Genomic DNA, 55,130 nt, shown 5'->3' on the forward strand with positions numbered 1-55,130 from the left:
GTCAGATAGTCCATCACCGCCGTGGCGGCCTGACAAAGCTGGGTAAAGGTGAAGTGCAGCAACGCGGGCGACGCCGCGGCCGCCAGCAGCGTGCGATAGCCTACCGTCAGCGAAACCGGTTCGCCAGGCAGCGACGGCAGGTCATACAGCTGACGCTGTTGTGCATTCGGATTAACCCACATCCGCCCGCTGCAGAAGGCGTTATCCTGGCTCAGATGCCGTTCGCGATAATCCTCCTCGCCGTTCAGCGCCACCACCGTTAGATGGGCGCGGATCAGCGCGATCGACGGTAAAAAGCGATCGTGATACAGCGGATTGGGCAGCAGCATCTCCGGCGGGTAGTTTGAGGTGGCCAGCAGCACGATACCGTGTTGAAAGAGGTGTTCCAGCAAGGCTTTAATCAGCATGGCGTCGCCGGGGTCGTGCAGATGAAATTCGTCGAAGCATAGCAGGCGGCAACCGGATGTCATCTGCCTCATCACCGTCTGCAGGTCGGGCGCTCCGGGGGCATTCAGCCGCTGGTGCAGTTCGCGGAAGAAGTGATGAAAATGGACCCGCCGCCTGGCGGCGAGCGGCAGGCTGGCGAAAAAGTGGTCGAGGATAAAGCTTTTCCCTCGCCCGGTACGTCCCCAGACGTATACCCCCTGCGGCCTGCCTGTCGTGGACACCAACTGCTGACCGAGGGCGTCAAGGCGGGCGATGAGTGACAGCTGATCGTCGTCCAGCGTCAGACGCGCCCGCGCCGCCTGCTCGGCCATCACGCGGGTAAAACGAAAATCAGCCGTCACCTCTGTGGGACCAGATTCCGAGGGTACACATCCATTATTTAACATTCTTATAACCTCCTGCGAGGAGGCCATTCTAGCCGCTTTCCCGCGGGATGGCGAATCGCGCGACGAGCGGCCATTTCCGCTGCTCCGCCGCCAGCCCTACGCCTCTCCGACACGCCAGTGCACCGATGTGACGTTCTGCTGAACGCCCATCTGCGCCATAATTTGCGCCAGCGTTTTTTGGTGCTGCTTATGGCTAATCAGCTGCGCGCAAATCTCCAGATGGTCCGCGGTGTCCGCCGCCGCCGACTGCAATCCCTGCAGGGTAAACCGCTGCTGCTGCGCAATATTCAGCAACAGCTGACGTACGGCATTTTCATGTTCGCGCAGACAGGTGACGCGTAAGACATAGCGTTTCTCTTCGTCACCGGCCCCCGGCAAGGCATGAATGCGCTGCGCCGCCTCGCGCAGCAGGATATTGGCGCACAGAATAATCAGCGTAGCCGCCGTCGCGTTCCAGAACTGTCCCAGGCCGCAGAGTACGCCGATCCCGGCCGAACACCACAGCGTGGCGGCGGTATTGAGGCCGCGGACGTTCATACCATCGCGCATAATCACCCCTGCCCCAAGAAAGCCGATACCGGAGACGATCTGCGCTGCAATACGCCCCGGGCTGTCCGGCGAGGCCGACATCGCGCTGAGAATAAACACCGCCGCGCCGGTGGCCACCAGGGCATTGGTGCGTAAACCGGCCATACGTTGTCGCCACTGTCTTTCCGCGCCGATCAGCGCCCCCAACAACATTGCCGCGAGTAAATGTGTCATATAAGGAAATACCATCGCGCCTTCCTCCAGAAAACAGAAAGCCAAAAATTACAGATGTAGCGCTCAGCCGCGCCGGGCGATTAGCCGGTGGATGATGGTGGAGGAAATAAGGGTCTGGAAAACATAAACATAACGCTGCCTCTCGCGCTCAATGGCGCATAAATTATTGAGGGAGGCAATCCGGAACTGAGAGATTGCTGCCCGCCGGGACGGCAAGCAGCGAAATGATCGCGTTAGCTTGCCGGAAAATCGCAATAAGGGTGACTGTCCAACGTATGACTCCTGAATAAAAGTGGGCACATTATAGCCCGGGGTAATGATGGGTAAAGCACGAAAACGCCGCCGGTGACGATTCGTTTAGTTTGTCTTTCGCGGTTCCTGCGTGGCGTGACATCGCCAGGCGACTAAAATGCCGTCAGCGGTGATTTACTTCAATTCCGTCGCTGGGATGCGGCGAAAACCAGCATGAATATCAACTTTATGTCTCCCCAGCGCGATCTTACGCTAAAGAATGTCGCTAAGGCTAAGGATTAAAAATTTAAAACTATTAACAATCAATTAACATTAGCGGGCAAACCATTCTTCCTGAGGAACACAACACCATGTCTACCACCCAGGTTCTCGGCGAAACGCCCTATGCTTCGCCAGGACAACCGCACGCCAGCTTAACCGGACGCATTGATGCGCTGCCCGCCTCATTTGGGTTATGGTCGTTTATTACCCTGCTCTCACTTGGCGGCTTCTTTGAGCTCTACGATCTCTTCCAGACCGGGTATATCAGCGCGGGCCTGCTGGCGGAGGGCATTTTCCACACCGGACAGGCGGGCATCTTCGGCATCGCCGACCAGGCGGCCTTCGCCTCCGCCACCTTTATGGGGCTGTTTATCGGCGCCAGTCTGCTGGCGCCGCTGGCGGACAAACTGGGCCGCCGCCTGACCTTTATGGTGGCGCTCGCCTGGTACGGTCTTTTTTCGCTGCTGATGGCGACGCAGAGTAGCGCGGAAGGGGTGATCTTCTTCCGCTTTCTGGTGGGGATCGGCCTCGGCATTGAGCTGGTGACCATTGATACTTACCTCAGCGAATGGGTGCCAACCCATCTGCGCAATAAAGCCTTTGCCTTTGCCTTCTTCATCCAGTTCCTCTCGGTTCCGGCGGTGGCGCTGATGTCCTGGATGCTGGTGCCGACCACCCTGTTCGGCCTCAGCGGCTGGCGCTGGGTGATCATCTTTGGCGCACTGTTCTCGCTGGCGATCTGGTTTATCCGCAAAAAGCTACCGGAGTCAGCCCGCTGGCTGGAAAGCAAAGGGCGGCATGATGACGCGCATACGGTGATGTGTGAGATGGAAGCCCGCTGCGGCCTGACGCCGTCGCCGAAGCATGCGCATGCGGCACAGAGCGTCGTCAAACGCGGCACCTTCCGCGAAATCTGGGCGCCGCAGTATCGGCAGCGCACCCTGATGCTGATGGTGATGAACTTCTTCCAGGCGATCGGTTTCTTCGGCTTTGGCAACTGGCTGCCGGCGCTGCTCTCCGGTCAGGGCGCCAGCATCACCCATAGCCTGCTGTACGCCTTCTTTATCACCCTCGCCTATCCGCTGGGCTGTCTGTTCTGCACCCGCTTCGTGCATCGCTTTGAAAACAAGTGGCAGATTGTCCTCTCCGCGCTGATGACCGTTATCTTCGGCACCCTGTTCGCTCTGCAAAACAGTCCGATCCTGTTGGTGATCTGCGGGTTTATGATCACCTGGTCCAACGCCTGGCTGACCATCAGCTACCACGCCTACCAGGCCGAGGTCTTCCCGACCCATATTCGCGCCCGCGCCGTCGGCTTCTGCTACTCGTTCAGCCGGCTCTCGACCGCGGTGACCAGCATTCTGATCGGCATTATTCTGCAATACGCCGGCACGCCGGGAGTAATTAGCTTTATCGTCGTCAGTATGCTGATGGTGATGCTGTCGGTGGGGATCTTCGGCCCGAGAACGCGGGGCATTCGTCTGGAGAATATCTGATGGCGGTCGCCGCCGAGGGTGCCGGCGGCGACATATTTTATCAGTTGCGATGTTGCAGCTGGCGCTGAACCTCAATAAGCTCCGCGATCAACTCCCGCGCAAGCATAGAGGTCATTATATGATCCTGGGCATGTACCAGAATAAGATTAACCGGTACTTTGCCACAGCCCTCATCCATACCGATAAGCATGGTTTGTACATCATGCGCGCGTTTTGCGGCATCTGCGGCGTCCTGCATCAGCCTGTCAACGTCCTGCCACACTCCTTTTCTGGCGGCTTGCAGCGCCTGCATCGCCAGACTGCGGGACTCACCGGCGTTAATGATGAGTTCCATGACGGTTGCTTCCATATCCATACGGTTTCCCTATTTGTTGAGTGAATGACGGCTGTTGCCATAGTTAATATTTGTGATGTGTACTGCAGGAGGGATAAAAAATTGTCATTAAGGCTTGTAACTTCTGGACAGCATTAAGCGGCGCCGCAATACCACTTTTACCAACGGTCCAGCATCACCGGGGCTATATTGACACTCTCCCATCAGAGGGGCGTTTAGGCATTTTAGTGACAAGCCGCCAGGTCTGCGGCCCGGCCTCAGCCAAATATCCCCTGCGCCTCGGCGAAGCATTTTTCCGCCAGGGTCGAGACTGGTTCCTGCTGGCGCATAATCAGCGCCAGCTGTGAATCAACATGGGTTTCGGCGATCGGCAGAATTTCAAGATTATCGCTTAGCGCTTCGAGGCCGTTGTTAAGCGGCATAATGGCGCAGCAGATCCCCGCCTGCACCGCCTGGATAATCTGAAACGTCGAATCACTTTCAAAGACATACCTTGGCGTTAGCCCTTTGGCCTTAAAGCTGATTTCAATCGATTCCCGGTAATACATCCCCTTGGTCAGAAAGCCGAGGGGCAGCGTCGCCAGCGTCTCCCATCCCGGCGTCCCGGCGCTGAAGTCGAAATGGCGTTTATCGTGCAGCAGTCCCATCCGGGTTTGCGGCAAGCGAGCAATCTTGAACTGACCTTCATCCAGATGCTGCAGATAACAAATCCCCAGATCCAGCTGATTACGGCTGACGCCATCGATAATCTGCTCCGAGGTCATCGACAACAGGCTGAACTGCAGCGCCGGATATTTCTCCGCCAGGGGTTTAATCAACTGCATCGGATTGAGGCTCGCCAGCGGCACCATACCGACCCGCAGCTGGCCGACCATCTGCCCGCGACAGATGGCCGCCTCTGCCGCCAGGCCGTCATGAGCGGCCAGCACCGCCCGCGCCCAGGCCAGGATCCGCTCTCCCTCCGGGGTAAAACCTTCAAAGCGTTGGCCGCGCTGGATCAGCGTCAGGTTCAGCTCCTCTTCCAGGTTACGAATGCGCATGGAGAGCGTCGGCTGGGTAATATGACAGGCCGCCGCCGCCTGGCCAAAATGGCGCGTCTGATCGAGCGCGATCAAATACTTGAGTTGCTTAATATCCATTCTCTTTCCCGTTTGAACCCCGCCGTTCACCCCCGGGGCCGCGCAAAGGTTACCAGAATGTTAGTTTCGCTAGCGATAAATTCAAGCGAGGACACCACGAGGTGCTGCGGGGCGCAGGACGGCGCGACGCCGCTCTGCGCTATACCTTTTTAGCGCCCCCCGGCCAGCGGCGGACGGATCTCTTTCGAGCGCAGCGTCAGGCGAACGGGAACCGACTTATACGAAGGGGTGCCGCTCTCTTCATCGAGATAGTTCAGCGGCACCAGCACGTTGGCTTCCGGATAATAGGCGCCGACGGTGCCCGGCGCGATGCCGTAGGCCACCACCGTGATATCTTCCAGCGTCAGCTCGCTGTCTGGCAGCGCGGTATGGATATCCACCCGATCGCCATGCTCCAGACCCTGGGCGGCCATATCCTGCTCGTTCATAAACAGCACGTCGCGGCGGCCAAAGACGCCACGGTAGCGGTCATCCATCGCGTAGATGGTGGTGTTGTACTGGTCATGACTGCGCAGCGTCACCAGGCGCATCACGTCCTCACCCTCCACCACCACGTTCTCATGCACCCCTTTAAATACCGAGAACATGGCTTTACCGGTGGCGGTAGGCCAGATGCGCTCGGTCGGCGGCAGCGGCATGCGGAAGCCTCCAGGATGGCGAATGCGCTGGTTATAATCCTCGAACCCAGGAATGGTCTGTTCGATCAGATCGCGAATGCGATCGTAGTCTTCCACGAGGTACTGCCAGTCCACTTTGCTGGCGGGCAAGGTGGCCTTCGCCAGACCGGCGACAATCGCCGGCTCCGAGCGCAGCATCGGCGAGGCGGGCTTAAGCTTGCCCGACGAAGCATGCACCATCGACATCGAATCCTCGACGGTGATCGACTGCCGGCCGCTGGCCTGCAGGTCAAGCTCGGTGCGGCCCAGACACGGCAGAATAAAGGTCTCTTTCGCCGTCAGGAGATGTGAGCGGTTGAGCTTGGTGCCGACGTGAACGCTGAGCTCAAGGCCGCGCATCGCCGGGAAGGCGCGTTCGTGGTCCGGCATCGCCACGGCGAAGTTGCCCCCAAGGCAGATCAGCGCTTTGGCTTCGCCGGCGATCATGGCCTCCAGGGCTTTTACCGCATCGTGGCCATGATGCCGCGGCGGCGTAATCCCCATCACCCGCTGCAGGCTGTCGAGGAAAGCCGCGGAGGGTTTTTCGCTGATCCCGACAGTGCGGTTACCCTGGACGTTCGAGTGACCGCGCAAAGGACAGATCCCGGCCCCCGGCTTGCCGATATTGCCGCGCATCAGCAGCAGGTCGGCAATCAGACGCACGTTGGAGGTGCCTTTGTTATGCTGGGTGATGCCCATACCGTAGGTGACGATGGTGGCCCTGGATTTGGCGTAAGCCGCCGCAACCTGGGTCAGGGATTCGCGCGTCAGGCCAGACTCCTGCTCGATATCCTGCCAGCGGGTGGCGTGGAGGTCATCGGCGAAGGCGGTGAATCCCTGGGTATGTTGGGCGATAAACGCGTGGTCGAGCACATTGCCCTGTTCCTCCTCCAGCTGCAGCAGCGCTTTGGCGATCCCTTTCAGCGCCGCCGCGTCGCCCCCGGCCCGTACCTGGTAGTAGGTCGAGGCGATCGGCGTCGAGCGCCGGGTCGCCATCTCCATCACGTTCTGCGGATCGGCAAAACGCTCCAGCGCCCGTTCACGCAGCGGATTGAAAACGATAATCGGCACGCCGCGGCGGGATAGCTCATGCAGGGTGCCCATCATCCGCGGGTGGTTGGTGCCCGGATTATGGCCGATGGAGATCACCAGCTCGGTCTGGTCAAAATCGTCGAGGGAGACGGTGCCTTTACCAATGCCGATCGACTGTGGCAGGCCCACGCTGGTGGATTCATGACACATGTTGGAGCAATCGGGGAAGTTGTTAGTGCCATACTCGCGGGCAAACAGCTGGAACAGCCACGCCGCTTCGTTGGAGGCTCGGCCAGAGGTGTAGAATTCAACCTCATCCGGCTGCAGGCCGCGGAGGATCTCGCCGATACGGGCGAAGGCTTGCTCCCACGCCACCGGACGCAGGGTATCGCTGTCCCGGTCGTAAACCAAAGGATGGGTTAAGCGGCCGTAGCCCTCCAGTTCAAAATCGCTTTTTGCCAGCAGGGAAGATACGGTATTTGCCGCGAGGAATGCGGGCGTCACCCGTTTGGTGGTCGCCTCCCAGGTCACGGCTTTGGCGCCGTTTTCGCAAAACTGGAAGGTCGATTTATGTTCTTTATCCGGCCAGGCGCAGCCCGGGCAGTCAAAACCGTCCGGCTGGTTGGTACGCAGCAGCGTGGCGGGCGCCTCAAAGGCATCCATCTGGGTGCGCACGGCGATGGCCGTGGCCTTCAACGCGCCCCACCCGCCTGCCGGACCGTCATAGGGGTGAACACCGGGAACCGCGCGTCTTTTATTGGTCATCTCTTTACTCCTGCTGCTCTGTTCTGGCTGTCGCTAGCCGAAAAAGGCGTACGACAACCCCGGCGACGAAGCGTGAATCGCATGGCGTCACCTGAAAAGAATGCTGTTTCTCAAGGATAGTACGATGGGAAAGCGTAGGTACTGCGTTTGTTAACTGAATAATAACATACACCACAATTCTGTATAATTGATGTTATCTATCAGGTGTTAAATTTAACTTATTTGCAAATTTTGCGGTTTTCACCGCGGTGCTGTGACGGATAAATTACTACGGAAAGTGATGACCGGGCAGCGAAACCGCCCGGTGGGCCAGGCTCAGGTCAGATTGAAGTAACGATCCGGACGCAGCGTCTCCGGCAGCGGATGCTGACCGGTCATGTCGAGCAGATTGCGCTCGATGGTATTGCACATCGCGTTCAGCGGCAGGTCATTGGCTGCGGTGCCGAACGGATCTTCCAGCTCTTCCGCCAGCGAATCCCACGATAAAAAGGTGTAAGAGATAAAGACCGAGACAAACGGCGTCATGTAGTGCAGATCGCCGACCAGGGCGAACGGCAGCAGCGTACAGAACAGGTAGACGGTACGCTGCAGGATCAGGGTATAGGCGAAAGGCACCGGGGTGGTGGCCAGCCTTTCACAACCGCCCAGCACGTGCGCCAGCTCGTCGAGTTTGTTGTCCATCAGCCCGTAAGTGATGTCGCTGAGCTTGCCCGCCTCCCGCAGCTGGCCAATTTCGTTGCCGGCCAGCAGCAGGATCCGGTTGGTGGGCATTGAGCTGGCGAGGATCTCCGTCACCCTCTCCTCCGGTAGCAACCGCCGCAGGTCAGCCGTCGGATCGGTTTTGCGCAGCTGGTGCTTCAGGCTCCAGCTAAAGGCCACCAGATAGCTGACGATGCGGCGATGGGCATCGTGTTCCGCCGGCAGGATATTGCGCAGCTGACGCACCAGCGTGCGTTCGGCGATAAGCACCGTCCCCCACAGATTGCGCGCCTCGACGAAGCGGCTGTAGCTGGCGCTGTTGCGAAAGCCGAGGAAAATCGCAATCGCAATCCCCAGCAGGCTGAACGGCGCCACGGTTAAGTGGATCCCCAGCTGTTCGTACCATTGATAGCTGATAATGGCGATGATCGACATCAGCACATTTAGCAGCAGGCGAAAGATGATTTTCGACAGCACGGAGCCGTGCCAGTCAAATAGGCGAAGAAACCAGTGTTGTTCTGGCCGAATGATCATTGTCTGACTTCCTGAATTACCGCTCTGGTCATTATCTCTGAATACAGAATAGAGATTATCTATGAGCCGATTGGTTTATTTTATCGTTAACTGCGATGGGCAGATCTGCGCCATTATTTAGCGATGGTAATGGCGTTTTCAGTATGGGCCTTTTTTATATTTCAGGCAATCAATGCGCCAGCAATAATGGCTCAGAAGAAAAAATAACCGCTGAGCCAATTCATTTTTCCGCTTAGGCTACCGGGTGTATCAGACCGCTTTCGTCAACCCCTGCGCTTCGCAGGGATCGAGATGCACCATCACATTAAGCACCGGATGCTGCGCCAGCACCCGCTCCCGCGCGTGACGGGCAATCTGATGTCCTTCGGCTACCGACATCTCGCCAGCCACCTCGAGATGGACATCCACCAGCACCAGATCCCCCGCCTTACGGGTTTTCAGATCGTGGAGGCCCGCCACGCCCGGCGTGGTTCGCAGCGTATCGGCGATCGCCTGCTGCATCTCTTCATCAACCGCACGGTCCATTAAATCATGCAGCGCGCTGGCGGCGAAACGATAGCCCATGCGCGCAATCAGCAGCCCCACCGCCAGCGCGGCGAGCGGGTCGAACCAGGCGAACCCGGCCAGATTACCGATAATCCCCAAGGCCACCACCAGGGAGGATGCGGCGTCAGAGCGGGCATGCCAGGCATTGGCGATAAGCAGCGACGAATTCAGCCGCCTGGCGGCCGCCAGCATATAGCGAAACAGCCCCTCCTTGACGGCCAGCGCCACCAGCGCCATCCACAGCGCCGCGCTGTGCACCGGCGGAATAGTTTGCGGTTGCGCGAGATGGCCCGCCGCGGACCATAGCATGCCACCCCCGACGAGCAGCAGAATCGCGCCGATGATTAGGGAGGCGCCGTTCTCATAGCGCCAGTGGCCATAGTGGTGATCGTGGTCAGACGGTCGACGGCTCTTTTTATTCGCCATCAATACCACGCCATCGGCGACCAGATCGGAAAAAGAGTGCATTCCGTCGGCAATTAATCCCTGAGAGCCGGAAAATATTCCCACGACTACCTGTAAGGCAGAAAGGAAAATATTAACCACCACGCTAACAAGGGTACTCTTTCGCGCCTGCACCGAACGCTCATGATATTTATTATCATTTTCAAAATTATGTTGTGTCATTATTTCTCTCCCTTTGTGAGCGGGAAGAATAAACTGACAAACTGAGTTTATGCTTAACAATATAAAAGCCATTGCCTTGCCGTTTAACGATATCGCGGCGGTCGGTAATGACTATTTACTGTATGTGCCGTTGGAACGCTGCAACCTTGCGCCTATGAACTATCTTTTGAAGGGTGGCCACAGGTCGGGCCACTTTAGCTTAGCCACCACAGGAGTCAGCGATGTCACATAACAAACCATCCCGGCTGCGTTTCGCCATTAATCTGGGCAATGCGGTCCTGGCCCATCTCGGGGAGACAGGAAAGCCCGCGGGCATCACCGTCGAGCTCAGCCATCGGCTGGCGACGCGCTGGGGCGTCAGCGCCGAATTCGTTCCCTATCCTGCCGCGGGTAAAGTGGTGGCTGACGCCGGTGGCGAGCACTGGGATATTGCCTTTCTGGCCATCGATCCGGCGCGGGAAGCCACCCTGCGCTTTACCTCGCCCTATATCACCATCCAGGGTACCGCGCTGGTCAGCGTTGATTCGCCCTGCCAGAGCGTGGCCGACATGGATCGCCCGGCAACCACCATTAACGTCGGACAAAACGCCGCATACGATCTATGGCTAACCCGCCATCTGCAGCACGCCAGCCTGCATCGCCTTCCCTCTTCGCAGGAGGCAATCGACGCCTTCCTCGCCGGTGAAGGGGATATGGTCGCCGGCATCCGCCAGCCGCTGGAGGCGACAGCCCGTCAGCACGCCGGGGTGCGGGTACTGGCGGATAATTTTACCGAGATCCAGCAGGCCATCTGCGTCGCCCGGGCGGACGTGGACCGTTTTCACGCGGTAAACGACGCGCTTAGCGAGTGGCGGGCGGATGGCATTCTGCAGGCGCTGATTGCCGGTCACCTGGGCCAAGCGAACTGAATCACGCCTCCGTCATCCGGCGCATGGCGCAATGCCAGGCGCCGTTGCGTACCGAGGCGCGCAGTACGCGGGCCACGCCATGCACCATCAGGCGCGTCGTGCGCCGCTGCAGCGGCGTGAGCGACAATCCCAGCATCTCCTGCGCCCATTCCGGCAGGAGGTCAATTCCTGCGTTCATCATCACCCGGCCGACCGGCTGGCTCATCCGCCCCGGCAGACGGGTGGAGAGCAGCACCTCGGCGACCTCCCGGGTACGTTCGTCGCAGCGCAGTCGCGGGCGCATCGCCTCGAGATAGTCCGCCACCTCCTGCGGTGTCTGAGGGATATCCCGAGCCCCCAGCCGCCGGGCGATTTCCGCCGACTCACGAAAATAGTCCTCCTGGCGCTCGGGACTGACCACCGTCCGCTTGTAGCGCAGGTGGGAGGCCATAAAGCAACTGCACTCGGCGACGTGCACCCAGGTTAACAGCGCCGGGTCGCTCGCCTGATACGGGGTTCCGTCCTTATCCACCCCGGCGATCCGCTGATGGATCCCCTGTACTTTGGCGATCAGCCGTTCGGCGTCGGGGGTAGTGGCAAAAGTGGTGGCAGAAATAAACTGGCTGGTGCGGCGCAGGCGGCCCAAAATATCCTCGCGAAAACGAGAGTGATCCCAGACGCCGGCCAGCGCCAGAGGATGCAGCATCTGCAGCAACAGCGCGCTAATGCCGCCGCAGAGCATCGAGGTAAAATCGCCGTGCACCTGCCAGATGGCCGACTGGGGACCAAACAGCCCCGGCTCTCCTTTGGGTCGTTCAAAGTCGATCTCTTTTAGCGCCATGCCGGTCAGGCCGAGCACCTGCGCCTCGATCATCCGGCGAATGCCGATCATGATGGTATCCCTTACGTGCAACTAAAGGACAAAAGATACCACTGTTGGACAGCATTGGGAGAGATATTGCGGAAAGAGTGCCCGCAGCACGCGGGCACGACGGCTTACGGATTCAGCTGGTAATCGAGGGTAATGTTGGCCTTCAGCACCTGCGATACCGGGCAGCCTGCTTTCGCTTTCTGGATGATCTCATCGAACGCCGCCGGAGACACGTCCGGCAGGACGATCTGGCTTTGCAGCGCGATATCGGTAATCGCAAAGCCGCCGTCGGTTTTATTGAGGGTGACCACTGCGGTAGTGTCAATAGACGTTGCGGTATATCCCTCTTCGCTGAGCATCAGCGACAGGGCCATCGAAAAGCAGGCGGCATGTGCAGCGCCGATCAGCTCCTCAGGGTTGGTGCCCTTCACCCCCTCAAAACGGGTGTTAAATCCGTAGGGCTGCTGGCTCAGCGCCCCGCTTTCTGTCGACACGGTGCCTTTGCCATGCTTCAGGTCGCCTTCCCAGTGCGCTAGCCCTTTCTTATGAATCGCCATTTGATTCCTCCTGTAGTGATGTCGAACAAAAAGTATAGTGCGTGATGCCGAAGCTGCGTCTTTTCGCAGCCTCTGGCTCCCACGTTCCCCTGGTTTTCGTGTCGTTGGTGACGCAGGGTGACGCTATCGGCCATCCTGCGGATGCCAGGGATCGGATTTGTCATCCTTGCTGTCGTCCCGTTTACGCGGAACTTCGCCCTGCTCCCCGGGCGCCTCACGGGCAGGTTGCTTACCGCGCTCTTCGTCTTGCGAGTGAGAAAAGGTGCTCATATCGACGTGCTCCGCTTACTTAGGCGACTGCTTGAGCAGACGATCGATTCGCACGACCGGCGGCGTCATTTTGCGATCCAGACTGCCGTTGATATTGACCAGATCGTCTGGCTCTACGTGTTGTTCGTTAAACGCGGCGACCGGGATAATAACGGTGATGGTGCCGCTTTTATCACGAAACTGATAACGGTCATCTCCCTGCCGCTTGAGCAGATTGCCGCGCAGCGAAACGGTCGCGCCATCGTGCATGGTTTTCGCCTGCTCAACGGTCATGATCCGGCCATCCTCGACGCCGCGATAGCCGTCATCGAGTTTGTGCGGCGGCGGCGGCGCTGCATCCTGGCTAAACCCTCCCTTATCGTCCGCCTGCGCGACACCTACGGCAAACAGACATGCCATGGCCAATGCTAGTTTTTTCATCATGCCTCCGTTTTTTGCTGACGATGAGAATAAAGCCTGGCTGAGGCTGGCCATTTTTACAAAGTCAATTGTTCTGATATCGTCTAATATAAGAATGTCCTTATCGTTACGCTCCTGGCGAAACGAAACGCGGGGAAAATATTAATGATTAAGAATCAACAGCCTTGTCCTATCGTCGATGAGAATGAACGCTCCTTACGCTTTGAATATCGCTTCCGCCGCTATGGGATAATTGTTTTGAGTCTCATCATTCTTACCGCGTTAAGCGGCCTGTGGTCCTCCGGTTATTTCAGTGAAGCACACCGGGAAACCAGTGGAGGCGAATTAAGCGTCGATTATCAGCGCTATGCCAGGCTGATGAGTGAAACCGAGCTTAATATTCAGATTAAACCGGATACGGCCAGCGACACCATTATCAGCTTCGCCGCCCCGTTATTAACCCGCTACCAGATCGGTGATGTCCGTCCGCAGCCGGATAAAATGTATAGCGCCGACGGGAAATTACATCTCGTCTATCAGCGGTCGCCCCCCCCTTCACCGATATCTGTGTGGTTAGCCGTTACCCCAAAAACGGCCGGTAATATCTCCCTGCAGGCGGTAGTTAACGATCGCTATTCTGTAACCTGGCAGCAGTTTGTCTATCCGTAGGAGTCGCTATGGAAATGGTCCTTAGAGCCGCAGCAATCTATCTGATCCTGTTGATTATTTTTAAGATTGCCGGCAGAAGAACCCTGATGCAATTAACCAACTTTGACCTGATACTGTTGCTGATTATCAGCGAAGCCACCCAGCAGGCGATGCTCAGCACAGACTATTCGGTTACCGGGTCGATGCTGACTATCGTTACCCTGGTTAGTATTGATATTTTGTTCGGCTATATTAAGAAAAAATTTGCTCAGGCAGAAAATTTTCTCGATGGTACGCCGGTTATCGTGGTGGAAAATGGTGCTGTCATCGACGAGAAGATTAAGCTCGTCAATATCTCTGTCGATGATATCCTGCTGGCGGCCAGGCAGCACCATGGCATTTATGAATTGAAAGCGATCAAATTCGCTATTCTCGAGCGTAACGGCCAGATATCCATTATTCCTGAGCAGGAATAGTATCGGCTTCGCTATTTATCACGCTCCGGTTGTTTATCACCTGATTCCGGAGCGCGAGTGGCGTCATCCTCTTCTTTTTCACCGTTAACAACGTTCAACATTAACATTTTTCCTCCTCGCTGGTTGTCAGGGATCCTACAAATTATAGAACGCCTTCGCCGAAGTATGCAGGATCTGCCGAAACTAACCAGGAGATGCCGCCTGATTCACATTGCGCTTATTCCAGGATATTTCCCACCTCGTCATTGCCATTGGTGAGAAATAATTAACCGATCCGTACAGTCAATATTGTGAAAGCCAAAACATAATGAGGTCACTATGTCTGTGATGGTTATTACCGGTGGAACCGCGGGAGCGGGCAAAGCTACCGCGCTGCGTTTCGCCCGCGCTGGATATCACGTGGCGCTGATCGCCCGAGACGAAACGGGTTTACAGGAGACGCAACAGGCCTGTGAACGGTTTGGCATTAAAACGCTGGCTATTAGCGCCGATGTCGTCGATGCCGGGGCGCTGCAGCGCGCCGCCGCCGAGGTGGAAACCACCCTCGGGGCAATCGACGTCTGGATCAACAACGCCATGACCACCGTGCTGGCGCCCTTTCGTCAGATGAGCGAGGAGGAGTTTCGCCGGGTGACGGAGGTGACCTATCTCGGGTACGTGAACGGCACCCGCGCAGCGCTGGAGGTCATGATCCCCCGGGATCGGGGGGTGATTATTCAGGCCGGCTCGGCGCTGGCCTGGCGTTCAATCCCACTGCAGTCGGCTTACTGCGGAGCGAAAGCGGCGATCCGCGGCTTTACCGATGCCGTGCGAACCGAACTGATGCATGAGAAAAGCCACATCCAGTTGACCATGGTGCAACTGCCGGGGATGAACACCGCCCAGTTTGGCTGGGCGCGAAACAAAATGGATCAGGCCATGCAGCCGGTGCCCCCGGTCTATCAGCCGGAAGTCGCCGCCGAGGCTATTTACAGCGTCATCCAGCGCCCGGTCAACGAGCTGTGGGTCGGAAAAAGCACCATCCAGTCGATCCTCGGCCAGGTCTTCTTCCCTCGCCTGCTCGATCGGCTGATGGTGAAAAAAGCGTGGGAGGGACAGTTTACCGGTCAGCCAAAGTCGTCAGACCAACAGGACGACCTGTTCACGCCGGTGCGCGGCAATCATCCGGGCCACGGCCCCTTTAACGATGGCGCACGGCGTAAAGCAGTCACCATCAGCGCCGATCTCCCGGGTAAAGTCGCCGCCGGCGTCGGGGTAGCGGTGGCGACGATGGCGCTGCGGGCGTTGTTCCGTCGTTCCGGAAAACGGCGCTAACTCAGGCTGCGGCTGAACCAACGGTAACCATACCCGGAGAGTGCCAGCCGCGCATCTTTCCCGCCGTGCAGGCCATCCTGATAGAGCTTATCTTCCAGAATTGGGCTCCAGTAGCCCTCGGCCAGCGTCGGGAGCAGGACCTCTACCGCCTGCTGGCTGCAGTTGGCCAGCATCAGTACCTCCCGCGATTCGCTGCGATAGAGCAAGCCCAGCACCGCGTCGGGCTTTAGGGTAAGGAGAGTAAAAGGGAGGGATCCCGGTTCAGTATATTCCGTGCGCGCCAATACCATATTGCGTACCCGATGCAGCAGCGACCTGGGATGGCGCAGCGCCGTTTCGACATTGATCCGTTGGTAGCGGAACCGCCCGCTGGCCACCGGTTTTACCGGCAAATCATCCCGCGCCGCCCGGGAAAAGCCGGCGTTGGCCGCGGCCGACCACTGCATCGGCGTTCTGACCGCGTAACGCTCCGGTAAGGAGAGATCATCACCCATGCCAATCTCGTCGCCATAGCGCATCACCGGCACGCCGGGCAGCGCCAGCAGGATAGCATGGGCTAACGCTATGCGTCGGGTATCGCCGTCCAGCATCGGCGCCAGTCTTCGGCGTACGCCGCGCTGGTAAACGGACATCGATTTATCAGGGGCAAAGGTGCGGATAACCTGGCGCTTGTTGCGCTCGCCAATCCCCTCAAGATCCAGTTCATCATGGTTGCGCAGCCAGTTGACGAAGCAGCACCCGTCCGGCGGGGTCACCATCGCCTGCAGGGCCTTCACCACCGGCGCGGCGCGCTGCTGCGCCAGGCTGAGGTAGAGGTATTTGTTAAGCCAGAAATTAAGCACCATCTGCAGCCGATCGCCCTGGCCGAAATAATGACGGTAATCTTCTACCGCGACGTCCACTTCCCCCAGGAGTATCGCATCGGGATTGAGGCGCTGTACAACCTGCCGGAGATGGGTCAGCAGCGGGTAGCCGCGCGTCTCGTCGCCCTTTCCGGCCTGCTTGACCAGATGTGACGCGGCATCGAGACGAAAGCCAGACACCCCAGCCTGCAGCCAGAAGGTGATAATGTTTTCGATTTCAGCGATCACCGGCGGATGGGCGAGATTCAGGTCGGGCTCGTGGTGATAAAACATGTGGCGATAATATTGCCCAGCCTGTTCGTCCCAGCGCCAGACGCTCTCCTCAACGCCGGGAAACATGGGAGGATCGTCGTTTTCCGGCGGCCGATTGGCCCACAGATAATACGGCCGCCACGGCGACCGGGGATCGCGTCGCGCCGCCTGGAACCACGGGTGCTGCGCGGAGGTGTGCTGGATCACCAGCTCAACGATCACCCGCAGTCCCAGCTCGCGGGCGCGGGCAATCAGCTCAATCACGTCAGCGATAGTGCCGAACCGCGGATCGGGCTGCAGATGATCGCTGATATCATAGCCATCATCCTGCAGAGGAGTGAGATAGAACGGAGTCAGCCAGAGCACCGTCGCTCCGAGGCTGCGAATGTAGTGTAGCTTTTGGCGAATGCCCGCGAGATCGCCAAAACCATCGCCATTGGCATCATAAAAGAGCGAACTGTCAACCTGATAGATGACCGCTCTGTGAAACCACTCTTCCCGTTGCATCACTCTCACCTCGCGTTCTGCCCGTCCCTGTCAGCCGCCTCAGCGCGATCCGGACCCCGCCCCGGCCTTCGCGCGCGGTTTGCCGACAGGCGATACGGGATTGCGTTCCGCTGGTAGCATCCTGTTCGCTACCGCGTCCACCAGCGCCTGCTGCCTGGCGGTTAATACCAGCGGAACCTCTTCCTCGGCGGCGAGGAGCGCGATGGTTTGCCGTTTGACCATAGCGTTCTCCGGCGGCTTAATGCCCGGCCTCAACGCCAGGCATATCGGTATCCATAAGATATTGCCCGGTCAGCGCTGGCAGATAATGGAGCAGCCAATCAGCCATTCCTCTCTCTTCAGCCAGGATACCCTCCAGTGTATGCATCGCGCTGTGGTCGCCTACTCTTTTCGCCGCCGTTAATAAAGCGGTATAGCAGGCGACCTCAAAATGGGCAAAAACGTAGGCAGTGATAATCACTTTAATAACCTCATCACCGGGCAGCATGATGCCAATGGTCTGTCCTAACGCCGCCACCCGGCTCATCGCATCCTTCAGCGCAGAGCGGGAAATATGGTTGCGGGCGATGATATCCTGCAGGGCGGACAATTGCCGTCGGGTTTCATAGAGATGTTGTTCAAGGCGGGTGCGTAACTGCGGTTCATTATCGAGGCGTCTGATGGTGGCCACCAGCAGCGACTCAGCCTGTTTTTCCATGGCATGCGCATCGCGAAGCCAGTTGTGATAATTTTCAATATCCGTCATATACACCTCTGATCATTAACCTTTTATTTTGACGTGGAATCTTCACTCTCTTCCGCCGCCTGGTCAGCTCGCGCTGCGCTATATCCGGATAAATGGCCAACAATATTGGCATAAATACTGATGAGAATGACCCACAGTACGCTGTCTTTCCACCAGATTAACGAGGGTATCGCCAGACCCACCCACATAACGGCGGCGACAAGATGACAGCGCTTAATAAACACTGGCGTCAACTTCATTTTATTACCTTAGGACCGAACAATATTGAGCGACCATTTTATCGACGCTCTGACCGCAGCATCAGGCGCTAAACCTTACGCTGAAAATGTCTTTCTTTTGCCTAAGCATAAAAAAGAAAACAGCGTTGCGTATTGTCCCGTTCCGTTATTTTCTGTCTTTACCGTCCGGCTAATTTATTGCCGCTGCGGCCGTCTTTTATTGCTAGTGATGCGGCGATTTCCTCCTCACCTTTTAGTTTCCCCACATCGCGGATAATGAATGTCGTTATAGATAAATAAACCCTGAATATGCAGAAACCTGCGGACCATCTGGCCCACAGGTTTTGTCTCAACGCCGATTTGTCGGCGTCACAGCTCATCAGTCGCTAGCTGTCACCGGATTTACGGCCGCCGCCATGACTGTTCTTACCACCCTTCTTACCGGCTTCGGATGCACGCTCAGGATCATTTTTAAAGTTCCCGCCGCTGTGCTGTCCGCCTTTACGCCCGGCTTCGGATGCTTTCTCACGATCTTCTGCAAAATTACCTGAACCGCCTCTATGCTCTGCCATAATTTTCACCTTTGGTTTGATCAATATCGGTTGGTAAATGGAAAATGACCCTGTTACAAATCATCGCCCTCGATATCTAACACTAGAGGAATGCCTGCAGGAGTCAAATTAATTTCAGATACCCATCCGCGCACTGACAAAATAAAGCTTTACTAACGAAGCGGTAAGATAAAATATACCTCACACAACTCCTTTATTTGACGTAGGTTATGTTCACCGGCGGGTAAAACAGAATCGTCCAACGGCCGTTTGTAAAAAAATGCAAACGATTTAATGAATAAATATTTCTTTATCTCGCGGAACACAACCCCAGGAATATTACCCCTAAAGAGGTATAATCTTATAGGCCATGATTTGCGAATGAACATCTTCATCGTTTATTCAGGCAGCACCTTCATCGTAACTCGAGAAAAAGATCATGCGCGTTACGAAAATAGCCCTCGGTCCTTGATTAAGGATGGAATAATCCTAATTTAACGTCAGCAATAATAACGCAACGCTATCCCCCGAAATACGCCAAGGATCAGTCGGTTAAGGCATACCGTTACGCCTACGGTTGGCCATTGACTGCGATGTTGCGAGTCATTCAGGGGCTGTCGCCAGGAGAAGCTGACCTATTCTTAGAGCTGGCCCGTTCTGTCTGAAGGAGATGACTATGCAAGATGAAAAACCGCCAATGAAGAAGTTACCCACCTCCATGTTGCCAGAAGAGACGGCTCCACGTCCGGAGTTCCCGGAGCAAGAACAAACCCCGCCGGGTCTGGATGCGGAAATGGAGCCATCCCCGGACCACGGTGAAACCAGCTACACCGGCTCCGGGCGACTGGCCGGTAAGAAAGCGTTAATTACCGGCGGCGACTCCGGTATTGGCCGTGCGGTGGCGATCGCCTTTGCCCGCGAAGGTGCCGACGTCGCGATAAACTATCTGCCCGAAGAGCAAAAGGATGCGGATGAAGTTATTGCCCTGATCAAAGCCGAAGGGCGCACCGCGGTCGCCCTCCCGGGTGATATTCGCTCAGAATCCTTCTGCCAGTCGCTGGTGGCCGACGCGGTGGAACAGCTGGGAGGTCTGAGCATCCTGGTTAATAACGCCGGGCGTCAGCAATACTGTGAAACCCTTGAGGAACTCACTACCGAAGATTTCGACGCTACCTTTAAAACCAACGTCTACGCGCCGTTCTGGATCACCCGCGCCGCACTGCCTCACCTCCAGGCCGGAAGCGCGATTATCAATACCACCTCGGTGCAGGCGTATAAACCCAGCCCGATCCTGCTCGATTATGCGCAGACCAAAGCCTGTCTCGCGATCTTCACTAAATCGCTGGCTAAACAGGTGGCGAAACGAGGCATTCGCGTGAACGCCGTAGCGCCTGGCCCTTACTGGACGGTGCTGCAATCCAGCGGCGGCCAGCCGGACGAGAAGGTGAAACAGTTTGGCAAAGACACGCCGATGGGGCGCCCGGGGCAACCGGTAGAGATCGCCCCGCTGTATGTCACCCTGGCATCCGATGCCTGCTCATATACCTCCGGACAGGTGTGGTGTTCTGACGGCGGGGATGGTGTGGTCTAAGCCTCCCGGCATACCGACGCGCGCCAGCGCGCGCCGGTATTTTCCCGGCCAACCCTTGCGGCTATATACTGGCCCCTCGCCTCCCGGTTGCGGCAATTTTTTCTTTCCTCCACTCCGCTACTCTGGCCGCATGCTATGATGTCCGCCCGCCGCTGTGCGCTAACCCTGGCCCCGACGCCACCCCTGAGGACGACAGATGAGTAATGACATCCCCCTGAAATTTTATGACATCGTGGACGAATACGAGACCGAAGCGGCTGCGCCGGTAAAGGATGAAGAACGCGATGCGCTGGCGCGCTATTTCCAACTGCTGATTGCGCGGTTAACTAATAACGAAGAGATTGACGAAGAGGCGCAGCGAGAAATGGCCCGCGAGGCGGCCATTAACGAAGACCGCATTGACGATATCGCTAATTTCCTTAATCAGTGGGGCAACGAATAAAGCTCAACGTCAGCCTACCGGCGGAATTGCCTTCCGCCGGTGCTGTCGGGGCGCGAAGCGCCAAGACTCAGCCGTGGCCAGTCTCCTCTCCCAGACGCCTCTGCAGCGCATCAAGAAATAGCGGTAATCCGTCAGATTGGTAGTCGCGGGAAAGATAGATGCCGTAAACGCTCAACGCCTTTGGCGTCCACTCCGGAAGCACCACCTCCAGCGTGCCGCTGGCAATCGCGCCCCGGGCCTCCAGTTCGGGAAGCATCGCAATGCCGCACCCGGCAACCGCCGCCTCCAGCAGCAATGAAGATATCCCTGCGCTCAGATTACCGTTCACCGCCACCGACGCTTCCCGCCCCTGCGCATCGCTGAACTGCCAGTGCTGGCTGGCGAAATGGCTGTATAGCAGGCAGTTATGTCGTTGCAGATCGTCGGGCGTCGTCAATGGGCCATGCTGGCGCATCCAGCCCGGCGCGGCGCAGAGCAGCGAACGGCACACTCCGAGGCGACGAGCGATGGCCCCCGCCTCCGGGTTGTCGGTAATGCGAATGGCCACGTCGATACGCTCGCCGATCAGGCTGACCGGATGGTTATTGATATCCAGCTCCAGGCGCAGTAGTGGATAGCGGGCGAGAAAGTCCGGCAGCAGCGGAGAGATCAGCTGCATGGCGGTAAAGTGCGCGCAGGCGACGCGCAGTGTGCCGCTGGGATCGGCCCGCTGACGCTCGCCGGCGATTTCATCGGCGATCCGCGTCAAACCGCGGGTCTTGAGCAACACCTTCTCCCCGGCCGGGGTCAGCGTCAGCCGCCGGGTTGAGCGATGGATCAGCCGGGCGCCGGCCCAGCTCTCCATTTGTTCCAGATAGCGGCTCACCATCGGGCGCGACATCCCCAGCGCCCGCGCCGCGGCGCTAAGACTTCCCAGCTCGCAGATGCGCAGATACACCTGCGCAGCAATCACCCTGTCCATCACTCCCCCTGATCTGCACGTTTTATGAAACTCAGCATCTCTTGTTTCAGGAATTTTATCAAATAGCGAAATCCGTACAATGGAACGCATTCACCTGTTACTGAGAATAAATCATGAAATTATCTGCCCTTGCTGTTGCTACCGCCCTGTTCAGCGGCGCGGTCTTCGCGGCGCCTCTGACGCTGCAAACTTACAACCCGCAGGAAAAAGGACTTTTTGCCGTCAACTCGACCCTCGTTTCCGGTCCGCATGAAGCGGTACTTTTCGACGCGCAGTTCAGCGTCAAAGATGGGGAAAAGCTGGTGGAGATGATCAGGAAAAACGGCAAACCGCTATCGCGGATTGTGATCACCTCTGGCGATCCGGATTTCTATTTTGGTCTTGAGCCGCTGGTAAAAGCCTTCCCGCAGGCGGAGGTGGTCGCCACGCCGGAGGTCGTCAAACATATTGCAACCACCAAAGCGGCCAAACTGGCGTACTGGGGCCCGCAAATGAAAGACGGCGCGCCGACGCAGGTGTATGTCCCGCAGGCGCTGGAGGCCAACAGCTTTACCATCGATGGCGAGAAAGTGACCATCATGCAGCCGCATGACTACGCGGCGTTCGTCTGGATCCGGGCGAACAAAACGATCCTCGGCGGCACCGGCGTGGCGTGGGGTATGCATCTCTGGACCGCCGACACCCAGACGCCGGCCAGTCGTCAGCAATGGCGTAATACGCTGGACCAGATGATCGCCCTGCACCCGCAGCGGGTGATCCCGGGCCATTATCTCGGCACCCCGCCGGAGGGAGACAGCGCGGTGCGCTTTACAAAAACTTATCTCCAGCAGTTCGAGCAGGCGCTGAAGACGCATTCGGATTCGGCCGGGGTGATCAAGGCGATGGAGGCACAGTGGCCGGGCCTGGCGGAGACCAGCTCGCTGGAGTTAAGCGCCAAAGTTAATACCGGTGAGATGAAGTGGTGACCCCTGCGGCGCGCAAGGAGGACTGTTCTTAATCTGGCTCCCCAGGGTTGCTATTACCGAGAAAATGGACCACCCTACCTGTGGCCGCACAAAAAACGCGCGGCCGACTTTGGGTTACATTTCATCCGGTCATTACCGGGTTTGCCCTTGAAACCAGAACAGGATAAAGGAGTCAGAATGAAATCGAACCATCAGGCACGTCATCTTCTCGGTCTGAACTATAAGCTTTCCCGGCAGAAAAAAGTGGTGCTGGAAGGCGATGAAGAAACCACCATCAACCACATCCATGCTACCGGCCGCAAACGCCGCGGTGGTTAATTTTCAGCCTGAGTGATGATAAACAACACCGTCCTGTTGCCAGGATGGTGTTTTTTTATGGCAATTGACTGCTTGTTTACCCGCTTGAAGACCTTCTGCTCTATACTCTGCCCGCTGCTTTCCACCCGCCCTTCGCTTATCGCCGCGCCGGGACTGTGGTCATGATCAAGGAGTTAGTGCGATGCAATTTACCCATAAGAAAAACCGTTCCCTGTACATCCCCTACGCGGGTCCCGTTCTGCTTGAATTCCCCCTGCTCAACAAGGGAAGCGCCTTCAGTATGGAAGAGCGCAGCAATTTCAATCTGCTCGGCCTGCTGCCGGAAGTGGTTGAAACTATCGAAGAGCAAGCGGAACGCGCCTGGATCCAGTATCAGGGATTCAAAACTGAAATCGACAAACATATTTATCTGCGTAACATCCAGGACACCAACGAAACCCTGTTTTATCGCCTGATCGGCAACCACCTTGAAGAGATGATGCCGGTTATCTATACCCCGACGGTAGGCGCGGCCTGCGAACGGTTCTCCGAGATCTATCGTCGCGCCCGCGGCGTCTTTATCTCCTACCAGAATCGCCATAACCTTGACGACATCCTGCAAAACGTCCCGAACCACAACGTGAAAGTGATTGTGGTCACCGATGGCGAGCGCATTCTCGGCCTCGGCGACCAGGGGATCGGCGGAATGGGGATCCCGATCGGTAAACTGTCGCTGTACACCACCTGCGGCGGCATCAGCCCGGCTTACACCCTGCCTATCGTGCTGGACGTCGGAACAAACAACCAGCAGCTGCTCGACGATCCGCTGTATATGGGCTGGCGCCATCCACGCATTACCGACGACGAGTACTATCAGTTCGTTGACGACGTGATCCAGGCGATTAAGGCCCGCTGGCCGGACGTGCTGCTGCAGTTTGAAGATTTTGCGCAAAAGAACGCCATGCCGCTGCTCAACCGCTACCGCAATGAAATCTGCTCGTTTAACGACGATATTCAGGGCACCGCGGCGGTGACCGTCGGGACGCTGATCGCCGCCAGCCGCGGCGCCGGTAGCCAGCTGAGCGAGCAAAAAATCGTCTTTCTCGGCGCGGGTTCGGCCGGCTGCGGTATCGCTGAACAGATTATCGCCCAGATCGTCCGCGAAGGACTCAGTGAAGAAGAGGCCCGCCAGCGCGTGTTTATGGTTGACCGCTTCGGCCTGTTAACCGACGGCATGCCTAATCTGCTACCGTTCCAGAACAAGCTGGTGCAAAAGCGTGAGCAGCTGCAGAGCTGGGATACCACCAGCGAGGCGCTGTCCCTGCTGGACGTAGTGCGCAACGTGAAGCCGAACATCCTGATCGGCGTCTCGGGTCAGCCGGGACTGTTCACGGAAGAGATTATCCGCGAGATGCACAAGCACTGCCCGCGGCCGATCGTGATGCCGCTCTCCAACCCAACCTCACGGGTGGAAGCGACGCCGCAGAATATCCTGAGCTGGACCGACGGCGAGGCGCTGGTCGCCACCGGCAGTCCATTCTCCCCGGTTACCGTGAAAGGCAAGCAGTATCCCATCGCCCAGTGCAATAACTCCTATATCTTCCCGGGTATTGGACTGGGGGTGATCGCCTCCGGCGCGTCGCGGGTCACAGACGAGATGCTGATGGCTGCCAGCGAAACCCTGGCGCAGCACTCGCCGCTGGTCAACAACGGCGAAGGTCCGGTGCTGCCGGAGCTGAAGGATATCCAGACCGTCTCACGGGCAATTGCCTTCGCGGTCGGCAAGGTGGCCCAGGAGCAAGGCGTGGCGGTGAAAACCTCCGCCGAAGCGCTGCTGCAAGCGATCAGCGATAATTTCTGGCTACCGGAATATCGCAATTATCGCCGCACCTCGATTTAATCGCTGTCACCGGGTCGAAATAGCGGCCCGGTTATTAATAACGTCAGAATAATACCTCCAGCCACAGAAACGTTCTTTTCGCCCATATTCATTCATCGTAAAAATATAAAACGGATAGCATTTGCCGCGCGCCCTCCGCTGTGCAAAATAGTTGCCTCTCCTCTCACAACGGAATGTGAAATGCAAAAATTAACCCCAGGCGCGAATAAAGCGAATGCGATTCTGATCCGTATTGTCTTGTTTCTTATCGGCGGTATCGCCATCATCACCGGAATGTGCCTCTTCAGCGGTGATATGTGGATGCTCACCCCGCGGGCGGAACAGTATCAGCCCGCCACCGGCGATCTGGTGGATGTCGTCATCTATGAACCGAGTAAATTTTTCTTCGCCCTGCTCTACGTGTTTATTATTACCCTGGTCTGGCTGCTGGCGGTACGTAAAATCCCCTGGCGGCCGATACAGCATCCTATATTAGCGCTGATAATACTGATTGCCGCCGGGATAGTTATTCTCCTCCATCCGGAGGTCACACCCGGACGAGATGCCAGTATTCAGTACGGTAAACACAACATTTCTTACACTGCCATTTTCTGGAGCAAAACGAATTCAGATCGACATGTCACTCAACCCTCTAAATATGAAATTTTTGTTGAAGCGAAAGATCCCCGCTGGCTTATCGACAGAAACAATCTTGGCCGCGCCTGGCGCTGTGAAGTCAAGCGGCATACCCAGTTTTACACCCTGTCATTCAATGAGGGCTGGTTTCCGGACGGCGATCCGCAGGTCATGGCCCGCCAGTGTACTCAGGTAAGCGATCTGAATGCGCTCAGTGAAACGGCAATCATGATTGCCCGCCCGATCGCCACCGTCCCTGTGGAGGCACCGTAAATGAGCCAGCAAAAAATGGTTCTGCAACCAGGTTCTGGCAAACACATAAGCCCTCTGCGCCAACCCGGCTTCGTAGACAAAGGCGGCGCAGGTGACAGCTGGCGGGTCCCCCCTGCCAGTTTTGTCACTGGCGCGCTTTCCCTTTCCCCACTACACTGCCATCACCCATCCACTTACTGAATAAAAAAGGAGGCCCCCCATGCTGTATTGTGAAATGTTTATTGTTTCACATGCCTTAGGCAATTGCGCCAGCTCAAGCGTTATCGGTATCGTGCTGCGATAACTATGGCTTGAGCGAAGACTCTTCACGCAACCCCTTCTCTCCGGCTTACCGGGTTATCGTCAGCGAGTTTTGACGAGGCATTTGCATGCCTGTAACTCTTGAGTAAGTTGACTATGAGTACTTTACTAACTGCCCATGCGCTCCACGTGGAGACGGCTTTTGGGCCGCTGTTTAACTCCCTCTCCTTCACCCTGAAGAAAGGCGACCGGATCGGTCTCATCGGCCATAACGGTTGCGGCAAAAGCACCCTGCTGCAGGTGCTGGACGGCACCCTCGCGCCCACCTCGGGCAGCGTCTCGCTTGCCGGTCAGTGTCTGATGGCCCGCGTTGAACAGCATCTGCCGGAGGCGCTGCATACGCAGTCGCTGCTGCAGGCGGTGCTGGCCCCATTACCCGCCGACGCGCGGGAAGCACAGCGCTGGCTGGCCGAGCGCCTGCTGGCGCAGATGGGCTTTACCCCGGCGGTGATGGAGCAGCAGACCGCCACCCTGAGCGGCGGCCAGCACACGCGTCTGCTACTGGCCCGGGCGCTGATCCGCCAGCCTGATCTGCTCTTGTTGGATGAGCCGGGCAACCATCTCGATCTGCCCACCCTGCTGTGGCTGGAAAGCTTCCTGCAAACCTGGCAGGGGAGCTTCGTACTGGTGTCACACGACAACACCTTACTGGATGCTGTAACTAATGCGAGTTGGATCCTCCGCGACCAGACGCTACATTGCTTCGCCTTGCCCTGCAGCGCTGCCCGTCAGGCACTGCAGGAGCAGGATGAAAGCGCCGCGTTACGTCATAAGGCGGAGCAAAAAGAGATCGACCGGGTCAGCGCCAGCGCCCGGCGGCTGGCCACCTGGGGTCGGGTCTATGACAATGAAGATCTCGCCCGCAAAGCCAAACAGATGGAGAAGCAGGTCGCCCGCCTGAAAGACGAGCAGACCGAGCTCAGCGTCGGCCCGCCGTGGCGCCTGGTGTTACAGGGGGACGCCCTGCCGGCCGACCGCCTTTTGGAGATGGACACCCTTCCCGTCTTGCCCGCGCCGGGTCAGCCATCCCTCTTCACCACCGGCGTGGCGCGCCTGCGCAGCGGCGATCGCGTGGCCATCATGGGACGTAATGGCGGCGGCAAATCGTCCCTGCTGCGCCTGCTGTGGCAGCAGATGAACAACGCATCGCCTCTCCCGGGGCTGCGCCTGCATCCCCGGTTGCCCCCCGGCTACTATGACCAGACGCTGGCGCAGTTGCCGGACGAGGCCAGCCTGCTCGAGGCCCTGACGCCGTTTGCCCCGTCGGCGGACACCCGTAAACGGGCGCTGATCGCCGCCGGGTTTGGCTGGGCGAGACATAGCCAGAAGGTCAGCACCCTCAGCGGCGGCGAGCGATCGCGGCTGCTGTTCGTTGGCCTGTCGCTGGCGCGCTACAGTCTGCTGCTGCTGGATGAACCCACCAACCATCTTGATATGGAGGGTAAAGCGGCGCTGGCGCAGACGCTGCGCGATTACCCCGGCGGCGTGCTGCTGGTCAGTCATGACCGCCAGCTGATTAGCGAAAGCTGTAACCGCTTCTGGCTGATTGACAGCGCCGGGCTAACGGAGTGGCACAGCCTGGAGGAGGTCTATGCCCGTCTGCAGGCCGTGGCGCCCGCCCCGGACAGTCGGCTCGCTTTGCAGAGTACACCCGCCGGGGCTGACGATGATGAGGAGGCGCTGCTGGCGCGGCTGATTGACCTGGAGCAGTGGCTGGCTGACGACATGGCCCGCAAGCCAAAACATCAAAAGCCGTCACTGCAGGCACAGTGGCAAGAGGAGATTGCCCGCCTGCTTAACCAACTGACGTAATCTCCATGTCCCCCCACCGGCTAAGGCGCAACACCCTTAGCCGATGTTTCCGGACCGGGTAAATTGCTGCTCGGTCATTACCTTTCCCCACTGCTCCCCCTGCCATTCGCGGATTAACGTGAAGCCAAAGGATTCATACAGTTTGCGGGCCGCGTCCAGCCCTTTAAAGGTCCACAGCTGCACCGCGCTAAACTGGCGACTATCGCAGAAAGCCATCGCCTCGCTGAGGAGCCGCCTGCCAATGCCGGTTCCCCGGCAGCTGTCATCGAGAATGAACCAGCGCAAATGCGCCTCCTGCTGGCCGAGGTCCTCGCCATCGATAGCCAGCGAGCCGACGATTTTCCCTTCGCGGATCGCCAGCCAGATCTGGTTGGCCGGGGAGGAGAGCCGGGTGGCAAATTCCGCTACGCCGCTGGCGACCTTGCCTTCAAAAAAAGCGCCAAAGTCATGATGACGGGCGTAATACTCCCCGTGCATCTGGGCTATCCGGCCGATCATCCCCGGCTGGTAGCCGGTCATCAGCGAAATTTGCGGAGCCGTATCCGCAAGCGCGCTATCCCGACACTGCGCCAGCGCCCGGGCATAGGCCGCCAGTCCAGTGGCGACAGTTTGCTGCTGCGTCTCATCCAGATGGTCTAACGCCTCCACCACCTGACGGGTACCCCAGGCGTTAATTTTCGCCACCGTATCGTGCCCCTTTGCCGTCAGGGCGAGTGATTTCGCGCGCGCATCCTCCGCGCAAGGACGCTCCTCCAGCTCACCAGCCGCCAGCAGACGAGAGACCATCCGGCTGACGCTTGATTTTTCCAGTCCCAGCAACGTGACCAGCTGCGCGGCCGTCATCTCCTCCCTCATCGATACCTCAAGCAGGGTGTGCACCGCCGAAGGTGAATAATGGGTGGCGGCCAGCGTGGTGCTCATAAAGCCCAGCTCGCGCACCATTAACCGCGAGGCGGTACGAATCTGTTGGATTAAGGGGGTATCAGGCATGGCGGCGGGTCCAGAAAATGAAATGGTTGTACAATACAACCATCGCCTTCATCCTGCGTCAAGATGCAATATGGTGGGATAAGCGTTGTCGTGTGACGTGTGACGTGTGATTTTGCCGCCATAGGGATCGTGAAAGCGAATGCCGCGGGCGCCGGACAGCGCCCGCGATGAATATTATTGCGGGTTCTTCGCCTTCCAGGCCTCCCAGGCCGATTTGATCTCCTGCTTCGCGGCCGCGGCGTCATTAAAGCCGGCCAGCTCGACCTTTTTACGCCCCTCCGGCAGTTCTTTATAGACCCGGAAGAAGGCCTCCAGCCGCTGCTGTTCTATTTTCGGCAGATCGGAGATGGTCTTGATGTCGTCGTAGGTCGGGTCAATTTTACTGGCCGGTACGGCGATGATTTTGTCGTCTTTCTCACCGCCGTCTATCATCTTCAGCACACCAATTGCCCGCAGCTTAATCAGCGTGCCCGGGGCCATCGGCGCGCGGGTATAAAACACCACGTCCAGCGGGTCGCCATCCCCGGCCAGCGACTGGGTCAGCGAGCCGTAGTTCGCCGGGTAGGCCACCGGCATCGACTGAAAGCGGTCGGCGACGATAAACCCCGTTTTAGCATCGGTTTCGTACTTAATGATCCCGCCCGTCGGGATCTCAGTGACGGCGTAAAATTCTTCCGGGTTGTTTTCCGGCTGGGGAAATTCCAGCACATTGTGGGCCTGGGCGGCGGCGGACAAAAGCAGACCGGCGGTGAGGATGGTTTTTACCAGATGCATTGTTGTATCACTCTGTTGTTATAAGAAATTGATGCGCAAAACAATAGATTCGAGTGATGACAAAAACATGACCATTCAGCGTCAATATTATTACCTACCAAATATAGCGATGTTGTCTGAATTTTGTGCTATCTCTGTAGCAAAAAGCCACATTCTGTACTAAGCGCCTTGTATTTTACCGCTCAGCGTCTATTCCTTATTGGGTACTATTGCATTAATTAAGTTAATCAATTCCCCCACAAGGAGACAGGCATGAAGGCAGCTGTTGTTACCCACGACCATCAGGTTAACGTCACGGAAAAAACGCTGCGCCCGCTGGAATACGGCGAAGCGCTGTTGAAAATGGAATGCTGCGGCGTGTGTCATACTGACCTGCACGTGAAAAACGGCGATTTTGGCGATAAAACCGGCGTCATTCTCGGCCATGAAGGGATCGGGGTGGTACAAAAAGTCGGCCCGGGCGTCACCTCCCTGAAGCCGGGCGACCGCGCCAGCGTGGCGTGGTTCTTCGAAGGCTGCGGCCACTGCGATTACTGTAACAGCGGCAACGAGACGCTCTGCCGCTCGGTGAAAAACGCCGGCTATACCGTCGATGGCGGCATGGCGGAAGAGTGCATCGTCACCGCCAACTACGCGGTAAAAGTTCCGGACGGCCTCGACTCCGCCGCCGCCAGCAGCATCACCTGCGCGGGCGTCACCACCTACAAAGCGGTCAAGGTCTCCCACATCAAACCGGGCCAGTGGATCGCCATCTACGGCCTCGGCGGGCTGGGTAACCTCGCGCTGCAGTATGCGAAGAATGTGTTTAACGCCAAAGTGATCGCTATCGACGTCAACGACGGACAGCTGGAGCTGGCGGCCTCGATGGGCGCCGACCTGACCATCAACTCCCGCAATGAAGATGCGGCGAAAGTGATTCAGGAAAAAACCGGCGGCGCCCACGCTGCGGTAGTAACCGCGGTGGCCAAAGCGGCCTTTAACTCGGCGGTGGATGCTGTTCGCGCCGGTGGCCGCGTGGTCGCGGTGGGCCTGCCGCCGGAGGCGATGAGCCTCGATATTCCGCGTCTGGTGCTGGACGGCATCGAGGTGGTCGGTTCGCTGGTCGGCACCCGTCAGGATCTGGTGGAAGCCTTCCAGTTTGCCGCCGAAGGCAAAGTGGTGCCGAAAGTCACCCTGCGTCCGCTGGAAGATATCAACGCTATCTTCAAAGAGATGGAGCAAGGTCAGATCCGCGGCCGTATGGTTATCGATCTGCGTAGCTAATCACCCGCGCCTCTCCCGTCCGGGAGAGGCGATCCCCCTGGCACGTCCTCTCGCTTCCCAACCCGGGAAGTAAATGCAATTTCCGCAAATGCTTAGCGCAACTCCTTGGTTCCTTTGTTTTTAGCCGCGCCCGATGATGGCAACACAATAGATAACAAAGGAATTCACCATGCATCGTCATTTTCGCCTGCCCGCGCTGGCCGCGCTGTTTCTCGCCGGCGCCTTTTCCGTCTGGGCCGCCGACACGCCGGTTAAAGGCGGCACCTTAATTTATCTGGAGCAGCAACCGCACACCAATCTCTATCCGCCCGCCGGCGGCTTTTACCCGAATGGCGGGATTCTCAATCAGATAACCGACAAGCTCACCTGGCAGAACCCGAAAACGCTGGAGATTGAGCCGTGGATCGCCGAGAGCTGGACCAGCAATGCCGATAAAACCGAGTACACCTTCCACCTGCGCAAAGGGGTCACTTTCTCAGATGGCACACCGCTGGACGCCGCCGCCGTCGCCAAAAACTTCGATACCTATGGTCTGGGAGATAAAGCCCATCGTCTGCCCGTCTCGGAGGTCATCAATAACTACCAGCGCAGCGAAGTGATCGACCCGCTGACGGTAAAATTCTACTTCAACAAGCCGTCGCCGGGCTTCCTGCAGGGAACCGCCACCATCGGCTCCGGTCTGGTATCTCTCAGCACCCTGCAGCGTAATTTTGAAGAGCTGGGCGATGCCCGACATATTATCGGCTCCGGCCCCTTCGTCGTGCAGGATGAAAAACCAGGCCGCGAGCTGACGCTGGTGGCGCGCAAGGATTACCAGTGGGGGCCGAAAAACATTGCCCAGCAGGGGCCCGCTAACCTCGACGGCATCACCTATATTGTGACGCCGGAAGACAGCGTGCGTATCGGCGCGCTGCTGGCAGGTCAGGCGGGCTTTATTCGCCAGGTGCAGGCCTACGATGAAAAGCAGGCTACCGATCAGGGATTTAAGATCTACGCTGCCCCTACCCGCGGGGTCAACGACAGCCTGAGCTTCCGCCCGGATAACCCACTGGTCGCCGACCTGCGGGTGCGTCAGGCCCTGCTCCATGCCACCAACGCCAGGCAGGTGGTGGAGACGCTGTTCTCCGCTAACTACCCGCAAGCCACCTCCGTGCTGGCCAGCTCTGCCGCCGGCTATGTCAATCTCAGCGATAAACTCACCTTCGACCAGGCCAAAGCCCGGCAGTTGCTGGATGACGCCGGCTGGAAGCCCGCCGCCGACGGTATTCGCAGCAAAGACGGTCAGCGGCTGGCGCTGACCGTCTATGAGTCGCTGCCGCAGCCGCAAAATAAGGAAGTGCTGCAGCTGATCGCCCAGCAGTGGCGCCAGGTGGGTGTGGCGTTGACGGTCAAAGCCGGGGATGCCGGTAGCCGTACGCTGGATAACCTCGACCCGCAGAAAACTCCGCTCACCGTCTCAGAAGTGGGCCGCGCCGACCCGGATGTGGTGAAAAGTATGTTCTTCCCCAACAACCGCGATGCGCTGCTGCAGAAAGGCGGCTCCAGCGATAAAGTGCAGCGCTTCCGCGATGATAAGCTCAATGACCTGCTGACCGGCATCTCCGCGGCGGTAGAGCCGCAGCAGCGCTTGCAGTTAACCGGCGACGCCCAGCGCTATCTGATCGATAACGCCTATGTGATCCCTATTTTCGAAGAGCCGCAGGTGTTCGCCGGCGCGCCGTGGGTCAAAGGCGTCAGCTTCGAGGCCGTCGGTCGTCCGTCGTTCTACGGCGCGTGGCTGGACAAGCACTAAGAGGCCGGTTATGAGCGCTTATCTTCTGCGACGATTCGGCCAGGGGCTGCTGGTCCTGTGGGCGGCCTTTACCCTCACCTTTTTCCTGCTGCAGGTCCTGCCGGGGGATGCGGTGCTGATCAAGTTTCAGAACCCGGACCTCGGCCTGAGCCCGGCGCAAATTGCGGAGATGCGGCTGGCCTACGGCGCCGATAGCCCGCTGTGGCGCCAGTACCTGCACACGCTGCTGGCGATGCTGCACGGCGACTTCGGCTATTCCCTGCAGGCGGGTCTGGCGGTCAGCAGTCTGATTGCCAGCAACCTGCCGGATACCTTAAGCCTCGCGCTGCCGGCCTTCCTGCTGGCCGTGGCGCTGGCGTTCGCCCTCGCTTTCGCCTCGCGGCTGCCGGGGCTGCGCTGGCTGAGCAATTTTCTGCAGTCGCTACCGGTGCTGTTTATCTCTCTACCTACCTTTTGGTTGGGTATCGCCCTGATCCAGCTTTTCTCGTTTCAGTTGCGCTGGATCCCGGTAATCAACCCCGGCCCACTGGAAGGACTGATTTTACCGGTTATCGCCGTCGCACTGCCCATTTCCGCCCCACTGGCGCAGATCCTGATGCGCAGCATGGATCAGGTGGCGGTTCAGCCCTTCGTCGCGGTCGCCCGCGCCAAGGGCATGAGCGAAACGGGCGTCCTCTGGCGCCATGTGATGGGGAATGCCCTGCTGCCGGCGCTGAATATTGCCGGGCTGCTGCTCGGCGAACTGATTGCCGGGGCGCTGATCACCGAGACCGTCTTCGGCCGCAGCGGCCTCGGCCAGCTGACCCAGCAGGCGGTCAATAACCAGGATATCGCCGTACTACAGGCGGTGGTGATGATCTCCGCCCTCGGTTTCGTCCTGATCAACCTGCTGGTCGACCTGGTCATGCCGCGACTGGATCCCCGACTCCATTTACAGACCGGAGGTGCGAAATGAGCCTGGTCGACTATACCATCGCGGTTCGCCGCCGCCCGGAGTGGCGTAGAGTGCGCCTGCAGCCTGGCCTGTGGCTGGCGTGGGCGGTGATGATCGCCGCCCTGTTAATGGCCATTGCCCCACAGTGGTTTACCTCCGCTAACCCGCTGGAGGGGATCCCCGGCGCTCAGCGCCTGGCGCCGCAGGCGCACTACTGGCTGGGTACCGACCAGCTGGGGCGCGACCTGTGGACGCGGGTGGTTTACGGCGCGGTGCATTCCCTGTCTGCGGCGCTGATCGCCGTCGCCATCGGCCTGGTGGTGGGTACCGCCCTTGGCACCCTCGCCGGGGCGCTGGCCGGACGCGTGGAATCCACCATCATGCGCCTGGTCGATGTCCTGCTGGCCATCCCCTCCCTGCTGCTGCAGCTCACGGTGATTATTCTGCTGGGTTTCGGCACGGTGAATGCGGCGGTGGCGGTTGGCGTCGCGGCTATCGCCAGCTTCGCGCGCCTGGCGCGAGCAGAAGTGGTGCGCGTGCGCCACAGCGATTACGTCGAGGCGGCCCGGGGCAGCGGCGGCACCTTTTTCGCCGTCTTCTGGCGCCATATTCTGCCCAACTCGCTCACTGCGGTGCTTGCTTTCGCGACGCTGCAGTTCGGACAGGCGATGTTGGCCCTGGCCACCCTCAGTTTCCTCGGCTACGGCACCCCGCCGCCGGTCCCGGAGTGGGGACTACTGATCGCCGAAGGTCGCAATTACCTGTCAACCGCCTGGTGGCTGACCACCTTCCCCGGCCTCGCCGTGGTCGCCGTGGTCCTTGCCGCCAATCGTCTTAGCCGCCAGTGGAGTGGAGCACGCCCATGACCGTTTTGTCCGTTGAAGATCTACGCATCAGCTACCGCTCGCGGGGCGAATGGCGCGAGGTGGTGCACAACATCAGCTTTTCCATCCAGCGCGGCGAAATGCTGGCCTTCGTCGGAGAATCCGGCTCGGGGAAAACCACCACCGCGCAGGCCATTATCGGCCTGCTGGCGGATAATGCCCGCCGGGATGCCGGGCGGATTGTCCTCAATGGCGAAGTGATTAGCGACTGGTCGGATAAACGCCTGAACCGCCTGCGCGGAGTGAGCATCAGCTTGGTCCCGCAGGATCCCGGTAATTCGCTCAACCCGGTAAAAACCATTGGTCAGCAGGTGGAAGAGATCCTCCGGCTGCATCAGTCCCTCTCCGCCGCTGAGCGCCGACAGCAGGTTCTTAACCTGCTCGCTAAAGTCGGTCTCAGCCACCCGGAACAGCGTTTTGACCAGTATCCGCATCAGCTGTCTGGCGGGATGAAACAGCGGGTGCTGATAGCCATCGCCATTGCCCTGCAGCCGGATCTGATTATTGCCGACGAGCCCACCAGCGCCCTCGACGTCACGGTGCAGAAGCGCATTCTCGACCTGCTCGATATCCTGCGTCGCGAGTCGGGTACCGCCGTGCTGTTTGTCACCCACGATCTGGCGCTGGCCGCCGAACGCGCCGACCGGATCATGGTGTTTCGCCAGGGAGAGATTCAGGAACAAGGCGCCACCGAGACGATTGTCCAGCGTCCACAGCATCCTTACACCCGCCAGCTGCTCCACGACCTGCAGGATGCGCCGTTGGGGCTAACGGCGGCGCGTCACCGGCCGCTGGCCACGCCGGCCATTCGCGTGGAGGGGATCAGCAAACGCTTCTCGCTGGGCAAACAGGCGCTGCAGGCGCTCGACAGCGTCAGCTTTGAGGTCAGACGCGGCAGCACCCATGCGCTGGTGGGCGAATCCGGCTCCGGGAAAACCACCCTGGCGCGGATCCTGCTGGGCTTTGAGCGCGCCGACGCCGGACAGGTCACCATCGACGGTATCGACGCCGGGCATCTCAGCCGCGAGGCACAGCGTCAGCTGCGGCGCAAGATCCAGTTTGTCTACCAGAACCCCTTCGCTTCGCTCGACCAGCGCCAGACGCTGTTTGCGATTATCGAAGAGCCGTTAAAAAACTTTGAGCGCCTCAGCGCGGCGACGCGTCGCCAGCGTGTGGAGAGCGTTGCCGCCCGGGTGGCCCTGGCCCCCGAGCTGCTGTCGCGTACGCCGCGGGAGCTTTCCGGCGGCCAGCGGCAGCGGGTGGCGATTGCCCGGGCGCTGATCCTCGAGCCGGCGATACTGGTCCTTGACGAAGCGACTTCGGCGCTCGACGTCACCGTGCAGGCGCAGATCCTCGCCCTGCTGCAGCAGCTACAGCAGCAGTTGGATCTGAGCTACCTGTTCATTACCCACGATCTGGCGACGGTCAGGCGGATCGCCGACAGCGTCACGGTTCTGCGCGCCGGCCAGGTGGTGGAGCATGGCGACGTAAACCGCCTGTTCGCCGCCCCGCAGCAGGCCTACACCCGCGAACTGATCGCCGCCATTCCCCAGGTTTCCTCCCGCTTAGCACAGGCCCACACGGAGAACGCATAATGCCAAAACGCCTCGGTTTTTTTACCCGTCTGCTCGATCAGGGCTCCGCGCAAACGCGCTACCGGCTGGCGGCCGAACAGATCCGCCACGCGGAGCGTTTGGGCTTCGACAGCGCATGGATTGCCCAGCACCATTTTCATGAACAGGAAGGCGGCCTGCCATCGCCGCTGGTGTTTCTCGCCCACGTGGCGGCACAGACCGACCGGATCCGTCTCGGCACGGCGATTATCACTCTGCCGATGGAAAATCCGCTGCGCGTCGCCGAAGACGCGGCGGTACTGGATTTACTCACCGACGGACGTCTGGAGGTGGGTTTTGGCTCCGGCGGCACGCCAACCTCGTTTCTGCCCTTCGGCCTGACCAGCGAGCAGCGCGGGGCGGCGTTTGCCGACCATCTGCACCTGATCCATAGCGCCTGGCGCGGCGACACGCTGAGCCACCCGGACAACCGTCTCTATCCGCCGGCGCCGCAGTTGGCGGAGCGTATCTGGATCGCCACCTTCTCTGCGGAGGGCGCCATCCGCGCCGGTCAGGCGGGACACGGGTTGATGCTGTCCCGCACCCAGCCACGGCCACCCGGCGAGCCACGTCTGCCGCTGGACGCCATTCAGAACCCGATCATTGACGCCTACCTGGCGGCGCTGCCGGACGGCGTTGCGCCGCGGATCCTCGCCTCGCGCACCGCCTTCGTCGCCGACAGTCACGCCCACGCCCTGCAGGTCGCCGAGCCCGGTCTGCGCAAGCAGGCGACTCAGCACCGGGCGGCGGGTCATACGATAGAAGGTGACAGTGTCACCGACTATCTGCAACAGCTGGATGCCCACGTTGGCGATCCTGAGCATGTTATTGCCTCCCTGGCGCAGGACAGCGTGCTGGCCCGCGCCACCGATATTTCGTTTCAGGTGCACTCGGTCGAGCCTTCGCACCGGGATACGCTGCGTTCCATTGAGCTGATCGCCCAGCATATTGCCCCCCCACATCAGATAAGGAGTCCCCATGACGCTAAGTCAGGATATTCTGGCCGAACTGGCGGAGATTACCCCCGGTTCCCCGCTTTATCAGGCGCGCGCCGTCCGCGATGCCGCCACCCGTCACGCCCAGGGAAGTTATGAAGTGCTGTTCCGCCAGCAGGACGCTGACTTTCCTCTTGATGAACGCTTCGCGGTGGCCGCGAAGGTGGCGAAACTGCACCAGGCGGACGCGCTGGCGGCGCACTATGCCGGTTTCGGCCTCGCCGATCCGACCACCGATCGTCTGGTCCCGGCGCTGGCCTTTGCCCGCCTGCTCACCTTCACCCCCGTTGAAGCCACTCCCGGCGCGCTGCACACCTTAACCAGCGCGGGCTGGAGCCTGCGGGGCATCGTCACCCTGGCGCAGCTGGTAGCCTTTGTCAGCTTCCAGAGCCGACTGCTGCTGGGCCTGCGGGCGCTCAACCATAAGCCCATCGTCAGCGCAGATACGCCGCTGGTCGCCGGATACTGGCATACCACCCCGTACGCGCAGAGCGGCAAAGCGGCCCCGGTTCGCTTCACCCGCGACGAGCTGCACTGGGAACCCTGGCTGGCCGATAAACCGCTGGCGGAATTCAACGCTGAAGAACAGGCGATTCTGGCCAAATATGGCCATAGCGACTCCCCCTACTTTCGCCTGCTGGCGCGCAACCAGCCGGTGCTGGAGCAGCGGACCCTGACCGATAAGGGCATTTTCTATACCGCGGGAGGATTGCCGCGCGCCGAACGCGAGCTGGCCGCCACGGTCGCCAGTAAAATCAACGGCTGTATTTACTGCGCCTCGGTGCATGCCCGCAAAGCGGCGCAGCTGGCGAAGGACGAGACCGCCGTCGACACGCTGCTGGCGGTGACGCCCGGAGAGGATCTGCGCGACGGGCAATCGCCGCGCTGGCAGGCGGAAATCGACGCCGCCGCCGCGCTATCGGTGACGCCACCCGCGTTAAACGCCAATCATCTGGCGGCGCTTGATGAGCAGGGCTTAGATACTCTGGCCCAGCTGGATCTGCTGCAGTCCGCGGCCTTTTTCGCCTGGGCCAACCGCCTGATGCTGACCCTGGGCGACCCCTGGCGTGAGTAGGCGTCGTTAGTAAGCTTGTCGCCGCTGATGACAGCCATAGATGAGCAAGGCGCTCATCGCCAGAAACGACAGCGCGGCGGCGGGGAGCGCCACGCTGTTCCAGCCAAAGCCCTGAGCGATCATCATTCCGCCGCAGAAGGCGCCGATGGCGCTGCCGAGGTTAAAGGCGATCTGTCCCCCGGCCGCCCCCAGCATCTCGCCGCCTTTGGCGTTCTGCAGCAGCAGGATCTGCAGCGGCGCTGACAGGGCGAATAGTCCCGCGCAGCAGAGAAACGCCAGCGCCAGCGAAGCGACTTTCTGTTCACCGAAGGCAAAGATCAGCAGCAGCGTCACGGCTATGACCCCGTCGGTCATGGCCGCAATGCGCAGCGGGCTGTAGCGCCCGGAAATTTTGCCGCTGAACAGATTGCCGACCACCATTCCTAGCCCCGCCAGCATCATAATCAGCATCATCTTGCTTTCAGCAAAGCCGGATACATTGAGCATAAAGGGCTTGATATAGCTGAACCAGGCAAACACGCCGGCGTTACCGAACATGGTGGCGGCGAAAATCAGCCACGGCGCCGGGGAGGCCAGAAAACGGAACTGCTCGCGCAGCCGCGTGCTGGCCCGGTCATAAAGCGTGGGCACCCAGCAGAAGATTGCCAGAAATACCGCCACGTTAAATACCGCGATAAGCGCAAAGGTATAGCGCCAGCTGAAGTGATGCCCAAGCCAGGTGCCACCCGGGACGCCCACCAGGTTAGCGATCGTCATGCCGCCAATCATCCCCGCCACCGCGGCGGTCACCTTCCCCGGCGGCGCGATTTTCGACAGGATAATCGCGCCGACGCCAAAAAACGCCCCGTGGGGAAACCCGGAAACCAGCCGGCCAAGCGCCAGCATGGCGTAGCTACTGGAGAAGGTAAACAGGGTATTGCCGAGAATACACAGGCCAGCCAGGAACAGCATCACCGATTTCAGGGAAAACCGGCTGGAGAGCAGCGCCATGATCGGCGCGCCGATCACCACGCCGAAGGCATACCAGGCAATCATATTGCCGGCGGCGGGAATGGATATTCCGACATCGTGCGCCATATCCGGCAGCACGCCCATAATGCCAAACTCCGCCATGCCAAGTCCAAAGGTGCCCAGCGCCAGTGAAAAGATTGTTTTTTTCATACATCTTATAGGGGTATTGAGAGCCGGCCGGCATTATTTACCATCCCGCCCCGACACACCAGCTAAAAACGCCCGACGGCAGTTTCCTCCATACAACAGCCTGATTCGTTCATGTTCCCCAGCCGCGTGGCATACCGGCGGCGTGCTTTCGCAGTAACAATCCCCTATCAAAATCAGTGAGCTCAAAGAGATAAACACCTCATTGATCTCAAGTTAACTTGAGGTTGTAAAGTCAAAACATCGTTCACCTTGGGAGAATTATCCATGCAAAGTGTTGATGTCGGTTTTACTCATGTCGCCTTTACCGTCCGCTGTCTGGCCAGCAGCATCGATTTTTATACCCGCTATACCGCGATGACCGTCATTCACCAGCGCGAGCCCGACCTCCCCTCGGCGCGGAAAGTGGCATGGCTCAGCGACCGCACCCGGCCTTTCGCCCTGGTGCTGGTGCAAAGTGACGATCCGGCCGATACGCCGCTGGGACCGTTCGGCCATCTCGGCGTCGCCTGCGCCACCCAGGCCGAGATCGATGAGAAAGTGGCCCTCGCACGGCGGGAAGGTGTTTTACGCCGGGAGCCGGAGCAGCTGGGCGATCCGGTGGGCTATTTCGCTTTCTTTGCCGACCCGGACGGTAACACCCTGGAGCTGTCGTGGGGGCAGCGGGTGGGACTGGAAGTCATCCTGGCGGGAAAACCCGGCGAATAGTTTTCCACCGCCTCGCCGGGGGAGGATTACACTTCAAAGGGATACCTCGGCAACACGGAGCATGGCGATGGGCAACAAGAAAAGCGGTAATCCGGTCGACACGGCGGTAAAAATCGCGCCGCTCGACAACAAAGCGTACGAGAAAGCGCTGCGCAAACTCCACGTTGAGCTGGTGAAACTGCAGCGCTGGGTAATGCACAAAGGACTGAAAGTGTGCATTGTCTTTGAAGGCCGGGACGGCGCCGGGAAAGGCGGCACCATTAAGGCCATCACCGAGCGCGTCAGCCCGCGTATCTTTCGGGTCGTCGCCTTACCCTCGCCCACCGAGCGCGAAAAAAGCCAGCTCTACTTTCAGCGCTATATCAAGCATCTCCCGGCGGCCGGCGAAATCGTGATTTTCGATCGCAGCTGGTATAACCGCGCCGGCGTCGAACGAGTGATGGGCTTTTGTACGCCGGAGGAGGTGCAGAAGTTCCTCGACGGCGCGCCGATGGTGGAGCGCGGCATGGTCGAATCGGGCATTATTCTGCTCAAGTACTGGCTGGAGGTCTCTCCGCAGGAGCAGGAGCGCCGTCTGCGGGATCGCATCGACGACGGGCGTAAAATCTGGAAGCTCTCGCCGATGGACATTAAGTCTTTCAACCGCTGGGATGAATATACCGCTGCCCGCGACGCCATGTTCGCCGCCACCGATACCGCCTGGGCGCCGTGGTTCGTCGCCCGCTCGGAGGATAAAAAGCGCGTGCGTCTGAATATCATCACCCATCTGCTGTCGCAGATCCCCTATGAAGCTTTACCGGTGGAGCCTGTGACGCTGCCGAAGCGCAAAATTGGCAAAATGAAACAGACTAATTTTCCTTTCCGCTTCATTCCAGAGAAGTTTTGATTATTTCTCGTCGCGCTGGTTAATGCCAGCGCCAGGTTTATTACTATAACCATGAATATTTCAGGCTGTTACTTCCCTCTGGAAGCTGTCTCGCAAAATAAATATTAAACTTACTGCTGGTATTTATTTTTTAGTGGGTAAAGTAAATAATCACAGAACCAACCGCAAGGAGCCTATGATGAAAAGTAATACGCTACGTAAAAGACCCACTGACGTACCCGTCCAGAAGGCGTCAGAACAGCCAGGTAAGGATTTACGAGAAGCAGATAAACAGCGACAGCACAAGGAATTCATTGCCGCAATGAATGAATTTATTGCAAAAGGAGGCACTCTTACTGATGATGAATTTTTCAGGGTGCTATGATGCTTGAATAATTCAATGTTTATCGAAATTGTTCTGCTCAGACAAATAAAACCCTGCCATATTATATGATCGTGCAGAATGATTATTATGCAGACCTGGCCACGAGAGTCATTATTCCTTTAATGCGACCACAACAGTTACCACGCTGGCATCAGCATGCCGTACCAAGGATAAATATAGAATTTGACAGCTTTTTACTTTGTACGCCAATGAGCAGTAACTTAAATAATAAACGGATCCCGCCACAGGATTTCGTCTGCAATCTGAGTCATGCGCGCCAGGGCGTTATCGATTCAATCGATACACTTATCACGAACTGCTGACTGCCGGGAACCCGCTCCGACATCTCCGGAGCGGGTTTCGCGCCGTGAAGGCTTACTTCATCCCTTCACGACTCTCTTTCATCGCTTCCAGGCGTTCGACATCGCGATACCAGCGCGGGTGGTGTTTCTTCGCCCAGCGGCGGCTCACCTTGCCTTCAATCATTCCCTTAATCGACCCCTTCACCCAGAACGCCATATACATATGGATAAGGATGGCGTGGATCAGAATGATGGCCGACGTCGCATGAATCAGCAGGCTATAGCGAATCACCTGCATCGGGAAATATTCCGCAAAATATGGGCGCCAGATAATCACCCCGGTCACCAGCAGCACAAATATCATGCTCATGATGGTCCCGAACATCATCTTCTGCCCGGCGTTATACTTACCGACGCGCGCCACCTTATGCTCGTTGCCTTTCAGCACCTCGACGATGCCTTTCAGCCACGGAATATCCTGTTTATCAGGGATGTTGTGGTGGACAAAGCGCACGAACATAAACATCAGCGCGACAAAAATCAGCACCCCAAAGAACGGGTGCAGAATACGCCCCATCTGCGGCGTGCCGAAGGTTTCCGTTAGCCACTGTAGCGTCGGAAAGAAGAACGATATTCCCGACAGCGCCACGAGGAAGAAACAGATAACCACCGTCCAGTGACAGGCGCGATCGATAAACGTTGTGCGCACAATCATCTTCGATTTACTCATCATGCTTCTCCTCGTCGTCGTCAACTTCCTTGTTCGGCCCGATACCGATGTAGTGGTAAATCAGCCCGGCGAAGGTGGCGATAAAGCCCGCCGCCGCCAGCGGTTTCAGCGCCCCCTTCCACAGACTGATACTGGTATCGATCTGCGGTTCCTTCGGCAGCTTGTGATACAGCTCCGGCTGGTCGGCATGATGCAGGACGTACATCACGTGGGTGCCGCCGACGCCCGGCGGGTTGTAAATCCCGGCGTTGGCATAACCGCGTTTTTTAAGCTTAGCCACCCGCTCCTCGGCCACCTCCAGCATCTCTTTCTTCGTACCGAAGTGGATCGCGCCGGTAGGACAGGTTTTCACGCAGGCCGGTTCCTGGCCGACGCTGACCCGATCCACGCACAGGGTGCATTTATAGACCCGGTTATCCTCTTTATTGAGGCGCGGGACGTTAAACGGACACCCCGCAATGCAGTAGCCGCAGCCGATGCAGTTTTCCTGCTGGAAATCGACGATGCCGTTGGCGTACTGAATAATCGCCCCGGCGGATGGGCAGGCCTTCAGGCAGCCCGGCTCTGCGCAGTGCATACAGCCATCCTTGCGGATAAGCCACTCCAGTTTGCCGTTCTGTTCGGTCTCGCTAAAACGCATTACCGTCCAGGATTTGGCGCTGAGATCCGCCGGGTTGTCGTACACCCCGACGCAGTGCCCCACGTCATCGCGGATGTCATTCCACTCGGAACAGGCCACCTGGCAGGCTTTACAGCCCACGCAGGAGGAGACATCGATAAGCTTGGCGACTTCCGCTTTATAGTCCCGCGCGCGCGGCGCGGGGGTGATCGGGTTGGTCGCGGAGCGTTTAATAATGTCTTGGGTTTCCATCGCCATTGAATCGCTCCTTACGCTTTCTCGATGTTGACCAGGAACGCCTTGTATTCCGGCGTTTGCGAGTTGGAATCGCCAACGTTAGGCGTCAGGGTGTTGGCGATGTAGCCTTTGCGGGCCACGCCTTCAAAACCCCAGTGCAGCGGGATCCCGACGGTCTCCACCTGCTGGCCGTTGACGTTCAGCGTGCGCAGTCGGCGAGTCACCACGGCAACCGCGCGAATGAAGCCGCGCTTGCTGCTGACTTTCACCCAATCGCCGTTAGCGATACCTTTGCTTTTCGCCAGCCCTTCGCTGATTTCGACAAACTGTTCCGGCTGCGCGATGGAATTGAGCAACGCATGCTTGGTCCAGGTGTGGAAATGCTCGGTCAGACGATAGGTGGTCCCGACATACGGGAATTTATCCTTCTTACCTAAGCGAATGGCGTCCTCTTCATACAACCGCACCACCGGGCTGGAGACCACCTTCGGGTGCAGCGGGTTAGTGCCAAGCGGGGTTTCCATCGGCTCGTAGTGCTCCGGGAACGGCCCTTCCGCCAGTTTATCGAGCGCAAACAGGCGACCCAGCCCCTCCTGCTGCATGATAAACGGCCCGGTTTTGCTCCCTGGCGGCGCGGTATTGAAGTCCGGAATATCATTCCCGACCCACTTGCTGCCGTTCCACTGGATCAGCATCCGCTTCGCATCCCAGGGCTTGCCGTTGATATCGGCCGAAGCGCGGTTGTACAGCACCCGACGATTGAGCGGCCACGCCCAGGCCCATCCCAGCGTATTGCCCAGGCCCGAAGGATCGGCGTTATCACGATTCGCCATCTGGTTACCCTGCTCGGTCCAGCTGCCGGTATAGATCCAGCAAGACGACGCGGTGCTGCCGTCATCGCGCAGCAGCGCGAAGCTATTGAGCAGTTGGCCTTTTTTCGCCAGCAAAGTGCCATTTTGATCGTAGAGATCCGCCAGCGCGTAGCCGTTGTTCTCTTTTGCCACCTCTTCCGATTCCGGATGGTCCGGCTGCTTGTAGCGCCAGCTCATCTTCAGCAGGGGTTCCGCGCCCTTCCCGCCTTCGGTGCGGTACAGTTCGCGCAGGCGATGGTAAATCCCGGCAAGGATTTCGCCATCATTGCGCGCTTCACCTGGGGCATCCTGACCTTTCCAGTGCCACTGCAGCCAGCGGCCGGAGTTGGCGATCGAACCGTCCTCTTCGGCAAAGCAGGTCGACGGCAGACGGAAGACTTCGGTCTGAATCGCCGACGGGTCGACATCATTAGACTCGCCGTGGTTCTGCCAGAAGGTCGAGGTTTCGGTCACCAGCGGATCGATAACCACCATATATTTCAGCTTGCTGAGGCTGCGAACCACTTTGTTTTTATCCGGGAAGGAGGCAACCGGGTTAAAGCCCTGGCAGATATAGCCGGTGACGTTGCCGTTATCCATCATATTGAAGTATTTGATAACGTCGTAAGCCTGGTCCCACTTCGGTAACCACTCAAAGCCCCAGTCGTTCTCTTTTTGCGCCGCCTCGCCGTAGAAGGATTTCATCAGGCTAACGAAGAATTTCGGGTAGTTGCTCCAGTAGTTCACCTGCTCGGGCAAGGTCGCCTTCGGCGTGTTGGCGCTGAGGTAGCTTTGCAGATCGGTCTGTTTGTCCGATGGCAGCGTCAAATAGCCCGGCAGACTGGTCGACAGCAGGCCCAAATCGGTCAGCCCCTGAATATTAGAGTGGCCGCGCAGGGCGTTGACGCCGCCGCCGGCCATGCCCATGTTGCCGAGCAGCAGCTGGATCATCGCCATGGTGCGGATGTTCTGCGCGCCGACGGTGTGCTGCGTCCAGCCCAGGGCATACAGGAAGGTGGTGGTGCGGTCCGCGGCGCTGGTTGAGGCCAGCACGTCGCACACTTTAAGGAAGTCCGCTTTCGGCGTACCGCAGATGTTTTCGACCACCTCGGGCGTGTAACGGGAAACGTGCTGCTTCAGCAGGTTCCACACGCAGCGCGGATGGCTGAGCGTTTCATCGCGTTTGGCGTAGCCGTTTTCATCGAACTGGTAGTTCCAGGACGATTTATCGTACTGGCGTTTTTCCGCATCGTAGCCGCTGAACAGCCCCTCTTCGAAGGCAAAATCATCCCGCACCAGCAGGCTGGCATTGGTGTAATGCTTAACGTACTCAGCATTGATCTTGTTATTTTCGATCAGGTACAGCAGCACGCCCGACAGGAAGGTAATGTCGGTACCGGAACGAATCGGCGCATAGATATCGGCCACCGACGCGGTGCGCGTAAAGCGCGGGTCGACGACGATCAGCGTGGCGTCGTTATTGTTTTTCGCCTCCATCGCCCAGCGGAAACCCACCGGATGCGCTTCGGCGGCGTTACCGCCCATCACCACCACGACGTTGGCGTTTTTGATATCCACCCAGTGGTTGGTCATCGCACCGCGACCAAATGTTGGAGCAAGACTTGCTACCGTTGGTCCGTGTCAGACGCGCGCCTGGTTGTCTACCGCCAGCATACCCAGCGATCGCACAAATTTTTGCGTTAGCATGCCGGTCTCATTGCTTGCCGCCGAGGCGCACAGCATGCCGGTGGAAAGCCAGCGGTTAACCGTCACGCCCTGTTCATTCTTTTCAATAAAGTTGGCGTCGCGGTCGGCTTTCATCAGTCGGGCGATGCGGTTAAAGGCTTCATCCCAGGAGATGCGCTGCCATTTATCCGAGCCCGGGGCGCGGTATTGCGGATAACGCAGACGGTTTTCGCTGTGGACATAGTCTAGCAGGCCTGCCCCTTTCGGGCACAGCGCGCCGCGGCTCACCGGATGGTCCGGGTCCCCTTCGATATGGTAGATCGCTTCTTTGGCGTTTTTCGCACCGTCGCCGAGGCTATACATTAATAGCCCGCAGCCCACGGAGCAGTAAGTGCAGGTGTTGCGGATCTCTTTCGCACGCAGCAATTTGAAATTGCGTGCCTGAGCCAGCGCCATTTTAGGGGCAAAGCCCAGGGCGGCGGCGGTAGTTCCGGCCATACCGCCTGCGCAGATCTTAAAGAACTTTCTGCGGCTGACGTCCATTGCATTCCTCCATGCAGGATGTTGATTCATCGCGCGGAGGAAACTAACAGCAAAATCCCGGGAAAATTTGCGTCAAATCAAGGAGGAAAACCTTCGCCCCCTTAATCGCCAGCCATGGCCATTTTCGCTAATCCCTAAGGGTTAGCAACGGCGGAAAATTTCGCCCCTCACCGATAAAAAGATGATATATATGCCGGCTGCATTTGCGTAACCATCAGGAAAAGCATGGAGAAAAAGAGAGCCACGACGATCGGCTTCGCCGCCATTATCTTATGGAGCACGATGGTCGGATTGATTCGCGGCGTCAGCGAAGGACTGGGAGCGGTCGGCGGCGCGGCGATGATTTACAGCCTTAGCGGCCTGCTGCTGATCTTTACCGTCGGCTTTCCCAACCTGCGCCAGATCCCGCGTCGCTATCTGCTGGCCGGCAGCGTGCTGTTTGTCAGCTATGAAATCTGCCTCGCGCTGTCGCTGGGCTATGCCGCCAGCCGCCAGCAGGCCATTGAGGTGGGGATGGTCAATTACCTGTGGCCCAGCCTGACGATTTTATTCGCCATTCTCTTTAACGGCCAGAAAAGCAGCTGGCTGGTGATCCCCGGCCTGATTCTCGCCCTGCTGGGCGTTGGCTGGGTGTTGGGCGGTGAGCATGGGCTACAGCCCGATGAGATTATCAGTAACGTCATTTCCAGCCCGCTTAGCTATCTGCTGGCCTTTGTCGGGGCATTTATCTGGGCCGCCTACTGCACGGTGACGGCCAAATATGCCCGCGGTAAAAACGCCATTACGCTGTTCGTCCTGTTAACCGCCCTGACGCTATGGCTGAAATTCCTCGCCAGCGACCAGCCGCCGATGCTGTTTAGCTGGCCGGTGGTCATTAAGCTGATGACGGTCTCCGTGGCGCTGGGGCTGGCCTACGCGGCGTGGAACGTTGGCATCCTGCACGGCAACGTCAGCCTGCTGGCGGCGGCCTCCTACTTCACGCCGGTGCTCTCCTCTGCGCTGGCGGCGATCCTGCTGAGTGCGACCCTGTCGTGGTCCTTCTGGCAGGGGGCCGGGATGGTATGTCTCGGCTCCCTGCTCTGCTGGTACGCCACCCGCCGTTAGCCGAGATCGCCTCCGGCTACCGGCAGCGTCACGCCGGTGATATAGCTGGCCTCATCGCTGGCGAGAAACAGGATCGCATTCGCCTGTTCCGCCAGCGTGCCGTACCGGTGCAGCAGACTGCTCGCCACCGTCTGATCGACGACCTGCTGATACCACGCCTTTTCCTGCTCGCTCGGCTGCTCTTCGTTACGCGGCGTCAGGCGCGGCGGCGCCTCGGTCCCGCCCGGGGCCACGGCGTTAATCCGAATACCGCTGCCGCTGTACTCCATGGCAATCGAGCGGGTCAGCGCGTTAACGCCGCCTTTCGCCGCCGAGTACGGCACCCGATTCACTCCCGCCGTCGCCACCGACGAAATGTTGACGATGCTGCCTTTGCCCTGCTTCAGCATCCATGGCAGCGCCGCGCGGCAGCCCCACAGCGTGGGGAACAGCGAGCGGCGGATCTCTTTCTCAATCTGCTCCGGCTGATATTCGGCAAAGGGGCGCGCCCAGATGGTGCCCCCAACGTTGTTGATCAGCACGTCGATACGGCCAAAATGAGCGCCCCCGGCGGCAAACGCCTGCTCGGTACTTTCCCACGCTTCCAGATCCGCCTCCAGCGCCAGCACCAGACAGCCGGATTGCGCCAGCGTCGCCGCCAGCTCATGGACGTATGACGAGCGATCGATGAGCAGCAGGGCCGCGCCTTCTGCAGCCGCCTGCTCCGCCGTCTGGCGACCAATGCCCTGCGCCGCGCCGGTGATGACGACGACTTTATCGGTAAAACGCATTTTGCCTCCTTATGCCGCCGCGCTCTGGCTGGCGATAAATTTCTCATACCAAAACCCCGCCGGGGTGATCCCGCGGTCGCGCAACGCCGTGGCAACCGCGTTAACCATCGGCGGCGGGCCGCAGAGATAGATGTCCACGTCGCCGTTGTTCAGCATCGCGTCGTCGAGATGGTCGGTGACAAAGCCGCGCTGCGGGCAAGTGCTGTTTTCATCGGCCACCACCGGTAGCCAACGATACCCCGTCAGCTGTTGAGTAAAGGTATCCAGCGCGTCGGTTTTCACCAGATCGCAGTCACGAGTAACACCGTACAGCAGCATCACCGGACGCTGGCTGCCCTGTGTCTGCAGGGTATGGAGCATGGAGAGCAGCGGCGCCAGGCCGGTACCGCCCGCTAGCATCAGCAGCGGACGTTCGCCGTGGCGCAGATAGAAGCTGCCCATCGGGCCGCTGAGGGTAAGACGATCGCCGGGCCGCGCCCGCTGGGTTAACCACTGGCTCATCATCCCGCCAGGCACGTTACGGATCAGAAAACGCCCTTCGAGGGAACCCGGTTGCGAGCTAAATGAGTAGGCGCGGACATGAGGCGTACCCGGCACCTGAATGTTGACGTACTGCCCCGGCAGGAAGGCCAGCGGCTCATCGAGGGCGACCACCAGTTCGATGGCGGTATCGGACAGTAAATTCACCTGCCGCACCTGCGCCCCGAGCGTCGCCAGGGCCGTTTTGCACTGGGCAGCGGCCACCGGCACATCGATCACGCAGTCGCTGGTCGGGACCATCTGACAGGTCAGCACCTGGCGGGCCTGCGCTTCGTCGTCGCTTAACGCCTCGTCGAGATAATCTTCACCCAGGTCGTACTCACCGCTGGCGCAGTGGCATTTGCAGGTACCGCAAACGCCGTCCGAGCAGTCCATCGGCAGATTCACCTTCTGGCGATAGGCGGCATCCAGCACCTTCTCTCCGGCATTGCACTGAATAAAACGGGTTACGCCGTCCTCAAAATTAAGAGCAATATTGAAGGTCATAAGCGCCTCTTAAATGTGGTAAACGTCAATCACCTGACGGATATAATCGTTATTCAGGCGCACGGTTTTGCGGACGATCTGCGGTCTGCCGTCCTGTTCGATTAGCGTGCAGCAGGTAGAGCCAAAATAGGCATCAGTGTGCTGATAGCGATGGCTCCAGGTGACCCAGTTGTAGCGCAACTCCAGACCCTCGTCGCTTTCGCCCAGCAGCTCAACGTTGCTGATGATGTGGGTGGTGCGCGGCTCTGGCGTACTGGCGCCGGAACGTTCGGTTTTAATGCGGTAGACGCGATCCTCCAGCCCTTCGCGGTTGGGGTAGTAGATAAGCGAAATTTCTTTTTGCGGGTCGCGGGTCAGTTGGTCATCGTCGCCCCATGCCGGCATCCAGTAGACCACCTGCGGGCTGTAGCAGCTGAGCCATTCGTCCCACTGACGATCGTCCAGCAGACGGGCTTCGTAGTAAAGAAACTGGCGAACCTGTTCGAGGTTAAGCATCAGGCCACCTCCACGCGCTGGGTAATGGACTGGTCGTAACGCTGTTGTTCCTGTTCAATGGCCGCCAGCATCAGCGTCTGCCAGTGGTGGTGATGGGCGATGTACAGCGCTTCGTCCTCCGATTTCACCCCGCTTAACCGCGGTGAAAAGCCGGCATGTTGCGCATGCTCATCCGCGCCATCGACCCAGCGCAGCGCGCCGCGGCTGAGATCGCTCCATGGCAGATTTTCGCCGAGAAAGCCGCGCTGGCAGGCGCTGAACTCTTCGAGGTCGTCCGGCGTCCCCATTCCACTGACGTTAAAGAAATCCTCGTACTGGCGGATACGCAGCGCTCTGGCCTGGTCGGATTCCCCTTTCGGCGCAAAGCACCAGATGGTGACTTCGGTTTTATCCACCGCAATGGGGCGGATCACGCGGATTTGCGTCGAGAACTGATCCATCAGGTAGACATTGGGGTACAGGCACAGGTTGCGGGTTTCGTTGACCATCTGGTCGGCACGGCGTTCGCCAAATTCCGCCTGCAGCCGTTCGCGGTGGGCATAGACCGGGCGCACTTCCGGGTTGAGCGCCCGGGTCCACAACAACATATGGCCGTTATCAAATCCATAGCCGCCGCCGAGGCTTTTTGACCAACCGTTGGCATCCACCGTGTGCGTCCCTTCCGCTTCATAGTTGCGGCGTGACATGGTTGAGGCGTAGTTCCAGTGGACCACGCTGACGTGATAGCCATCGGCGCCGTTTTCCGCGCCCAGTTTCCAGTTGCCCTCATATACATAGCTCGACGAACCCTTAAGTACCTCGAGCCCCTCCGGCGCCTGGTCGACGATCAGGTCAATAATCTTGCAGGTTTCTCCGAGATAGGCCTCCAGCGGCTGCACGTCGGCCTTGAGGCTACCGAATAAGAAACCGCGGTAAGACTGAAAACGCGGCAATTTTTGCAGGTCGTGGGAGCCGTCTTGTTTAAAGCTCGGCGGATAGCCGCCGGTGCTCTCATCTTTGGCTTTTAATAATTTGCCGTTATTGCTGAAGGTCCAGCCGTGAAACGGACAGGTAAACGAATTTTTATTCCCGGTTTTGCGTCGACATAACATGGCGCCGCGGTGGGCGCAGCTGTTAATTAGCGCGTGCAGCTCATTCTTTTTATCGCGGGTAATAATAACCGGCTGCCGTCCCAGCGTCAGGGTATAATAATCACCCGGCTGGGGAATTTGACTTTCATGAGCGAGAAATACCCAGTTACCTTCGAAAATATGCTTCATTTCAAATTCAAACAGCTGCGGGTCGGTAAATATAGAGCGATGGCAGCGGTAAATATGATTTTCACGGTCGACAACTAAGGCATTATTGATTTTGTCTTTGAGCGTCGAGAGCGTTTTTTGCATGAGTCGGTCCCTCCTGCAGGATTCAGGATGAAAGAAACAGGGTGAATTCTTCGTTTTCGAGTGCAATATCTGGCCCGGGCAGTAGCGTGCCCGGGGCCGATAATGCCGCTTACTCTTTGGCGCGCACGCGGATCCCGCGCTGCTCTTCGTCGGCGCTCAGCGCTTTACACAGGGTGAAATCAAAACAAACCTCGGTGTGCTCTCCCTCAAGATTGCGCTGCGCGATGATCTCGCGGTCGGTCACTTTTACCGGATCGGCAATCAGGCCGTCGCGGGTGGCAAAGGCAAAATCGTCCCACAGGTATTTATCGCCATTGAGGTTAATCTGGCTGGTCAGATGTTTATGACCCGGCGCGGAGACGAAAAAGTGAATGTGCGCCGGACGGTTGCCGTGGCGACCCAGTCTGTCCAGCAGTTTCTGGGTTGGGCCATCCGGCGGGCAGCCGTAGCCGGAGGGCATGATGCTGCGCACGCTGTAGCGGCCATCGGCGCCGGTGCGGATCCGCCGGCGCAGGTTGTACTCACTCTGGCCTGGGTCGAAGAAGGAATAATTTCCGAGGGTGTTGGCGTGCCAGATATCAACAATAGCGTTGGCCACTGGCCGGCCTTCGGTGTCTTTGACTTCACCGTGCAGCCACATCACTTCTCCGGCGTCGGCGCCATCATCCATGCGGGCGTGACCCTCGGCCAGCGGCGCATTAGCCACGTACAGCGGCCCTTCGATGGTGCGCGGGGTGCCGGTTTCCCGATGCGCTGCCGCGTCGATGGCGTCCTGGCGCAGATCGAGGAAATGCTCCAGTCCCAGACCCGCCGCCAGCAGCGCCGCCTCCTGACGCCCGCCCAGCTCGTGCAAATAGTTTACCGCGTGCCAGAACTCTTCTTCCGTAACGTTATAGTCGTCGATGAGCGTGCAGATATTTTCCAGCAGACGATGAATAATCGCCTTAAAACGTTCATCGCCGCCGGCAACATCTAATCCGGCACTGTCGCGTAATAATTTCTGAATAGCTGGCTGTTGTACGAATACATTACTCATACTGGCTCTCTCTTATATTTTGCAGGGTATACGCCGGTAATACCGGCGTGAGGTCAGATATTATTATTAGCGATCGTCATCGCGAATTGATGACGGATGACGACAGAGGGCTTCGACTTTTATCGCCATAAAGGGATATAGCGGCAATCCCATTAATATTTGATGCAATTCTTCGGCATCTTGAACATCGAAAATACTGACGTTGGCATAAAGGCCGGCAACGCGCCAGATATGCCGCCATTTGCCTTCCCGCTGTAATTGTTGCGAATAGGCTTTTTCGCGTTGTTTTATTTCCTCCGCCTCGTTGGCGGGAAAGCCAGGCGGAATATTGAAGGTCATCTCCACTTTAAATAACATTTTTTTCTCCTGTTCCCCGCTACGGCTGGCGGGTATAAAAATGCAGTTTGTCTTCATCCAGCTCGACGCCAAGTCCCGGCGTTTGCGGCAGCGCCACCTGACCGTCGGCAAAGGTGAGCGGCACGCTGACAATATCGTCTTTCAGCAACAGCGGGCCGAACATCTCGGTACCCCACTGCAGCGGCAGCGTCGACCAGGCGTGCAGAGAAGCCACGGTCCCTACGGTGCCTTCCAGCATGGTGCCGCCGTACAGGCCAATCCCTGCCGCCTGCGCGACGCGGGCCAGCGCCAGCACGCTGTTCGGCCCCCCGGCTTTGGCGATTTTCAGCGCGTAAGCGCCGGTAAAGCCCTGCTGCGCCAGCTGATAACCATCGTAGGCGGTCGCGACCGCTTCATCCGCGAGGATCGCGGTTTCAATTTGCTGGCTTAACCGCACCAAGGCGGCATTATCGTGGGCGCTGACCGGCTGTTCGATAAGATCGACGCCCATCGCCGCCAGTTCGCGGCAGCCTTTCGCGCCGGTGGCGGCGTCCCAGGCCTGGTTGACGTCGACACGGATGCTGGCGCGGTCGCCTAACGCTTCAACGATGGCGCGGGTATGACGCAGGTCGGTGGCGAGTTCACGCGCGCCGATCTTCAGTTTGAACGCCCGGTGGCGGCCTTCGGCCAACAGTTTCTCTCCTTCAGCGATATCTTTCGCGGTATCGCCGCTGGCTAAGGTCCACAGCACCGGCAACGCCGTTTGCAGCGCGCCGCCGAGCAGGGCTGATACCGGCAGACCTAAGGCTTTGCCCTGGGCGTCGAGCAGTGCGGTTTCGATGGCGGACTTCGCAAAGGTGTTGCCTTTAATGGCGCCGTTCATGCGGGCGGTCAGCGCATTCAGGTTATCGGCCGGCTGCCCTTTCAACAGCGGCGTCAGATAATGGGTGATCGCTGACAAGATGGCCTCGGGGCTCTCAACGCCATAGCTCAAGCCGCCGATGGTGGTGGCTTCGCCGATGCCGCAGATGCCGTCGGAACGGGTAAGGCGCACAATCACCAGCGACTGGCAGCCCATGGTGGTCATCGACAATTTATGCGGCCGGATGGTCGGGACATCCACAATCCAGCTCTCGATTTGCTCTACGGTGGCAGTCATCTTCTGTTCCTGATGAGATATATAACTTTTTGTACCCACATCCATAACGGGGGTCTGTGCCATTGACAATAGGGTTCAGCCTGGCGGATGGTCAACGGCGATAATCGAAATGTTGTGCGATTATCGACGCGTTTGTTAAAAGACGGTTATTAATGTGATCGTGGTGGTAAAACCGGCACAATTCAGCGCGCCCCATTTTGCGCAAGGTATAGTGATCTGCCGTGAGCTTTACGCTGCAACGGAGAAGGATGCGATGAGCGACAATATCCCCAATACGCTGAGCGCCAGGCAGGCCGAGCACGACCCTAACTTTATGCTATCTCTGGCCCGCGGGCTGGAGGTCCTTAACGCCTTCACCCCCCAGCGCCAGCGGCTGACCATTTCCCAGCTCAGCCAGAAAACGCAAATCTCGCGCGCGGCGGTACGCCGCTGTTTGTATACCCTCGCCGCGCTGGGCATGGTGCACAGTCCGGGTGGCCGTAGCTATGAACTGCTCCCCCGGGTGCTGGCCGTCGGCCACGCCTATCTGGCAGGCACGCCGCTGGCCAAGGTGGCGCAGGCGGCGCTGGATAATCTTGGCAAAGCGCTCGGCGAATCCTGTTCGGCGGCCACGCTCGACGGGGATAACGTGCTCTATATTGCCCGCGCGGCGGTCAATAATTTACTGAGCATCGATCTGGGGCGCGGCAGCCGCCTGCCGGCGTGGGCCACGTCGATGGGGCGGGTGTTGCTGAGCGCGCTGCCGGAGGAACAGCTGGAAGTGACGTTGTCACGGGCTACGCTTATTCGCTACACTCCGCATACCCTGTGCGATTTGTCCGGTTTACGTGCAGAGATCGCTCGGGTGCGCATGCAGGGCTATGCCCTCGCCGACCGGCAGATCGAGGTAGGCTTGTGCTCGCTGGCGGTACCCGTGCTGTCGCGTCACGGTCAGGTGGTGGCCGCCCTGAATGTCGGGGTACCTGCCGCGACGGTCTGCGCCGCGGCGTTAAAAGAGAAGGCCCTCGCTCCGCTACGGCGCGCGGCGATGGATCTGTCGCTGCAGCTATAGCGCCGACTGCGGTTTCGCCACGGTGGCGAGGCTGCGCCAGATCCCGGCGGCCAGCAGCAGAAGCAATACACCCGCCGTCGCCAGCACCAGGCTATGAGCCTGAATAAAAGCCGTCTTCGCCGCCGCCATCAGCGCCTGCGCCACCCCGGCGGGCAGCGCCTGGGACAGACTCACCGCCTCGCCAATCGATGACGCCGCCTGCTGCGCCATGGCACCACTCAGGCCAGACGGCAGCGCAATAGAGGCGCTGTAGCTGCGGGTCAGGATCAGGCCGAACAGCGCTATGCCGAGACCGGCGCCCAGCTCATAGGCCATGGTTTCAATCGCCCCGGCGGCCGCCGCTTTCTCCTTCGGCGCTGCCGCCATAATCGCGGAACTGGAGGCCAGCAGCGCGCTGGCCACGCTAAAGCCCAGCAGCGTCATCAGCCCCCAGGCCAGCCACTGCTGGGTACTGAAATCGGTCAACGCCAGGCCGAGAAAGCTGAAGGCGCTGAGCAGCATCCCGCCGGTCGCCACCTCGCGCAGCCCAAGCCGCGACACCAGCAGGCCGGCAATCGGGCCGCTGAAGCCGCTGGCCACCATTACCGGCAGCATAAATATCCCCGCCTCGAACGGCGTTTTCTGGTGCACAAACTGCAGCTCCTGGGCCATCAGTAGCTCAAAACCGACCAGGGTAATCAGGGCCGTCATCGCCATCATCACCCCGCTTAAGATTAT

Annotated in this window: 57 protein-coding genes and 1 pseudogene (2 of these 58 only partly in view); 26 read left to right on the forward strand and 32 right to left on the reverse strand. The window is 58.7% G+C overall.

The window, feature by feature from the left end:
* Both zapE and DR88_RS13960 read right to left on the reverse strand, forming a co-directional pair.
* A protein-coding gene (gene zapE / locus DR88_RS13965; protein WP_004153572.1) for a cell division protein ZapE crosses the window boundary here: on the reverse strand, window positions 1-833 show its 5' portion. Its footprint begins 229 nt before the window's first position; 833 of the gene's 1,062 nt are visible here — the first part of the coding sequence; the start codon lies at window positions 831-833; its stop codon lies beyond the left edge, outside the window.
* 96 nt (window positions 834-929) lie between these two features.
* Window positions 930-1,610, reverse strand: coding sequence for an MgtC family protein (locus DR88_RS13960; protein ID WP_002906011.1), 681 nt, complete (start codon window positions 1,608-1,610; stop codon window positions 930-932).
* Window positions 1,611-2,197: 587 nt separating this feature from the next.
* Between DR88_RS13960 and DR88_RS13955 the strand changes: the two genes are divergently transcribed.
* The gene (locus DR88_RS13955) at window positions 2,198-3,604 is read left to right on the forward strand and encodes an MFS transporter (protein WP_004143698.1); all 1,407 of its coding nucleotides are present in this window, start codon (window positions 2,198-2,200) and stop codon (window positions 3,602-3,604) included.
* A gap of 40 nt (window positions 3,605-3,644) precedes the next feature.
* Here DR88_RS13955 and DR88_RS13950 read toward each other — a convergent pair whose 3' ends face one another.
* The 5 genes from DR88_RS13950 to DR88_RS13930 all read right to left on the reverse strand — a co-directional run bounded on the left by DR88_RS13950 (window position 3,645) and on the right by DR88_RS13930 (window position 9,936).
* Window positions 3,645-3,959, reverse strand: a complete 315-nt coding sequence (locus DR88_RS13950) for a PTS lactose/cellobiose transporter subunit IIA (protein ID WP_004180041.1) — start codon at window positions 3,957-3,959, stop codon at window positions 3,645-3,647.
* A gap of 236 nt (window positions 3,960-4,195) precedes the next feature.
* Window positions 4,196-5,077 carry a LysR family transcriptional regulator gene (locus tag DR88_RS13945; protein ID WP_002906016.1) on the reverse strand — a complete coding sequence of 294 codons (882 nt, stop codon included), beginning with the start codon at window positions 5,075-5,077 and terminating at the stop codon, window positions 4,196-4,198.
* A gap of 149 nt (window positions 5,078-5,226) precedes the next feature.
* Window positions 5,227-7,530: an FdhF/YdeP family oxidoreductase gene (locus tag DR88_RS13940; RefSeq protein WP_004148477.1), complete on the reverse strand. Its 2,304-nt coding sequence runs from the start codon at window positions 7,528-7,530 to the stop codon at window positions 5,227-5,229.
* Window positions 7,531-7,845: 315 nt separating this feature from the next.
* Entirely contained in the window at window positions 7,846-8,763 is a 918-nt protein-coding gene (locus DR88_RS13935) for a bestrophin family protein (RefSeq protein WP_004148478.1), read from the reverse strand.
* Window positions 8,764-9,012: 249 nt separating this feature from the next.
* Complete coding sequence (locus tag DR88_RS13930) at window positions 9,013-9,936, reverse strand: cation diffusion facilitator family transporter (RefSeq protein ID WP_004214054.1); 924 nt, start codon at window positions 9,934-9,936, stop codon at window positions 9,013-9,015.
* 49 nt (window positions 9,937-9,985) lie between these two features.
* On the opposite strand from DR88_RS13930, the gene DR88_RS0125840 reads away from it, so the two are divergent.
* Both DR88_RS0125840 and DR88_RS13925 read left to right on the forward strand, forming a co-directional pair.
* A complete protein-coding gene (locus DR88_RS0125840) occupies window positions 9,986-10,168 on the forward strand; it encodes a hypothetical protein (protein WP_004143707.1) in 183 nt (60 codons plus the stop codon).
* Complete coding sequence (locus DR88_RS13925) at window positions 10,158-10,844, forward strand: ABC transporter substrate-binding protein (protein WP_032443888.1); 687 nt, start codon at window positions 10,158-10,160, stop codon at window positions 10,842-10,844. Before DR88_RS0125840 ends, DR88_RS13925 begins: the two co-directional genes overlap by 11 nt.
* 1 nt (window position 10,845) lies before the next feature.
* On the opposite strand, the gene DR88_RS13920 is transcribed toward DR88_RS13925, so the two are convergent.
* The 4 genes from DR88_RS13920 to DR88_RS13905 all read right to left on the reverse strand — a co-directional run bounded on the left by DR88_RS13920 (window position 10,846) and on the right by DR88_RS13905 (window position 12,941).
* Window positions 10,846-11,715, reverse strand: coding sequence for an oxygenase MpaB family protein (locus tag DR88_RS13920; RefSeq protein ID WP_004176040.1), 870 nt, complete (start codon window positions 11,713-11,715; stop codon window positions 10,846-10,848).
* Window positions 11,716-11,819: 104 nt separating this feature from the next.
* On the reverse strand, window positions 11,820-12,251 hold the full coding sequence (locus DR88_RS13915) for an OsmC family protein (RefSeq protein WP_002906030.1): 432 nt from the start codon (window positions 12,249-12,251) through the stop codon (window positions 11,820-11,822).
* A 123-nt stretch (window positions 12,252-12,374) separates the two neighbouring features.
* Complete coding sequence (locus DR88_RS30725; protein WP_002906033.1) at window positions 12,375-12,521, reverse strand: hypothetical protein; 147 nt, start codon at window positions 12,519-12,521, stop codon at window positions 12,375-12,377.
* Between the two features lie 15 nt (window positions 12,522-12,536).
* Complete coding sequence (locus DR88_RS13905) at window positions 12,537-12,941, reverse strand: YdeI family stress tolerance OB fold protein (RefSeq protein ID WP_002906035.1); 405 nt, start codon at window positions 12,939-12,941, stop codon at window positions 12,537-12,539.
* A 144-nt stretch (window positions 12,942-13,085) separates the two neighbouring features.
* Between DR88_RS13905 and DR88_RS13900 the strand changes: the two genes are divergently transcribed.
* From DR88_RS13900 to DR88_RS13890, 3 genes are all read left to right on the forward strand, one after another.
* Window positions 13,086-13,589 (forward strand): hypothetical protein, encoded by a 504-nt coding sequence (locus DR88_RS13900; RefSeq protein WP_025861972.1) that lies wholly within the window; start codon window positions 13,086-13,088, stop codon window positions 13,587-13,589.
* An 8-nt stretch (window positions 13,590-13,597) separates the two neighbouring features.
* Complete coding sequence (locus tag DR88_RS13895) at window positions 13,598-14,044, forward strand: DUF421 domain-containing protein (protein ID WP_004148482.1); 447 nt, start codon at window positions 13,598-13,600, stop codon at window positions 14,042-14,044.
* Between the two features lie 318 nt (window positions 14,045-14,362).
* Window positions 14,363-15,358 carry an SDR family oxidoreductase gene (locus DR88_RS13890; RefSeq protein WP_004148483.1) on the forward strand — a complete coding sequence of 332 codons (996 nt, stop codon included), beginning with the start codon at window positions 14,363-14,365 and terminating at the stop codon, window positions 15,356-15,358.
* Here the strand turns inward: DR88_RS13890 and DR88_RS13885 are convergent.
* From DR88_RS13885 to DR88_RS0125845, 5 genes are all read right to left on the reverse strand, one after another.
* A complete protein-coding gene (locus DR88_RS13885; protein WP_004148484.1) occupies window positions 15,355-16,980 on the reverse strand; it encodes an alpha-amylase family protein in 1,626 nt (541 codons plus the stop codon). The two genes, DR88_RS13890 and DR88_RS13885, sit on opposite strands and share 4 nt — an antisense overlap.
* A 39-nt stretch (window positions 16,981-17,019) precedes the next feature.
* Entirely contained in the window at window positions 17,020-17,202 is a 183-nt protein-coding gene (locus DR88_RS13880; protein WP_025861971.1) for a hypothetical protein, read from the reverse strand.
* A gap of 16 nt (window positions 17,203-17,218) precedes the next feature.
* Window positions 17,219-17,725: a ferritin-like domain-containing protein gene (locus tag DR88_RS13875; RefSeq protein WP_004151243.1), complete on the reverse strand. Its 507-nt coding sequence runs from the start codon at window positions 17,723-17,725 to the stop codon at window positions 17,219-17,221.
* Between the two features lie 23 nt (window positions 17,726-17,748).
* Window positions 17,749-17,964 (reverse strand): hypothetical protein, encoded by a 216-nt coding sequence (locus DR88_RS13870; RefSeq protein WP_004143717.1) that lies wholly within the window; start codon window positions 17,962-17,964, stop codon window positions 17,749-17,751.
* 365 nt (window positions 17,965-18,329) lie between these two features.
* Window positions 18,330-18,515 carry a con-10 family general stress protein gene (locus DR88_RS0125845; protein WP_004143718.1) on the reverse strand — a complete coding sequence of 62 codons (186 nt, stop codon included), beginning with the start codon at window positions 18,513-18,515 and terminating at the stop codon, window positions 18,330-18,332.
* Between the two features lie 655 nt (window positions 18,516-19,170).
* Here DR88_RS0125845 and DR88_RS13865 point away from each other — a divergent pair.
* Together DR88_RS13865 and DR88_RS13860 are read left to right on the forward strand one after the other, a co-directional pair.
* Window positions 19,171-20,085 (forward strand): SDR family oxidoreductase, encoded by a 915-nt coding sequence (locus DR88_RS13865; protein ID WP_004151242.1) that lies wholly within the window; start codon window positions 19,171-19,173, stop codon window positions 20,083-20,085.
* Between the two features lie 196 nt (window positions 20,086-20,281).
* Window positions 20,282-20,527: a YmjA family protein gene (locus tag DR88_RS13860; RefSeq protein WP_002906114.1), complete on the forward strand. Its 246-nt coding sequence runs from the start codon at window positions 20,282-20,284 to the stop codon at window positions 20,525-20,527.
* A gap of 67 nt (window positions 20,528-20,594) precedes the next feature.
* Here DR88_RS13860 and DR88_RS13855 read toward each other — a convergent pair whose 3' ends face one another.
* Window positions 20,595-21,488: a LysR family transcriptional regulator gene (locus DR88_RS13855; protein WP_025861970.1), complete on the reverse strand. Its 894-nt coding sequence runs from the start codon at window positions 21,486-21,488 to the stop codon at window positions 20,595-20,597.
* A gap of 113 nt (window positions 21,489-21,601) precedes the next feature.
* On the opposite strand from DR88_RS13855, the gene DR88_RS13850 reads away from it, so the two are divergent.
* Both DR88_RS13850 and sra read left to right on the forward strand, forming a co-directional pair.
* Window positions 21,602-22,453, forward strand: a complete 852-nt coding sequence (locus tag DR88_RS13850; RefSeq protein WP_004184172.1) for a Vmh family MBL fold metallo-hydrolase — start codon at window positions 21,602-21,604, stop codon at window positions 22,451-22,453.
* 177 nt (window positions 22,454-22,630) lie between these two features.
* Window positions 22,631-22,771, forward strand: a complete 141-nt coding sequence (gene sra / locus DR88_RS13845; RefSeq protein WP_004143727.1) for a stationary-phase-induced ribosome-associated protein — start codon at window positions 22,631-22,633, stop codon at window positions 22,769-22,771.
* On the opposite strand, the gene DR88_RS30730 is transcribed toward sra, so the two are convergent.
* Window positions 22,768-22,896 carry a hypothetical protein gene (locus DR88_RS30730; protein ID WP_002906122.1) on the reverse strand — a complete coding sequence of 43 codons (129 nt, stop codon included), beginning with the start codon at window positions 22,894-22,896 and terminating at the stop codon, window positions 22,768-22,770. The genes sra and DR88_RS30730 overlap by 4 nt on opposite strands.
* A 56-nt stretch (window positions 22,897-22,952) precedes the next feature.
* On the opposite strand from DR88_RS30730, the gene DR88_RS13840 reads away from it, so the two are divergent.
* The 3 genes from DR88_RS13840 (at window position 22,953) to DR88_RS13830 (ending at window position 27,650) form a co-directional block, all read left to right on the forward strand.
* The gene (locus DR88_RS13840; RefSeq protein ID WP_002906125.1) at window positions 22,953-24,650 is read left to right on the forward strand and encodes an NAD-dependent malic enzyme; all 1,698 of its coding nucleotides are present in this window, start codon (window positions 22,953-22,955) and stop codon (window positions 24,648-24,650) included.
* A 180-nt stretch (window positions 24,651-24,830) separates the two neighbouring features.
* Window positions 24,831-25,538: a hypothetical protein gene (locus DR88_RS13835; protein WP_025861969.1), complete on the forward strand. Its 708-nt coding sequence runs from the start codon at window positions 24,831-24,833 to the stop codon at window positions 25,536-25,538.
* Window positions 25,539-25,934: 396 nt separating this feature from the next.
* Window positions 25,935-27,650, forward strand: a complete 1,716-nt coding sequence (locus tag DR88_RS13830; protein ID WP_004148494.1) for an ABC-F family ATP-binding cassette domain-containing protein — start codon at window positions 25,935-25,937, stop codon at window positions 27,648-27,650.
* A 36-nt stretch (window positions 27,651-27,686) separates the two neighbouring features.
* Here the strand turns inward: DR88_RS13830 and DR88_RS31740 are convergent, their stop codons facing one another.
* Both DR88_RS31740 and DR88_RS13820 read right to left on the reverse strand, forming a co-directional pair.
* The gene (locus tag DR88_RS31740) at window positions 27,687-28,640 is read right to left on the reverse strand and encodes a bifunctional helix-turn-helix transcriptional regulator/GNAT family N-acetyltransferase (RefSeq protein WP_004148495.1); all 954 of its coding nucleotides are present in this window, start codon (window positions 28,638-28,640) and stop codon (window positions 27,687-27,689) included.
* Between the two features lie 174 nt (window positions 28,641-28,814).
* Complete coding sequence (locus DR88_RS13820; RefSeq protein ID WP_002906218.1) at window positions 28,815-29,414, reverse strand: inorganic diphosphatase; 600 nt, start codon at window positions 29,412-29,414, stop codon at window positions 28,815-28,817.
* A gap of 252 nt (window positions 29,415-29,666) precedes the next feature.
* Here DR88_RS13820 and adhP point away from each other — a divergent pair, with 252 nt between their 5' ends.
* The 7 genes from adhP (at window position 29,667) to DR88_RS13785 (ending at window position 37,970) form a co-directional block, all read left to right on the forward strand.
* Entirely contained in the window at window positions 29,667-30,677 is a 1,011-nt protein-coding gene (gene adhP, locus DR88_RS13815; RefSeq protein ID WP_002906221.1) for an alcohol dehydrogenase AdhP, read from the forward strand.
* Window positions 30,678-30,846: 169 nt separating this feature from the next.
* Window positions 30,847-32,469, forward strand: a complete 1,623-nt coding sequence (locus DR88_RS13810) for a TIGR04028 family ABC transporter substrate-binding protein (protein ID WP_004148500.1) — start codon at window positions 30,847-30,849, stop codon at window positions 32,467-32,469.
* A gap of 10 nt (window positions 32,470-32,479) precedes the next feature.
* On the forward strand, window positions 32,480-33,424 hold the full coding sequence (locus DR88_RS13805; RefSeq protein ID WP_002906228.1) for an ABC transporter permease: 945 nt from the start codon (window positions 32,480-32,482) through the stop codon (window positions 33,422-33,424).
* A complete protein-coding gene (locus DR88_RS13800; protein ID WP_004148501.1) occupies window positions 33,421-34,269 on the forward strand; it encodes an ABC transporter permease in 849 nt (282 codons plus the stop codon). The genes DR88_RS13805 and DR88_RS13800 overlap by 4 nt, the downstream gene beginning before the upstream one ends.
* A complete protein-coding gene (locus tag DR88_RS13795; protein WP_032443889.1) occupies window positions 34,266-35,882 on the forward strand; it encodes a dipeptide ABC transporter ATP-binding protein in 1,617 nt (538 codons plus the stop codon). Before DR88_RS13800 ends, DR88_RS13795 begins: the two co-directional genes overlap by 4 nt.
* Window positions 35,882-36,994: a putative FMN-dependent luciferase-like monooxygenase gene (locus tag DR88_RS13790; RefSeq protein WP_004148503.1), complete on the forward strand. Its 1,113-nt coding sequence runs from the start codon at window positions 35,882-35,884 to the stop codon at window positions 36,992-36,994. Before DR88_RS13795 ends, DR88_RS13790 begins: the two co-directional genes overlap by 1 nt.
* Complete coding sequence (locus DR88_RS13785) at window positions 36,879-37,970, forward strand: alkylhydroperoxidase domain protein (protein WP_025862061.1); 1,092 nt, start codon at window positions 36,879-36,881, stop codon at window positions 37,968-37,970. The genes DR88_RS13790 and DR88_RS13785 overlap by 116 nt, the downstream gene beginning before the upstream one ends.
* A gap of 6 nt (window positions 37,971-37,976) precedes the next feature.
* Here the strand turns inward: DR88_RS13785 and araJ are convergent, their stop codons facing one another.
* Window positions 37,977-39,131 carry an MFS transporter AraJ gene (gene araJ / locus DR88_RS13780; protein WP_002906449.1) on the reverse strand — a complete coding sequence of 385 codons (1,155 nt, stop codon included), beginning with the start codon at window positions 39,129-39,131 and terminating at the stop codon, window positions 37,977-37,979.
* A 264-nt stretch (window positions 39,132-39,395) separates the two neighbouring features.
* Here araJ and DR88_RS13775 point away from each other — a divergent pair, with 264 nt between their 5' ends.
* From DR88_RS13775 to DR88_RS28135, 4 genes and pseudogenes are all read left to right on the forward strand, one after another.
* Window positions 39,396-39,836 carry a VOC family protein gene (locus tag DR88_RS13775; RefSeq protein WP_002906451.1) on the forward strand — a complete coding sequence of 147 codons (441 nt, stop codon included), beginning with the start codon at window positions 39,396-39,398 and terminating at the stop codon, window positions 39,834-39,836.
* A 67-nt stretch (window positions 39,837-39,903) separates the two neighbouring features.
* The gene (gene ppk2, locus DR88_RS13770; protein WP_025862060.1) at window positions 39,904-40,722 is read left to right on the forward strand and encodes a polyphosphate kinase 2; all 819 of its coding nucleotides are present in this window, start codon (window positions 39,904-39,906) and stop codon (window positions 40,720-40,722) included.
* Between the two features lie 178 nt (window positions 40,723-40,900).
* Window positions 40,901-41,086 carry a hypothetical protein gene (locus tag DR88_RS0125860; RefSeq protein WP_004175994.1) on the forward strand — a complete coding sequence of 62 codons (186 nt, stop codon included), beginning with the start codon at window positions 40,901-40,903 and terminating at the stop codon, window positions 41,084-41,086.
* Between the two features lie 11 nt (window positions 41,087-41,097).
* Window positions 41,098-41,409, forward strand: a pseudogene (locus DR88_RS28135) (CcdB family protein); the annotation flags it as partial.
* A gap of 52 nt (window positions 41,410-41,461) precedes the next feature.
* Here the strand turns inward: DR88_RS28135 and fdnI are convergent.
* Genes fdnI through fdnG form a run of 3 tightly spaced genes read right to left on the reverse strand, consistent with a single transcriptional unit; the run spans window position 41,462 to window position 46,054 of the window.
* Window positions 41,462-42,118, reverse strand: coding sequence for a formate dehydrogenase-N subunit gamma (fdnI, locus tag DR88_RS13765; RefSeq protein ID WP_025862059.1), 657 nt, complete (start codon window positions 42,116-42,118; stop codon window positions 41,462-41,464).
* Window positions 42,111-42,995 (reverse strand): formate dehydrogenase subunit beta, encoded by an 885-nt coding sequence (fdxH, locus tag DR88_RS13760; RefSeq protein ID WP_004143747.1) that lies wholly within the window; start codon window positions 42,993-42,995, stop codon window positions 42,111-42,113. Before fdxH ends, fdnI begins: the two co-directional genes overlap by 8 nt.
* A gap of 11 nt (window positions 42,996-43,006) precedes the next feature.
* Window positions 43,007-46,054 carry a formate dehydrogenase-N subunit alpha gene (fdnG, locus tag DR88_RS13755; protein WP_085956337.1) on the reverse strand — a complete coding sequence of 1,016 codons (3,048 nt, stop codon included), beginning with the start codon at window positions 46,052-46,054 and terminating at the stop codon, window positions 43,007-43,009.
* A 225-nt stretch (window positions 46,055-46,279) separates the two neighbouring features.
* Between fdnG and yddG the strand changes: the two genes are divergently transcribed.
* Window positions 46,280-47,158, forward strand: a complete 879-nt coding sequence (yddG, locus tag DR88_RS13745) for an aromatic amino acid DMT transporter YddG (RefSeq protein WP_002906464.1) — start codon at window positions 46,280-46,282, stop codon at window positions 47,156-47,158.
* On the opposite strand, the gene benD is transcribed toward yddG, so the two are convergent.
* From benD to DR88_RS13710, 7 genes are all read right to left on the reverse strand, one after another.
* The gene (benD, locus tag DR88_RS13740; protein WP_025862058.1) at window positions 47,155-47,928 is read right to left on the reverse strand and encodes a benzoate diol dehydrogenase BenD; all 774 of its coding nucleotides are present in this window, start codon (window positions 47,926-47,928) and stop codon (window positions 47,155-47,157) included. The genes yddG and benD overlap by 4 nt on opposite strands.
* Before the next feature lie 9 nt (window positions 47,929-47,937).
* On the reverse strand, window positions 47,938-48,954 hold the full coding sequence (gene benC / locus DR88_RS13735) for a benzoate 1,2-dioxygenase electron transfer component BenC (RefSeq protein WP_004148513.1): 1,017 nt from the start codon (window positions 48,952-48,954) through the stop codon (window positions 47,938-47,940).
* A gap of 9 nt (window positions 48,955-48,963) precedes the next feature.
* Window positions 48,964-49,449: a benzoate 1,2-dioxygenase small subunit gene (gene benB, locus DR88_RS13730; protein ID WP_025862057.1), complete on the reverse strand. Its 486-nt coding sequence runs from the start codon at window positions 49,447-49,449 to the stop codon at window positions 48,964-48,966.
* Entirely contained in the window at window positions 49,449-50,831 is a 1,383-nt protein-coding gene (locus DR88_RS13725) for a Rieske 2Fe-2S domain-containing protein (protein WP_004148514.1), read from the reverse strand. The genes benB and DR88_RS13725 overlap by 1 nt, the downstream gene beginning before the upstream one ends.
* A 109-nt stretch (window positions 50,832-50,940) precedes the next feature.
* Complete coding sequence (gene catA / locus DR88_RS13720; RefSeq protein ID WP_004175986.1) at window positions 50,941-51,867, reverse strand: catechol 1,2-dioxygenase; 927 nt, start codon at window positions 51,865-51,867, stop codon at window positions 50,941-50,943.
* 66 nt (window positions 51,868-51,933) lie between these two features.
* A complete protein-coding gene (gene catC / locus DR88_RS13715; RefSeq protein WP_025862056.1) occupies window positions 51,934-52,224 on the reverse strand; it encodes a muconolactone Delta-isomerase in 291 nt (96 codons plus the stop codon).
* Between the two features lie 19 nt (window positions 52,225-52,243).
* A complete protein-coding gene (locus DR88_RS13710) occupies window positions 52,244-53,407 on the reverse strand; it encodes a muconate cycloisomerase family protein (protein WP_004220034.1) in 1,164 nt (387 codons plus the stop codon).
* A gap of 115 nt (window positions 53,408-53,522) precedes the next feature.
* On the opposite strand from DR88_RS13710, the gene DR88_RS13705 reads away from it, so the two are divergent.
* Window positions 53,523-54,413 (forward strand): IclR family transcriptional regulator domain-containing protein, encoded by an 891-nt coding sequence (locus DR88_RS13705; protein ID WP_073980576.1) that lies wholly within the window; start codon window positions 53,523-53,525, stop codon window positions 54,411-54,413.
* Here DR88_RS13705 and kmrA read toward each other — a convergent pair.
* Window positions 54,408-55,130, reverse strand: the 3' portion of a protein-coding gene (kmrA, locus tag DR88_RS13700; RefSeq protein ID WP_032443890.1) for an efflux MFS transporter KmrA. The gene runs 777 nt beyond the window's last position; only the last 723 of its 1,500 coding nucleotides appear in the window; its start codon lies off the right edge, out of view — the gene reads right to left on this strand; its stop codon occupies window positions 54,408-54,410. The genes DR88_RS13705 and kmrA overlap by 6 nt on opposite strands.

Source organism: Klebsiella pneumoniae, from assembly GCF_000742135.1.
In the GTDB taxonomy this organism is placed as follows: domain Bacteria; phylum Pseudomonadota; class Gammaproteobacteria; order Enterobacterales; family Enterobacteriaceae; genus Klebsiella; species Klebsiella pneumoniae.

What these genes read in the sequence shown, in the direction of transcription:
- DR88_RS13855 (WP_025861970.1), bottom strand. Translation starts at nt 21,488, where the DNA reads ATGGACAGGGTGATTGCTGCGCAGGTGTATCTGCGCATCTGCGAGCTG.
- DR88_RS0125845 (WP_004143718.1), bottom strand. Translation starts at nt 18,515, where the DNA reads ATGGCAGAGCATAGAGGCGGTTCAGGTAATTTTGCAGAAGATCGTGAG.
- DR88_RS13890 (WP_004148483.1), top strand. Translation starts at nt 14,363, where the DNA reads ATGTCTGTGATGGTTATTACCGGTGGAACCGCGGGAGCGGGCAAAGCT.
- DR88_RS13830 (WP_004148494.1), top strand. Translation starts at nt 25,935, where the DNA reads ATGAGTACTTTACTAACTGCCCATGCGCTCCACGTGGAGACGGCTTTT.
- DR88_RS13950 (WP_004180041.1), bottom strand. Translation starts at nt 3,959, where the DNA reads ATGGATATGGAAGCAACCGTCATGGAACTCATCATTAACGCCGGTGAG.
- DR88_RS13840 (WP_002906125.1), top strand. Translation starts at nt 22,953, where the DNA reads ATGCAATTTACCCATAAGAAAAACCGTTCCCTGTACATCCCCTACGCG.
- DR88_RS13875 (WP_004151243.1), bottom strand. Translation starts at nt 17,725, where the DNA reads ATGACGGATATTGAAAATTATCACAACTGGCTTCGCGATGCGCATGCC.
- DR88_RS13710 (WP_004220034.1), bottom strand. Translation starts at nt 53,407, where the DNA reads ATGGATGTGGGTACAAAAAGTTATATATCTCATCAGGAACAGAAGATG.
- DR88_RS13935 (WP_004148478.1), bottom strand. Translation starts at nt 8,763, where the DNA reads ATGATCATTCGGCCAGAACAACACTGGTTTCTTCGCCTATTTGACTGG.
- ppk2 (WP_025862060.1), top strand. Translation starts at nt 39,904, where the DNA reads ATGGGCAACAAGAAAAGCGGTAATCCGGTCGACACGGCGGTAAAAATC.
- DR88_RS13945 (WP_002906016.1), bottom strand. Translation starts at nt 5,077, where the DNA reads ATGGATATTAAGCAACTCAAGTATTTGATCGCGCTCGATCAGACGCGC.
- fdxH (WP_004143747.1), bottom strand. Translation starts at nt 42,995, where the DNA reads ATGGCGATGGAAACCCAAGACATTATTAAACGCTCCGCGACCAACCCG.
- sra (WP_004143727.1), top strand. Translation starts at nt 22,631, where the DNA reads ATGAAATCGAACCATCAGGCACGTCATCTTCTCGGTCTGAACTATAAG.
- adhP (WP_002906221.1), top strand. Translation starts at nt 29,667, where the DNA reads ATGAAGGCAGCTGTTGTTACCCACGACCATCAGGTTAACGTCACGGAA.
- DR88_RS0125860 (WP_004175994.1), top strand. Translation starts at nt 40,901, where the DNA reads ATGAAAAGTAATACGCTACGTAAAAGACCCACTGACGTACCCGTCCAG.
- DR88_RS13880 (WP_025861971.1), bottom strand. Translation starts at nt 17,202, where the DNA reads ATGGTCAAACGGCAAACCATCGCGCTCCTCGCCGCCGAGGAAGAGGTT.
- DR88_RS13930 (WP_004214054.1), bottom strand. Translation starts at nt 9,936, where the DNA reads ATGACACAACATAATTTTGAAAATGATAATAAATATCATGAGCGTTCG.
- catC (WP_025862056.1), bottom strand. Translation starts at nt 52,224, where the DNA reads ATGTTATTTAAAGTGGAGATGACCTTCAATATTCCGCCTGGCTTTCCC.
- DR88_RS13960 (WP_002906011.1), bottom strand. Translation starts at nt 1,610, where the DNA reads ATGGTATTTCCTTATATGACACATTTACTCGCGGCAATGTTGTTGGGG.
- fdnI (WP_025862059.1), bottom strand. Translation starts at nt 42,118, where the DNA reads ATGAGTAAATCGAAGATGATTGTGCGCACAACGTTTATCGATCGCGCC.
- DR88_RS31740 (WP_004148495.1), bottom strand. Translation starts at nt 28,640, where the DNA reads ATGCCTGATACCCCCTTAATCCAACAGATTCGTACCGCCTCGCGGTTA.
- DR88_RS13895 (WP_004148482.1), top strand. Translation starts at nt 13,598, where the DNA reads ATGGAAATGGTCCTTAGAGCCGCAGCAATCTATCTGATCCTGTTGATT.
- araJ (WP_002906449.1), bottom strand. Translation starts at nt 39,131, where the DNA reads ATGAAAAAAACAATCTTTTCACTGGCGCTGGGCACCTTTGGACTTGGC.
- DR88_RS13810 (WP_004148500.1), top strand. Translation starts at nt 30,847, where the DNA reads ATGCATCGTCATTTTCGCCTGCCCGCGCTGGCCGCGCTGTTTCTCGCC.
- DR88_RS13785 (WP_025862061.1), top strand. Translation starts at nt 36,879, where the DNA reads ATGACGCTAAGTCAGGATATTCTGGCCGAACTGGCGGAGATTACCCCC.
- DR88_RS0125840 (WP_004143707.1), top strand. Translation starts at nt 9,986, where the DNA reads ATGCTTAACAATATAAAAGCCATTGCCTTGCCGTTTAACGATATCGCG.
- DR88_RS13850 (WP_004184172.1), top strand. Translation starts at nt 21,602, where the DNA reads ATGAAATTATCTGCCCTTGCTGTTGCTACCGCCCTGTTCAGCGGCGCG.
- DR88_RS13900 (WP_025861972.1), top strand. Translation starts at nt 13,086, where the DNA reads ATGATTAAGAATCAACAGCCTTGTCCTATCGTCGATGAGAATGAACGC.
- DR88_RS13795 (WP_032443889.1), top strand. Translation starts at nt 34,266, where the DNA reads ATGACCGTTTTGTCCGTTGAAGATCTACGCATCAGCTACCGCTCGCGG.
- DR88_RS13885 (WP_004148484.1), bottom strand. Translation starts at nt 16,980, where the DNA reads ATGCAACGGGAAGAGTGGTTTCACAGAGCGGTCATCTATCAGGTTGAC.
- DR88_RS13805 (WP_002906228.1), top strand. Translation starts at nt 32,480, where the DNA reads ATGAGCGCTTATCTTCTGCGACGATTCGGCCAGGGGCTGCTGGTCCTG.
- DR88_RS13940 (WP_004148477.1), bottom strand. Translation starts at nt 7,530, where the DNA reads ATGACCAATAAAAGACGCGCGGTTCCCGGTGTTCACCCCTATGACGGT.
- DR88_RS30725 (WP_002906033.1), bottom strand. Translation starts at nt 12,521, where the DNA reads ATGAGCACCTTTTCTCACTCGCAAGACGAAGAGCGCGGTAAGCAACCT.
- DR88_RS13925 (WP_032443888.1), top strand. Translation starts at nt 10,158, where the DNA reads ATGTCACATAACAAACCATCCCGGCTGCGTTTCGCCATTAATCTGGGC.
- benC (WP_004148513.1), bottom strand. Translation starts at nt 48,954, where the DNA reads ATGACCTTCAATATTGCTCTTAATTTTGAGGACGGCGTAACCCGTTTT.
- DR88_RS13920 (WP_004176040.1), bottom strand. Translation starts at nt 11,715, where the DNA reads ATGATCGGCATTCGCCGGATGATCGAGGCGCAGGTGCTCGGCCTGACC.
- DR88_RS13860 (WP_002906114.1), top strand. Translation starts at nt 20,282, where the DNA reads ATGAGTAATGACATCCCCCTGAAATTTTATGACATCGTGGACGAATAC.
- DR88_RS13915 (WP_002906030.1), bottom strand. Translation starts at nt 12,251, where the DNA reads ATGGCGATTCATAAGAAAGGGCTAGCGCACTGGGAAGGCGACCTGAAG.
- DR88_RS13775 (WP_002906451.1), top strand. Translation starts at nt 39,396, where the DNA reads ATGCAAAGTGTTGATGTCGGTTTTACTCATGTCGCCTTTACCGTCCGC.
- benD (WP_025862058.1), bottom strand. Translation starts at nt 47,928, where the DNA reads ATGCGTTTTACCGATAAAGTCGTCGTCATCACCGGCGCGGCGCAGGGC.
- catA (WP_004175986.1), bottom strand. Translation starts at nt 51,867, where the DNA reads ATGAGTAATGTATTCGTACAACAGCCAGCTATTCAGAAATTATTACGC.
- yddG (WP_002906464.1), top strand. Translation starts at nt 46,280, where the DNA reads ATGGAGAAAAAGAGAGCCACGACGATCGGCTTCGCCGCCATTATCTTA.
- DR88_RS13870 (WP_004143717.1), bottom strand. Translation starts at nt 17,964, where the DNA reads ATGAAGTTGACGCCAGTGTTTATTAAGCGCTGTCATCTTGTCGCCGCC.
- DR88_RS13905 (WP_002906035.1), bottom strand. Translation starts at nt 12,941, where the DNA reads ATGAAAAAACTAGCATTGGCCATGGCATGTCTGTTTGCCGTAGGTGTC.
- DR88_RS13800 (WP_004148501.1), top strand. Translation starts at nt 33,421, where the DNA reads ATGAGCCTGGTCGACTATACCATCGCGGTTCGCCGCCGCCCGGAGTGG.
- DR88_RS13725 (WP_004148514.1), bottom strand. Translation starts at nt 50,831, where the DNA reads ATGCAAAAAACGCTCTCGACGCTCAAAGACAAAATCAATAATGCCTTA.
- DR88_RS13865 (WP_004151242.1), top strand. Translation starts at nt 19,171, where the DNA reads ATGCAAGATGAAAAACCGCCAATGAAGAAGTTACCCACCTCCATGTTG.
- DR88_RS13820 (WP_002906218.1), bottom strand. Translation starts at nt 29,414, where the DNA reads ATGCATCTGGTAAAAACCATCCTCACCGCCGGTCTGCTTTTGTCCGCC.
- benB (WP_025862057.1), bottom strand. Translation starts at nt 49,449, where the DNA reads ATGCTTAACCTCGAACAGGTTCGCCAGTTTCTTTACTACGAAGCCCGT.
- DR88_RS13835 (WP_025861969.1), top strand. Translation starts at nt 24,831, where the DNA reads ATGCAAAAATTAACCCCAGGCGCGAATAAAGCGAATGCGATTCTGATC.
- DR88_RS13955 (WP_004143698.1), top strand. Translation starts at nt 2,198, where the DNA reads ATGTCTACCACCCAGGTTCTCGGCGAAACGCCCTATGCTTCGCCAGGA.
- DR88_RS13790 (WP_004148503.1), top strand. Translation starts at nt 35,882, where the DNA reads ATGCCAAAACGCCTCGGTTTTTTTACCCGTCTGCTCGATCAGGGCTCC.